Origin of the sequence: Pseudomonas mangrovi, assembly GCF_003052585.1 — a bacterium.
Classification (GTDB): Bacteria; Pseudomonadota; Gammaproteobacteria; order Pseudomonadales; family Pseudomonadaceae; genus Aquipseudomonas; species Aquipseudomonas mangrovi.
In genome coordinates, this window is the sequence record NZ_QASN01000014.1 from 79551 (window position 1) to 135457 (window position 55907).

Below are 55907 nucleotides of genomic sequence, written 5' to 3' on the forward strand. Positions count from 1 at the left end.
CGGCCCAACCTACGGCTTCTGATCATTCCCATGCTCCGCGTGGGAGTGCAGTTGCAGACGCTCTGCGTCTGCGGGAGGCGGAGAGTTCCTAGGCCAGGAGCCAGGGCATCATCCGATGGTTGGCGGGGCATTGTTGGGCCTCGCGGCCCAACCTACGGCTTCTGATCATTCCCATGCTCCGCGTGGGAGTGCAGTTACAGACGCTCTGCGTCTGCGGGACGCGAAGCGTCCCGGGATCAGGTGCCCCCGCCGGAGCCTGGGCACCATCGGGGCGCCACCCAACCTACCAACAGTCAGGGCGCGAACGGCAGTTCCCGCTTGTGGCGAGTAGCGTCGTAGGTGCGCACGATGCGCTGGTAGGCGGCGTCGCTGACCTTCTGGCCGTGCAGGAATGCGTCGATCTCGGCGTAGCTGACGCCGTGGGCGTCCTCGTCCGGCTTGCCGGGGTTGAGCTCTTCCAGATCGGCGGTGGGCACCTTGAGCGCCAGCTTTTCCGGCGCACCCAGCTCGCGGGCAATGGCACGAACCTGGCCCTTGACCAGCCCCGCCAGCGGCGTGAGGTCACAGGCGCCGTCACCGAACTTGGTGAAGAAGCCCATCACCGCCTCGGCGGCGTGGTCGGTGCCGATCACCAGGCCATTGCAGGCATTGGCGATGGTGAACTGGGCAACCATGCGGATGCGCGCCTTGACGTTGCCGAGCACGAAGTCGCGACGCTCCGGGGTCAGTGTTTCCAGGCTCGCCGTCTGCGCGGCCAGGCCACGGACGCTGGCTTCGATGTTGACGGTCTGCAGCTCGTCGGCGCGAATGAAGTCGATGGCCATCTGCGCGTCGGCCTCGTCATGCTGCACGCCGTGCGGCAAGCGTACGGCAATGAAGCGGTAGGTCGCATCACCTGTCTCGGCGCGCAGCTCTTCCACGCACAGCTGCGCCAGACGGCCGGCGGTGGTGGAGTCGACGCCGCCGCTGATGCCCAGCACCAGGGTCTTGAGCCCGGCATTGCGCAGGCACTGCTTGATGAAGGCCTTGCGCCGCTCGATCTCGGCGAGCAGCTGGCTGCGTTCGTTGAATGGCGGGACCACCTGCAAGGCGGCGGCGATTTCGGTTTGACGGTCGGTCATGCTGATGTCCTCAGTTCGGCTCGCTGACGCGAAAGACGTGTTTCAGATAGGCGACGAACTGTTCGTCGCGGCATTGGGTCTTGCCAGGGGCATCGGAGATCTTCGCCACCGGTTGACCATTGCAGGCGGTCATCTTGATGACGATGTTCATCGGTTCGACACCGGGTATGTCGCAGGTCAGGTTGGTGCCGATGCCGAAACTCGCATTGATCCGCCCCTGCAGGGCGCGGTGCAGCTCGAGGCTCTTGCGAAAGTTCAGACCATCGGAAAACACCAGTGTCTTGCTGCGCGGATCGATTCCCAGCGCCTGGTAGTGGGCGATGGCCTTCTCCGCCCAGGCGAAGGGGTCTCCCGAGTCGTGGCGCAGGCCGTCGAAAAGCTTGGCGAAGTAAAGGTCGAAGTCACCGAGGAAGGCATCCATGTTGATGCAGTCGGTGAGGGCGATGCCCAGCTCACCGCGGTACTCGCGTACCCAGCAGTCAAGCGCCGCCTTCTGGCTGTCGATCAGGCGCGGCCCCAGTTGCTGGTGCGCCATCAGCCACTCGTGGGCCATGGTGCCGATGGGGCGCAGACCGTACTCGCGCGCCAGGTGCACATTGCTGGTGCCGACGAAGTGGCCGGGGAACTCGCGTTGCATCACGTGCACCATTTCCTCCTGCACGCGGTAGGAAAAGCGTCTGCGGGTGCCGAAGTCGGCGACCTGCAGGCCGGCCAGTTCCTCGCTGCTGGCATTGCTGCCGAGCCAGTCGAGCTTGCGGTAGAGCTGCTCGCGCGCCTGCTCGAGGATGACGTCGCGATAGCGATAGCGGTTGCGCACTTCGCTGATGATCGACAGCAGCGGAATCTCGAACAGGATCACGTGCAGCCAGGGCCCACGCAGACGGATCGACAGCTGGCCGTCTTCGATACCGGTGAAGACGTGGCGCAGGTTGAAGCGGAACAGGCTGAGGAAGCGGATGAAGTCCGGCTTGAGAAACGGAATCTTCTCGAGGAACTTGACCTGGTCGGCGCTGATCTGCAGGTCTTCCAGGCGCTCGATCTGATGACGGATCTCGGCCAGGTACGGCCGCAGATCCTCGCCGTTGCGGCAGCGCATCTCCCATTCGACTTCGGCATTGGGGTAGTTGTGCAGTACCGCCTGCATCATCGTCAGCTTGTAGAAGTCGGTGTCCAGCAGGTTCTGTACGGTGCGCTCGGCAAATACGCTTTCGCCCATGATTCTTACTCCCTGTCCGCGGCTGTCGCGGCATCCAGTTCTGGCAGATTGCGGCACAGGACTATGCCGGCATCGCGCATCGCGGTACAGGCCGTCTGCGCGCCGTTTTCGTCGATTGCTCGACAGGCTGGCAGATAGACCACCACGGCCAGTCCGGCACGACGCAGTTGCAGCGCGGTGGTGCTGACGCAGTAATCCAGTGCCAGGCCCCCCACCAGCACCAGGTCGACTCCGGCCTGGCGGAGGAATTCGATTACCCCGGTGCTGCGCCGCTCGCCCAGGTCGTGGTAGCAGGCGCCGTAGGGGTGCATGTCCGGCTCGACGCCTTTCCAGACGAAGAAGTCGTAGTCCACCGGCGCCGGCAACCCGTCGAGCAGTTCGAAACCTGCGGTGCCCGGTACACAGTGGCTGACCCAGGTCAGGTCGGCGTTGGCCAGCGGCAGCGGTTGCAGCATCTGCGTCGCGTCACTGACCACCCAGGCGGCCTGGGGGCTGTGCGCATCCTTGCTACCGACGCGCAGGTGCGCGCGACTGGCCATCTCATTGAGTGCCGGCACTATCTGATCGCCGCCGGCTACCGGCAGCTCGCTCGGGCAGAGCGGGGTGAAGCCTTTCTGGGCATCGACATCGAAGCTGGCGATTCTCATGATTGCGACTCCTTTTGCGTGGGGCTGGCTACATAATCCATCTGATGTAATATGTCGTCAAGCAGATTGTTGAACCCGCCTGGCGGGACAGGAGCACGAATGAGCAGGGCCGAAGTACTGGCGAGTGTGGACATGGTCGCACTGCGCCTGAATGAACAGGGTGCGCTGCAGCTGCTGCTGCTGCGCCGCGCGGCGGCACCTTTCGCCGACAGCTGGGCGCTACCCGGCGTACTGGTCAACGGGCGCATGGCCGATGCCAGCCTGGACGACGCGGCGGCACGTGCGCTGCGTGACAAGGCACGGGTCGAACCGGCGCACCTGGAGCAGGTGGCTACCGTAGGCAACGCCGAGCGCGATCCGCGCGGCTGGTCATTGAGCACCATCTATCTGGCGTTGTTGGCGCCGCAGCAGGCAGTCGATGCCGAAGATCTGCGCTTTGTCGAGTTGGCCGCGGTGCTCGACGGCAGTCTGGCGCTGCCCTTCGACCACAGCGAACTGGTAGCGCAGGCGGTCGAGCGCCTGGCGGCCAAGGCGGTCTACAGCTCGTTGCCGCTGTCGCTGCTGGCCGAGCGCTTCACCGTCACCGAGGCGTTGGCGGCGTTTCAGGCCTGTCTGGGCCAGGCGGTGCAGCACACCACGCTGCGCGGCCGGCTGGAGCGGATGAAAACCGAGGGCTGGTTGCGCGATACCGGCGAGCGCAACCGGCCGCCGATGGGCCGCCCGCAGAATGTGCTGGAGCGGGTCTCCGAGCGCGGCCGGGTGTATCTTTTCGACCGCAGCATGCTCGGCTGACTGAACCTTGCGTGAGCGCCGTGACCCAATCCTTACTGATGTACGGCGGATGAAATCATGGCTCTCTGGAAGATCGTATTTTCCCGGCACAACAACACCGATGTCCTGATGCTCGATGCTGATTCGGCGCCTGATGTGGAGCAGGCCTCGAAGGCGCTGCTGGCGCACGCACGGGTGCATTTCGAGCGCCAGGAGGCGGATATCGACGCGCAACCGGAACAGACGCCGGCGGTGCGGCTGGCCGAGTGCTACGGCATTACCCTCACCGGAATCGCGCGCAGCGAGTGATTCGTTGCGAAGCAGGGTATTGGACTCTCGGATGGCTTTCCTTGCCGCCGGCCACTGGCTAAGCTCGCGGTTCCCTAGCGCAGCAGAGATGTTCCCATGCCTCAGCAATGGCCGGCCGCCGAGATCGCCCGTCAGATCCTCGAAGGTTTCGATGTCTACCGCGAGTCCTTTCGCGGCATTACCGCCGGCGCCCGGTCGCGCTTCGAGCAGGCGCAGTGGCAGGAGGCCCAGCAGGCTTCGGCCGAGCGGATCAATCTGTACGAGGATCAGGTCACCCAGACGGTAGGCAGGCTACGCGGCGAGTTCGAGGAAGTTCTGCTGCTGGACGTCAACCTCTGGCCGCTGGTGAAGAGTGCCTACATCAACCAGATCGATCTGCGCTTCGACGACGAGCTGGCGGAAACCTGGTTCAACTCGATCTTCTGCGGGCTGTTCAGCCACGACTGCATCAGCGATGGCTGCATGTTCATCCACACCACCCGTCCCTCGTTGCGCAACCACGAGCGCGGGGTGCAGACGCGCAATTACCTGCCGCGCGGCAACCTCAAGGCGGCGCTGAGCGAAATCCTTCACGACTATCGCTTCGACGTTCCCTACGCCCAGCACGAGCTGGACCTGCAGCGCCTCGAGGACCGTTTGCGCGGCAACCTGCCGGACTGGGTCTGCAAGGACCCGGAGCTGTGCATCGAGCTGATTTCCTCGACCTTCTATCGCAACAAGGGCGCCTACCTGGTCGGCCGCATCTTCACCCCGGACGAGCAGTGGCCGCTGGTGATTCCGCTGGTACACCCGGAAGGCCGCGGCATCGTGGTCGATACGCTGATCACCGACGAGGCGGAGGTATCGATCATCTTCTCCTTCACGCGCTCCTACTTCATGGTCGAGATCGCCGTTCCGGCCGAATTCATCGGTTTCCTCAAGCGCATCCTGCCGGGCAAGCAGATCGCCGAGCTGTACACCTCGATCGGCTTCTACAAGCACGGCAAATCCGAGTTCTACCGCTCGCTGATCAATCACCTGGCGCGCTCCGACGACCGCTTCGTGATGGCGCCGGGTGTGCGTGGCATGGTCATGAGTGTGTTCACGCTGCCGGGCTTCAACACCGTGTTCAAGATCATCAAGGACAAGTTCTCGCCGTCGAAGAACGTCACCCGCGAGACCGTCATCGAGAAGTACCGGATGGTGAAGAGCGTCGATCGGGTAGGGCGCATGGCCGATACCCAGGAGTTCTCCGACTTCCACTTCCCGAAGAGCAAGTTCGACCCGGAATGTCTCGAAGAGCTGCTCGAGGTGGCGCCCTCTACCGTCGAGCTGCAGGGTGACACCGTGCTGGTGCGGCACTGCTGGACCGAGCGGCGCATGATTCCGCTGAACATCTACGTCGAGACCGCGGGCGAGACGCAGGTGCGCGAGGCGCTGTATGACTACGGCATGTCGATCAAGCAACTGGCGGCGGCGAACATCTTCCCCGGCGACATGCTGCTGAAGAACTTCGGCGTTACCCGTCACGGTCGGGTGGTGTTCTACGACTACGACGAGATCAGCTACCTGACCGAGGTGAATTTCCGGCGCATCCCCGAGGCGCGTTACCCCGAAGACGAGATGTCTTCCGAGCCCTGGTATTCGGTCGGTCCGAACGACGTGTTCCCGGAAGAATTCCCCACCTTCCTGTTTGCCGACATCAAGCTGCGCCGGTTGTTTTCCCAGCTGCATGGCGATCTCTACACCGCCGAATACTGGCAGGGTCTGCAGGACGCGATTCGTGCCGGCAAGGTCATCGACGTGTTTCCCTATCGGCGCAAGGACGATTGCGAATGAAGCCCCGCATGCAGTCCGGCGCCTGCCACTGAACTCTTGGCGACGGCGGTCGTCGATCTCCTGAACCCACCGAGATCGAGGAGCTGGCCATGCAAGTGCAAGATCCCCTGAGCGCGGTCTGCCTGGTAGGCTCCGCGCTGTTTCTCGCCATCGCCCTGGCCGGGCTGGCGTATTCCTGAACAGGCAACCGGTACCGCCCGCGAGTTTCTCGCGGGCGGGTTCGCTGCTGCGCGTGCAACTGGCGATTTCTCTGCTAGAACCAAGGAGTCACCTTCGAAGGATCGAATCACATGCGCCAGAATCTGCCCGTTACCCAGCGAGAAAGAAGCTTTGCCGCGGATGATCGACTGATTTCGACCACCGATCTGCACGGCAAGATCACCTACTGCAATGACGCCTTCGTCGACGTCAGCGGATTCACCCGCGAGCAGCTGATCGGCCAGCCGCATAATCTGGTGCGCCACCCGGACATGCCGCCGATGGTCTTCAGCCACATGTGGTCGACGCTCAAGGAAGGCAAGCCGTGGATGGGCGTGGTCAAGAACCGTTGCCAGAACGGCGACTTCTACTGGGTCAGTGCCTACGTCACGCCGATCTGGGAAGACGGTCGGATGGCCGGCTTCGAGTCGGTGCGCAGCCTGCCGAGCCAGGCGCAGAAGCAGCGCGCCGATCGACTTTACGCCCGGTTGCGCGCCGGAAAGTCCCCGGTCTCCAAACTCGATCACCTGACCCACGACTTCGCCCGCTGCTGGCCGCTGATTGTCGCCGGTCTGGTGATCGTCGGCGCCCATGTTCTGCTCGATCATTACTGGCTGGTCGGTTTCGTCCTGCTGGTGATGTTTGCCCTGGGCTCCTACCAGCTGTACAGCCAGCGGCAGATGATTCGCCGAACCCTGGCCGAGCATCCCAGGGCCTTCACCAGTGCCCTGGTGGCGCTGACCTACAGCGACAATCGTGGCGCCCAGGCATTGCTCGACATGGCCATGATCAGCGAGGAGGCGCGGTTGCAGACGGCCTTGACCCGGCTGGAGGATGCCGGCGAGAACGTCCGGCAGCGTGCCCGGCAGTCCGCCGAGCTGGCGCGTTCGGAAGCCGAGCTGCTCGACCAGCAGCGCAGCGAGACGGATCAGTCGGCCACCGCGATCAATCAGATGGCCGCGACCATCCAGGAGGTCGCGCACAACGTCCAGAACACCTCGCAGGCCGCAGCGGAGGCCGAGCGCCTGACCAGCCACGGGCGCGGCCTGGCCGACGCCAGCCAGGTGGCGATGCAGCAGATGGTGCGATCGGTGGAGGAGATCGGTCAGGCGGTCAACGAACTGGCGAATTCGACCCAGTCGATCGGCAGTGTTGCCGATGTGATCACCTCGATCGCCGAGCAGACCAACCTGCTGGCGCTCAACGCGGCGATCGAGGCGGCGCGAGCGGGTGAGCAGGGCCGCGGCTTTGCCGTAGTCGCGGATGAGGTTCGCGCGCTGGCCGGGCGTACCCGTGACTCGACCCAGCAGATCCACCAGATCGTCGCTGCCCTACGCAGTGCCGCCGAGCGCGCGGTACAGACCGCCAGTCAGGGCGAATCCATCTCGCGGCAGAGTGTGCAGAGCGTCACCGAGGTGGATCACGCCCTGGGCGGCATCAGCGAATCGGTCAGCCGGATCAGCGCCATGAGTCAGCAGATGGCCTCGGCTGCAGAACAGCAGAGCCACGTGGCCGAGGACATCAGTCGGCAGATCACCCGCATCGCCCAGCTGTCCGATCACAGTGCGGCGCAGGCGCAGGAGGGCGCGCAGATCAGCGTCGATCTGGAGCAGATGGCCGGCCAGCTGCACAGCCTCGCCGAGCGTTTCAATCGCTGAGCCCGTCTGGGCTGTGGCAGACTGCGCGGCCGAAGGAGGCCGCGCATGCGTCGTAGTGTCTGCGAGCGTTGCTCGCGCCCGCAGAGTCATTGTCTCTGCCCGCTGATTCCCAGTCTCGACAGCCGTACCCGGGTACTGATCCTGCAGCACCCGGACGAGCGTGCGCATGCGTTGAACACCGCTCGTCTGGCCGCCCTGGGCCTGCGCAACGCCGAGCTGCGGATCGCTGAACGGGTGGAAGAGGTGCTGGATGACGGGGCGACCTGGCTACTGTTTCCCGCTGAGCATGCAGTGCCGCTGTCCAGCCTGGCCGCGTTGCCAGGGCCGCAGCGGTTGGTAGTACCCGACGGCACCTGGCGCAAGGCGCGTAGGCTGCTGCATCTCAATCCTGGCCTGAGTGCACTGCCCAGGGTCAGCCTGGGCGCAGGCCTGGTGTCGCGCTACCGCGTGCGCAAGGTGCCGGGCGAAGGCGCGCTCTCGACCATCGAGGCGATAGTCGCGGCGCTCAACGCGCTGGAAGGAGAAGGGCGCTTCGACGAGCTGCTCAGACCCTTCGATGCCCTGATCGAGGGGCAGATAGCAGCGATGGGCGAGGCGACCTACAGGCGCAATCATCTGCGCGAGTAGAGGCGCTGCTGTTCAGTCGAGTCGGCGGGTCTTCTGACGCAGGATGTAGATGCTTACCAGCACGGCACTGCTGAGCATGAACAGACGCGCCCAGAGCAGCGGCACCAGCCAGCAGGAAAAGCCGATACCGGCCCACATCAGTCCGATTGCCCAGATCTTGCCGCGCAGCGGGATGCCGTTGCCATCCAGATAGTCGCGAATCCACGGACCCAGTTGCGGGTGGGTGACCAGCCACAGGTAGACGCGCCGCGAGCTGCGTACGAAGCAGGCGGCGGACAGCAGGAGAAACGGAGTGGTCGGCAGGACCGGCAGGAATATGCCGATCACCCCCAACACCAGGCTCAGCCAGCCGATCGTCAACAGCGCGTAGCGCACCACTGGGCTACGGCTCAGGCGCGGCTCGTCGATCGGCATGCGGGCGCCTGGCGGCGGTGGGTCAGTGGCGCGGCTTGAGCAGGGCGGGCTTTTCGTCCGGGGCGTTGAACAGTAGAAACAGCGCGGTCAGCAGCTCCGGAATCTGTTCGACCATCTCGTCCATCAGGTCGCGGTCGCGGGCGATCTCGGCGAATTCTTCCTGTTCCTCGAACAGGCCGGAGCCGACCATGATCGGCAGCAGCAGCTCGCTGACCTCGTCCTCGGCATTCTCGAACCAGGCGGCTTCGCGCAGGAACACGCCTTCCATGAAGCCGATACACCAGCCGCGGATGTCGGAGTCATCCGGCTCCTCGCCCAGGTCGGCGGCACAGGGCAACTCCGGCTCGTCGTCGCTGGCGAGCTGGCGGGCGATGTGCGCCTGCAGCTGGATCAGCGTGGCCTCGATTTCATCGCGCTCGGCGTCGCTGCGGTAGTGCGGCGGCTCGGCGAACAGGGCGTCGATCCACTCGCGCTCGGGAACCTGTGAGGAGCAGATCGACAGCGCGGTCAGATAGCCATGGGCCGCCACGTAATCCAGGGCCTCCTCGTGCAGGTCATCGGCGTCGAGAAAGGCTTGCAGGCGGTGCAGTTGCTCGGCAAAGGACATCGGTGACTACCTTGGATCAAGTGGACAGACGCGGATTCTAGCCGGTTATACAGGCCTGCGCGGGCTTTTTGCTGCGCCTGCGCGGGGTTGCTGCGCGGTGCGGTGGTGAGCCTGGCTATAATGCCGCCCTTTCTGCCGGCGCATGCCTCGTGCCGCGGCAGGCCGTTCACAGGCAGCTCCGGAGTTTCCATGCTCGAAAACGCCCAGCGCATACTCAAAGACGTCTTCGGCTACGACAAATTCCGTGGACGTCAGGGCGCGATCATCGAACGGGTCGCGGCGGGCGGCGATGCGCTGGTGCTGATGCCCACCGGCGGCGGCAAGTCGCTGTGCTTCCAGGTGCCGGCGCTGCTGCGCCAGGGCCTGGCGGTGGTGGTCTCGCCGTTGATCGCGCTGATGGATGATCAGGTGGCCACGCTCGACGAGTTGGGCGTCGCCGCGGTCGCACTCAACTCGACGCTGAGCGCCGACGAACAACGACTGATTGCCGAGCGCATTCGTCGCGGCGAGATCAAGCTGCTCTACGTCGCTCCCGAGCGCCTGGTCCAGCCGCGCATGCTGGCTTTCCTGCAGAACCTGGAAATCGCCCTGTTCGCCATCGACGAGGCCCATTGCGTCTCCCAGTGGGGGCACGACTTCCGCCCTGAATACCTGCAGCTCGGCCAGCTCGCCGAACTCTTCCCCGGCGTGCCGCGCATCGCCCTGACCGCCACCGCGGACATGCGCACCCGTGAAGAGATCGTCCAGCGTCTGCATCTGGAGAACGCCGAGCGTTTTCTCTCCAGTTTCGACCGCCCGAACATCTTCTACCGCATCCTGCCCAAGGATCAGCCACGCAAGCAGCTGCTGGCCTTTCTCGCCCAGCGCAAGGGCGACGCCGGCATCGTCTACTGCATGTCGCGCAAGAAGGTCGAGGAGGTGGCCGCCTACCTCAGCGAGCAGGGCTTTCCCGCGTTGCCGTACCACGCCGGGCTGCCGAACGAGCTGCGCGCCTTCAACCAGAAGCGCTTCCTCAACGAGGAAGGGCTGATCATGGTCGCGACCATCGCCTTCGGCATGGGCATCGACAAGCCCAACGTGCGCTTCGTCGCCCACCTGGACCTGCCAAAGTCGCTGGAAGCCTACTACCAGGAAACCGGTCGCGCCGGCCGTGACGGTCTGCCGGCCGAGGCCTGGATGGCCTACGGCCTGCAGGACGTGATCTTTCTCAAACAGATGCTCAGCAACTCCGAGGGCGACGAGCGCCACAAGCGTCTGGAGCAGCACAAGCTCGACGCCATGCTCGCCTTGTGCGAACAGGTCACCTGCCGGCGCCAGGCATTGCTGGCCTATTTCGACGAGCAGATGCCAGAACCCTGCGGTCACTGCGACATCTGTGTCGACGGCGTGCAGACCTGGGACGCCACCGAGCCGGCACGTCAGGCACTCTCGGCGATCTATCGCAGCGGGCAGCGCTATGGCGTCGGTCATCTGGTCGACATCCTGCTCGGGCGTGACAACGACAAGGTGCGCAGCCTGGGGCATCAGCACCTGAGCGTGTTCGGCGTCGGCAAGGCACTGGGCGAGGCCGAATGGCGCACGCTGTTCCGTCAGCTGGTGGCGCGGGGGCTGGTCGACGTAGATATCGAAGGCTTCGGCGGCCTGCGCCTGAACGACGGCTGCCGGCCGTTGCTGCGTGGTGAGGTGGGCCTGGAGCTGCGCCGCGATCCCAAGCCGCAGAGCAGCAGCAAGGGCGGTGCGAGCAGTGCCAGCCAACTGGTGCGCGGCGAGGAGCGTCAGCAGTGGGAGGCGCTGCGCACGTTGCGGCGCAAGCTGGCCGAGGAACATGGCGTACCGCCCTACGTGATCTTCCCCGATTCGACCCTGCTGGAAATGCTCCGCAGCCAGCCCACCAGCCTGAGCGAGATGGCCCGCGTCAGCGGCGTCGGCGCACGCAAGCTGGAGCGGTATGGCGAAGCCTTCCTGGCGGTGCTTGCCGGTGGCGAGAGCGCCCCGGCGCCGGTCGCCGACCTGCGCCACGAGCTGGTCAGCCTGGCGCGTGCGGGCATGACCCCGAGCCAGATCGCCAGCCAACTGGCGTGCACCGAGAAGAATGTCTATGCGCTGCTGGCCGAGGCCATCAGCCGCCAGCAGCTGAGTCTGGAGCAGGCGCTGGATCTGCCCGAAGACCTGCTCGGCGAGATCCAGGATGCATTCCTCGATGGCGATGCCGAACTGCCACCGGCCAGCAGCATCGCGGAATTGTTCGCCGGAAGAGTAGAGGAGGGCGTGCTGCACTGCGTGCGCGCGGCGTTGGCGGCGGAGTTCGACGGCTGATGTCGGCGGGAGCGGTCAAGTGAGCAGCGATGTTCGTCATCTGTTGTTCGTCTGCAGTCGCAACCAGTGGCGCAGCCCCACCGCGGAGGCGTTGTGGCGCCGGCATCCGGGATTGGCGGTGCGTTCGGCAGGCACCAGCCCGAAGGCGCGGCGCACGATCAGTGCTGCGGATGTCAGTTGGGCCGACGTCATTTTGGTGATGGAGTCCAAGCACAAGAGCCGCCTGGTCGCAGACTATTCCCGATTGCTGCAGGGCAAGGCCCTCTACGTGCTGGATATTCCAGACGACTACGGCTACATGGACCCGGAGCTGGTGGAGATGCTGGAAATCTCCGTGGCTGCCTGCCTGGAGTTGTAGCTAGACCAGCGACTTCGCGACCGCGCTGCGGCGTAACCCACCGCAGGGACTTTGATGCGGACGCGGCGTTGAACGGCGCAATGCGCCGCGTTTATTGCGCTCGACGAAGGTGGCTAATCTGGGATGGAGTTCCTGCCCGGCGAGAGTCCGGCGGACACAAAAAAGCCCCGGGGTTAACCGAGGCTTTCGAATTTGGCTCCGCGACCTGGACTCGAACCAGGGACCCAATGATTAACAGTCATTTGCTCTACCGACTGAGCTATCGCGGAACAACGGGGCGTATCCTACTGATTAAAAAGGGGAAGTCAAGCGCACAAACGACTTCCCCCGGCGTCCTCAGATCACCTTGGCGATGGCTTCGGTCACCGCCTTGAGATTGCCGTTGTTCAGTGCCGCCACGCAGATGCGCCCGGTGCCGACGGCGTAGATACCGTACTCGCTCTTAAGTCGCTCTACCTGGGCGGTGCTCAGGCCCGAGTAGGAGAACATGCCGCGCTGGCGGGCGACGAAGCTGAAGTCGCCGGCACCCAGGGCCGCGAGCTGCGCGACCATGGCCTCGCGCATCGCGCGGATACGCTGGCGCATCTCGCCCAGTTCGGCTTCCCACATCGCCCGCAGTTCCGGGCTGTTGAGGACGTTGCCGACCACGGTGGCGCCGTGGGTTGGCGGGTTGGAGTAGTTGGTGCGGATCACCCGCTTGACCTGCGACAGCACGCGGCCGGCTTCCTCCTGGCTGGCGGTGACGATCGACAGTGCGCCGACGCGCTCGCCATACAGCGAGAAGGACTTGGAGAAGGAGCTGGAAACCAGGAACTGCAGGCCGGACTCGGCGAACAGGCGCACCGCCTCGGCGTCTTCCTCGATGCCGTCGCCAAAGCCCTGGTAGGCGATGTCGAGGAAGGGCACCAGCTCACGCTCGCGCAGCACTTCCAGAACCGCCTTCCAGTCATCGCTGGACAGATCGACGCCGGTCGGGTTGTGGCAGCAGGCATGCAGCACGACGATCGAGCGTGCCGGCAGGGCGCGCAGGTCGTCGAGCATGCCGGCACGGTTCACGCCGTGGCTGGCGGCGTCGTAGTAGCGATAGTTCTGTACCTCGAAGCCGGCGGACTCGAACAGTGCGCGGTGGTTCTCCCAGCTCGGATCGCTGATGGCGACCACGGCGTCGGGCTGCAGGCGCTTGAGGAAGTCGGCGCCGATCTTCAGTGCGCCGGTGCCGCCGATCGACTGGGTGGTGACCACGCGACCGGCGCTGATCAGCGGTGAGTCGCTGCCGAACAACAGTTTCTGCACGGCCTGGTCATAGGCCGCGATGCCTTCGATCGGCAGGTAGCCGCGTGGCGCATGGGCGGCAATGCGTGCCTTCTCGGCTTCGGCCACGGCGCGCAGCAGCGGAATGCGACCTTCCTCGTTGTAGTAGACGCCCACTCCGAGGTTGACCTTGCTGGCGCGGGTGTCCGCGTTGAAGGCTTCATTCAGTCCCAGGATAGGGTCGCGCGGAGCCATTTCGACGGCAGAGAAGAGACTCATGATGGGCAGCTCGAGTAGGGAGAGGGGGCGATGCAACACCCTCACCGCTCGGCGCTAGGGTGGTGCGCAAACGGGGCGGTATTATAGCGGCCATGCCTGTCGGCTGCGACCACCGATGAGGAATTTGTCGGCGATTTCAGCCAGGTCGAACGTTGTTGCTCATGCACCGGTCCGAGTGCCTATGCTGTTGCCGGTTTGCTTGTGCGGCGCCAGCCGTACAGGTCGTTCCCGTGTGTCACTGGCCTTCCATTGCGCCGCGCCAGCCCCCATCTTATGCACCCAGAGATTCCGGGCCCCTGCGCCCAAAAGCGTTTGAGGTCGTGATGTCCGAGTTCCAGCTGGTAACCCGTTATACCCCCGCCGGCGATCAGCCCGAGGCGATCCGGCAGATGGTCGAGGGCCTCGAGGCCGGGCTGTCGCACCAGACCCTGCTCGGGGTGACCGGCTCGGGCAAGACCTTCAGCATCGCCAACGTGATCGCCCAGGTGCAGCGGCCGACGCTAGTGCTGGCGCCGAACAAGACCCTGGCGGCGCAGCTCTACGGCGAGTTCAAGAGCTTCTTCCCGAACAACGCGGTGGAGTACTTCGTTTCCTACTACGACTACTACCAGCCGGAAGCCTACGTACCCTCTTCGGATACCTTCATCGAGAAGGATTCCTCGATCAACGACCATATCGAGCAGATGCGCCTGTCGGCGACCAAGGCCCTGCTGGAAAGGTCGGACGCGATCATCGTCACCACCGTCTCGTGCATCTATGGTCTGGGCAGTCCCGAAAGCTACCTGAAGATGGTGCTGCACCTGGACCGTGGCGATCGGATGGACCAGCGCGAACTGCTGCGCCGCCTGGCCGACCTGCAATACACCCGCAACGACATGGATTTCGCCCGCGCCAGCTTCCGCGTGCGCGGCGACGTGATCGACGTGTTTCCGGCCGAATCGGACCTGGAGGCGATCCGCATCGAGCTTTTCGACGACGAAGTGGAAAGCATCAGCGCCTTCGATCCGCTCACCGGCGAGGTGATCCGCAAGCTGCCGCGCTTCACCTTCTACCCCAAGAGCCACTACGTGACGCCGCGCGAGACGCTGCTCGATGCGGTCGAGCACATCAAGGTCGATCTCAAGGAACGGCTGGAGTTCTTCCATGCCAACGGCAAGCTGGTCGAAGCCCAGCGGCTGGAGCAGCGCACCCGTTTCGACATCGAGATGATCCTCGAGCTGGGTTACTGCAACGGCATCGAGAACTACTCGCGCTATCTCTCCGGACGCCCGGCCGGTGCGCCGCCGCCGACGCTGTACGACTACCTGCCGGCCAACGCGCTGCTGGTGATCGACGAGTCGCACGTCAGCGTTCCCCAGGTCGGCGCCATGTACAAGGGCGATCGCTCGCGCAAGGAAACCCTGGTGGAGTACGGCTTCCGCCTGCCCTCGGCGCTGGACAACCGGCCGATGCGCTTCGAGGAGTGGGAGGCGGCCAGCCCGCAGACCATCTTCGTCTCGGCGACGCCCGGCCCCTACGAGGGCGAGCACGCGGGGCGGGTGGTCGAGCAGGTGGTACGCCCGACCGGCCTGGTCGACCCGCAGATCGAGGTGCGTCCGGCGCTGACTCAGGTCGACGATCTGCTCTCGGAGATTGGCAAGCGCGTGGCGTTGGAGGAGCGCGTGCTGGTCACCACCCTGACCAAGCGCATGGCCGAGGACCTGACCGATTACCTGGGTGATCACGGCGTCAAGGTGCGCTACCTGCACTCGGACATCGACACGGTGGAGCGGGTCGAGATCATCCGCGACCTGCGCACCGGGGTGTTCGACGTGCTGGTCGGCATCAACCTGCTGCGTGAGGGCCTGGACATGCCCGAGGTGTCGCTGGTGGCGATCCTGGATGCCGACAAGGAAGGCTTCCTGCGTAGCGAACGTTCGCTGATCCAGACCATCGGCCGGGCTGCGCGCAACCTCAACGGCCGGGCGATTCTCTACGCCGACCGCATGACCGGCTCGATGGAGCGTGCAATCGGTGAGACCGAACGCCGGCGCAACAAGCAGATCGCGTTCAACGAGGCCAACGGCATAACCCCGAAAGGTGTGAAGAAAGACATTCGCGACATCATGGAAGGCGCCGTAGTGCCTGGCTCGCGCAGCAACAAGCGCAAGGGCATGGCCAAGGCTGCGGAGGAGAGCGCCGCCTACGAGGCGCAGCTGCGCTCGCCAAGCGAGATCACCAAGCGCATCCGCCAGTTGGAAGAAAAGATGTACCAGCTGGCCCGCGACCTGGAGTTCGAGGCCGCCGCCCAGCTGCGCGACGAGATCCAGAAATTGCGTGAGCGTCTGTTGCAGGTCTGATTGCCGATTGCCAGGGAGAGCAGCATGAACACTGAGGTTCCAGTAGTCACCGAATCGACCGTAGACACTGCGCCTGCGCCCGTCTGGATCCTGCTCTACGAGCCGGAGGACGAGCAGGAGGTACACGCGCGCGTATTGCCGAGTTTCGCCGCCAGCAGCGAGGCACAGGTCTGGCCGCGTGACGAGAGACTACCGGATCTGCCGCGCGGCACTCGGGTGGCCACCTGGTTGTGCGATGCGGCGCTCAAGCAGGTGATTCCGGAAGCGGGCCGTCAGGGCTGGGTTATCGGCCTGCTGCCGCACCCGCAGATGCCCAACGCGCGTTTTGGCTTCGGTATCGCCAGCCGCCTGGAGCAGGCCCAGGAAGATCTCTCCCAGTTACAGATGGACGTCGATCTGCTGTATTGCAACGACGAACCGGTGTTCAACGCGGTTCTCGCCGGTGACAGCTACAGCCTCAAGCCCGCGCGTGATCCCGGCGAAGGTCTGTGGCGTCGCCTGCGCCGCTTTGTGCGCCTGATGCCGGCGCTGAACAGGCTACGTCTGCGCCCCTTTCGCCTGGAAACGCAAAAGGAAAAGGTCATCGAGACCGCGGCGCTGGGCATCGTCGCGGTGGAGCACGGGCGCAGCAATCCGCTGTCGCGGCGCTTGCTGGAGGATTCCAGCGTCAACGACGGGATGCTCCACGCACTGGTGCTGGCGCCGCGCAGTGTGATGGAATTTCTGCGCTTCCTGCTCGCTTCGGTGCTGTTGCCGGCCCGACAAAGCAACGCACTGCCACCGTTCGTTGGCCATATCAAGAGCCAGCGCCTGCGCGTCAGCAATGGCTCACCGTTTGACTATGTGGTGGATGGCGTGCCGGGCAACGGCTGCGAGCTGGAGCTGCGGGTGGAGCAGAAGGCTTTCAGTCTGGTGCCCGGCCGATACCTGAGCATCGGCAAGGCCTCCGGCAAGGAGAGCTTCCGTACTGAGTCGCTGCCGGTGGGCGAGGCGCGCAAGGCGCTGGTCGCCTACCCGATGCCGTGGATTCACCACGCCGCGACCGAGGAGTTTCGCGACCTCTTCCTGGTCCTGCGCGACAACGCGCGGGCCTCCCAGGTCTTTCTGACGCTGATGGTGCTGGCCACGTTGCTGGCCTGCGTCGGTCTGTTCGCCGGCTCGGCCCCGGTGATCATCGGCGCGATGATCCTGGCGCCGCTGATGTCGCCGATCATCTCGCTGGCGATGGGCGTGCTGCGCCAGGATGAGCGCCTGATGACCGAAAGCTTCCGTACCCTCTGCGTGGGCATCGGGCTGGCGTTGCTCTGCGCCACGCTGCTGACCCTGCTGGTGCCGCTGCAGACGCTGAACAACGAGATATCCGCGCGCCTGCAGCCAACCCTGCTGGACCTGGCGGTGGCGGTCATCTCCGGCGTCGCCGGCGCCTATGCCCACGCCCGCGCCGAGGTCGCCAAGAGTCTTGCCGGGGTCGCCATCGCCGTCGCCCTGGTGCCGCCACTGGCGGTCACCGGCATGGGTCTGGGCTGGCTCGACTGGCACGTCTTCTCCGGCGCCTTCCTGCTGTTCCTGACCAACCTTGCCGGCATCGTTCTGGCGGCGGCGCTGACCTTTCTGGCGCTCGGCTACAGTCCCTTCAGCCGCGCCCGTCGTGGCCTGCTGCTGTCGCTGATGCTGGTCATCATGGTCAGCGTGCCGCTGGCGCTGGGCTTCCAGCGGATGGTCGACGAGCACCGCGTCCAGCGCACCCTGGACGGGTGGGACGTGGCAGGAGTGACGCTGCAGGACGTCAGCGTGCGCCCCGGCGAGCCGATGCATCTGCAGCTGCGGGTGCTCTCGCCCAGACCGCTGACCGAAACCGATCTGGACGCGATCAAACAGGCCATCGAGGAGCGCCTGCGGCGCTCGGTGCGGCTGGAGGTGGTGATCGCCATCCTGCGCTGAGTTTTGCCCTGGGTCATTCCAAGGGAGGATTTCTTCACAGCCTGGCGTGTGCGCTTGGACAAATTACCGAGGTTATGGTTAGTTGACTAATAGTTGATTTCGTCGGTAGTTGTCATGTCGCAAAAGATCGAAAAGCACCTGTTTGCCTCTCAGCTGGCGCAGCTCTCCCGTGCCTGGCGCGCCGAGCTCGACCGGCGTCTGGCCGACCTGGGGCTGTCCCAGGCGCGCTGGCTGGTCCTTCTTTATCTGTCGCGCTTTGAACACGAGCCGACCCAGCGCGAGCTGGCCCGCAGCGTTGGGGTGGAAGGGCCGACCCTGGCGCGGCTGCTCGATGCGCTGGAAGCCCAGGGCCTGGTCAGCCGGCAGCCGGTGGCGGATGACCGTCGCGCCAAGCGCATCGTGCTCTGCCCATCGGCCACACCGCTGATCGAACGGATCGAGAAGATTTCCGCGCAGCTGCGTAGTGAGCTGTTCGCCGGCATCGACGAGGACGACCTCAATCGCTGTCTGGCGGTCCATGCCAAGATACTCGGCAATCTGGAACGGCACTGATGGCTCAGGATCTGCAGGCACTGCGGCAACGCTACGGCCCGCGCTATCCGGTCTGGCTGACGGCGTTGCTGATGACCGGCAGCATGGCGATGATCCTCGCCTCGACCAGCATCAACGTCGCGCTGCCGGCGATCATGGACGATTTCTCCATCGGTCGGCCCCTGGCGCAGTGGCTCTCCACCGGCTTTCTCGCGTCGATGACGGCCGGCTTGCTGCTCGCCGCCGGCAGCCAGGCGCGGCTGGGTACCCGCAGCAGCGCGCAGCTGGCCCTGGGCATCTTCATACTTGCTTCAATCCTCGCGCTGGTCGCCGAGCAGGCCTGGCAACTGATTGCCCTGCGCATCGTGCAGGGCTTCTGTGCGGGCCTGCTGCAGCCCCTGTCGATGGTGTTGATCTTCCGCCTGTTCGATGGCCCCGGACGCGGCATGGCGCTGGGCATCTACGGCATGGGCGTGATGGTCGCGCCGACGCTCGGGCCGAGCATCGGCGGCTATCTGATCGATCATTTCGACTGGCACTCGGTGTTCTGGATGCCGCTGCCGATGTGCGTGGTGGCGTTGCTGGGCGGCATCTGGCTGCTGCCTGGGGAGCGTCAGCGAGGCGCGGCTCGGGTCGATCTGCTGGCCTTCGTGTTGCTCTGTGTCGCGCTGTTCGCTCTGCTGGGCGCCCTGGCCGAGGCGCAGCGCTTCGGCTGGGGCAACCCGCGCGCCTGGGTGCCGGCGCTGCTCGGTAGCGTCGCGACGCTGGCGTTCTACCTGCGCTCGCGGCGCCAGGCGCAGCCGCTGTTGCCGCTGCAGCTGTGGCGCAATCCGTCGTTTCGCAGTGCCAGTTGGGTGGCGCTGGTGCTGGGCATGGGCCTGTACGGATCGACCTATCTGCTGCCGCTGTTCCTGCAGACGGTGGAAGGCTACAGCGCTGGCCTTGCCGGGGTGATGCTGTTGCCGACCGGCTTCGTGCTGGGCATCGCTTCGTTCATCGGTGGCTGGGCGACCGACCGCTTTTCTGCCGTGGTGCTGCTGGTCGGCGGCCTGCTGATCTTCGCCCTGTCGATGGCCGGGCTGGGCTGGGTCGAGCAGGGCAGCAGCTTTCTGGTGTTGTGCCTGTGGGCCTGCCTGGGGCGTTTCGGCCTCGGTCTGCTGCTGCCGGCGCTGAGCACCGGCTCGATGGATGTGCTCAGCCCCGAGGAGCTTTCCCAGGGCGCCGGGGCGATCACTTTCGTGCGCCAGCTCGGCGGGGCTTTCGGCATCAACCTGCTGACCTACTTCCTGGAGTGGCGCCATCTCGCCGAAGGCACCGGCACGGCGGCGAATGCCGAGGCCTTCCGCCAGACCTTCTGGCTGGTCGCGCTGCTCTTTCTCCTCGCTGCGGTGCCCGCGCTGGGCGTGCGCCGCCGGCAGTTTCCGGACCCGCACCCATGAGCGAAGGCAAACCTGAAGTCATCATCACCTATTGCCGGCAGTGCCAGTGGATGCTGCGCGCCGCCTGGCTGGCGCAGGAGCTGCTCAGCACCTTTTCCGAAGAGCTTGGCCGGGTGAGCCTGGAGCCAGGCACCGGAGGCGTGTTCCGCATCAGCTGCGACGGCATCCAGCTGTGGGAGCGCAAGGCCGATGGCGGCTTTCCCGAGGCCAAGGTGCTCAAGCAGCGCCTGCGCGACCTGATCGACCCGCAGCGCGATCTGGGGCACAACGACCGCTAGCGCCGTCCGCGGCTGGTGGCTGCCCGACATTCGTTGGTCCTCGCGTTGCTCGGCGCCAATCTACGTAATCCGTGGTCCTCGGCGGGGCCATCCGGCGCAGGACTGTTCGCGGTTCATCGCGACGTCACGCACTGGTCATCCAGCGTTCACGCACCCTGCGCACCATCGAGCAAACCCCCAGCCGGAGTTTGCCCATGAGCAGCGCCGAAGCGATCCGCCCCAACCGCAAGCAGGTCGTGCGAACCCTGTGGATTTCCGATGTTCACCTCGGTACCCGGGATTGCCAGGCCGAGCACCTGACGCGCTTTCTCAAGCGCTACAAGCCCGAGCGGGTGTACCTGGTCGGCGACATCATCGACGGCTGGAAACTGCGCTCCGGGGTCTATTGGCCGCAGAGCCACAGCAACGTGATCCGCTGTCTGCTGACCATGAGCAAGCGCGGTACCGAGGTGATCTACGTCACCGGCAACCACGACGAATTTCTGCGCCGTTACTCGCGTCTGGCACTGGGCAATATCCGCCTGGTCGACGAGGCCGAGCACCGTACCGCCGATGGCCGCCGGCTGCTGGTGATCCATGGCGACCAGTTCGACGTCATCACCCGCTACCACCGCTGGCTGGCCTTTCTCGGCGATTCCGCCTACGGCTTCACCCTGGTGCTCAATCGCTGGCTCAACCACTGGCGCAGCCGCTGGGGCTACGGCTACTGGTCGCTGTCGGCGTACCTCAAGCACAAGGTCAAGACGGCGGTCAGCTTCATCGGTGACTTCGAGCAGGCGATTGCCCACGAGTGCGTGCGCAGGGGCTTCGACGGGGTGGTCTGCGGGCATATCCATCACGCCGAGATGCGCCACATCGGCGAGGTCGAGTACCTCAACTGCGGCGACTGGGTGGAATCCTGCACGGCGCTGATCGAGCATCCGGACGGGCACATCGAGCTGTATCGGCTGGCGCAGCAGCAGGACGTGGCGGTGGAGCTCAAGCCGGTGGAAGTCGAGGCGGCCTGACCGGCTGCCGCGAGCCAGTCATGCCCGGTGAAGGTGAGTGTGGCTGATGGGTGATGGCGATCTTCGGTCAGCTGAACCTCAGCCTGGCGCCGGCAGAGGAGAGCGCTTTGCAGAAGCCGTTCGACGCGTTCGCGCTTACAGGATGACCTTGTCGCGCAGCTTCTGCGCGGCCTGATTGAGCGCCTGGATCACCCGTTCCTTGTCGAAGTTCTGGATGCCGTTGGTGTCCAGGTACATCGAGAAGCCCGGCAGCTCGTGCTCGACGTAGCTGGCGTTGGCGCCCAGGTCACGGCGGAAGTCCACCACCTGATAGATCTGCACCGGGCGGCTGAAGCCCTTGACCGGGATCTGGCCCTTGTCGCGGCACATGATCACGTCCTTGGCCAGCGAGTAGGTCTCGTGGGAAATCAGGATCTCGCCGGCTTCGGCGGCGCTTTCCAGGCGGCTGGCGAGGTTCACGTCGCGGCCGATGATGGTGTAGTCCATGCGCGTGTCGGCGCCGAAGTTGCCCACGGTGCAGTAGCCGGTGTTCAGGCCCATGCGGATTTCCAGCGGCTTGGTGATGCCCTGGGCGCGCCACTGCTGGCGCAGAACCTTCATGTGCTTGCGCATGGCGATGGCCATGGAGACGGCGTTCACCGCGTCCTTCTTGGCGCCCTGGGTGGTCGGGTCGCCGAAGAACACCATCACGCTGTCGCCGACGAACTTGTCGATGGTGCCGCCGTACTTGAGGGCGATCTTCGACATCTCGTTGAGATAGGTATTGAGCAGATCGGTGAGGGCTTCGGCCTCGAGTTCTTCGGACAGCTCGGTGAAACCCTTGATGTCGGAGAAGAATACCGTGAGCTTCTTGCGCTGGGTTTCCAGGCGCACGCTCTTCTTGCCGCTGAAGATCGAGGCCCAGACCTGCGGTGACAGGTATTTCGACAGGTTGCGTGCCAGACGGTCGGCCTTTTCCTGTTCGCGCTGGATATCCAGTTGCGCCTGCGCCAGGCGCATCCCCTGCTGGTGCACGAAGTAGGCGCTGATGCAGATGTACAGGGTGGTGAAGAGCACGCTGACCACCCCCAGCAGGATCGGTGTCTCCGCCTTGAACTGCGGGTTGACCAGGACGCCGGTCATCAGCAGGCCGCTGGCGGCCGCCAGTAGCGCCATGCCCAGGTAACGCAGGCCGCCACCGATCAGCGCGCTGAAGCACAGCGTCAGCATGAACATCAGGCTCGGAATCACCGAGAAGCCGAGCAGCACGCAGCCAGCGCCGGCGTGCAGGGCGTCGATGAACAGCAGGATCTGCTGGGTGCTGTCGTTGTGTTCACGGCGGAAGCGCTGGGCGATCTGGTGTACCAGATGCGGGTAGAGCAGGGCGTAGGGGACCATCCAGAGGATGTCGTAGCTGAAATATTGAACGTAGGTGCCGGCTGCGATGCTTGCCGCCGCCGCGATGTAGGCCAGGACGCGGGAGTAATACTCGCGCAGCGGCGTGGTGGCCAGTGCGGTGGAATGCTCGACAGGTGCTGGCTTGTTCAATTGGTCTGGATCCCTGCTGACGGGCTTCCGCTTCTGGCGAGCGGCTATGCCTTGTGGCCGGGGATCATAACCAAGGGGCGGGGTTCGGCCAAGCACGATGGGCGAACGGTACCATCGTGCCGGCCAGCGGTAGTGCGGCCAGGGGCTGTTGCGGAGGCATCGCGGCATTGCGCGGCGCCGCAGCGGGCCCTAGTCCTGTCGGTAGATCGACTGCCTGGGCTTGGCAAACAGCTGGCGCAGCATGGGTTCGAAGAACTCCAGCGGCAGATGTTCGTAGTCCGGATCGAAGGCGGCGGCGTCGTACTTGGCGCAGAACTCGGCGGTGCGCAGATAGTGCGGGTGATCCTTGAACTGCTCGCGCAGGTGCCGATCCATGCCCAGGTGGTGGAAGAAGTAGTAGCCCTGGAAGATCCCGTGCTTCTCCACCATCCAGTGATTCTCCGGGCTGACGAAGGGCTTGAGGATGGCGGCGGCGATGTCCGGGTGGTTGAAGCTGGCAAGGGTGTCGCCGATGTCGTGAAGCAGCGCGCAGACCACGTATTCGTCATCGCGGCCGTCGCGATGGGCGCGCGTGGCGGTCTGCAGCGAGTGGGTCAGACGGTCCACCGGGAAGCCGCCGAAGTCGCCGTCGAGCAGCTTGAGGTGGGTCAGCACGCGGTCCGGCAGTTGTTTCGCGTAGGCGGCAAAGTCGCTGGCGATGATCGCCCAGTCCTCGGCGCTACCGTTTTCCATGTGGGTGAAGCTGGCCTTGGCAGTCATGCAGTCTCTCCCGATCAGAAGCGGATACGTCCGGTAAAGGCATCCTTGAGCATCACCCAGTCGCCGAGCAGGCTGTACAGCGGGTACTGGAAGGTGGCGGGGCGGTTCTTCTCGAAGACAAAGTGGCCAATCCAGGCGAAGCCGTAGCCGACCACCGGCAGGGCGAGCAGCCAGAGCCATTGCTGGCTGGCCAGCACGTAGCCGAGCAGCGCCAGCACCAGCAGGCTGCCGACGTAGTGCAGGCGGCGGCACACCGGGTTGCTGTGTTCGGCCAGGTAGTAGGGGTAGAACTGGGCAAAGCTTGCAAAACGTTCGGTGGTTTGCGCGGACATGGCGTACCTCCTGTCATTGTCTGACCGCCAGTCTAGGCTGGCGGACCGGCACGGCCCAGTGACAATGGGTGCCAGTTTAGTATCCTTGCGCGGCACTTCCGGCCAGCGGCCGCAGAACAAGAACGACTCATGAGCGAACGCACTACTTCCTCAAGCTGGGCGCGCGGCATCGTCGAGGCGCTGGCGCTTGACGGCGTCGACTGCCGGCAGCTGTTCGACGAACTGGGCATGGACTATGCGGCGCTGGACGATCCCGAGGCGCGCTTCCCGCAGGACGGCATGACCCGGCTCTGGCAGCGCGCGCTGGAAATCAGCGGCAACCCTGCGATCGGGCTGAACATGGCACGGGTGGTACGGCCTTCCTCGTTCAGCGTGGTCGGCTACTCGCTGATGTCCAGTCGTACCTTGCGCGAAGGCCTGGCGCGGCTGGTGCGCTACCAGCGGATCATCGCCGAGGGTGCCGACCTGAGCCTGCGCGCGGAGCCTGACTGCTATGTGCTGCGCCTGGCGATCCATGGTGACCGGCTGCCGCCTGCGACGCAGAGTGCCGAGGCGTCGCTGGCCTACATGCTGGCGTTCTGTCGCTGGGTGGCCGGTCCCTCTGTGCAGCCGCTGCAGGTGCGTCTGCAGGGGCCGGCGCCGACCGAGCTGACACGCTACCGCGAGGTATTCGGTGCGCCGCTGCAGTTCGCCAGCCAGGAGTACGCGCTGGTGTTCCCGCGTGACGTACTGGAGCGCCCTTTGCCCACCGCCAACGAGGCGCTGGCGCAACTCCACGACCGCTTCGCCGGCGAATATCTGGCGCGTTTCTCCGACAGCCGCGTCAGTCACATGGCACGTCAGGTGCTCTGCCGCCTGCTGCCGCAGGGTGAGCCCAAGCGCGAGGTGGTGGCGCAGGCGCTGCACCTGTCGCAGCGCACCCTGCAAAGACGCCTGCAGGAGGAGGGCAGCAGTTTCCAGGGATTGCTCGAGGACACCCGTCGCGAACTGGCGCTGCAGTATCTGGCGCAGCCGGAGCGTAGCTTGCTGGAGATCGCCTATCTGCTGGGTTTCGCCGATCCAAGCAATTTCTTTCGCGCCTTCCGCCGCTGGTTCGACTGTACTCCGGGCGAGTACCGCGCCCGGCTGTAGGGCAGGGGGCGCCCACCTCCTGTCGGGTCACGATCTTGGGAGGTGGCCCAAGGTGACGGTGGTTCGGTAAAACCTGGCGAGGAGGCGGAACTCACGAAGGCCTGCCGGGAGCTTCGAGCGCTGTTTTCAGTGCAGCAGACCTGCCGCGCAGCGGACTCTGAGCAGCTCTCAGTGACGCCAGAAACCTGGAGTGATCAGCACCAGCACGGTGATGATTTCCAGGCGGCCCAGCAGCATGCCGATCGACAGCAGCCACTTGGCCGCATCCGGCAGGCTGGCAAAGTTGCCCGCCGGGCCGATCACCGGACCGAGCCCCGGGCCGACGTTGCACACCGCGGTGGCAGCGCCGGTGAGGGCGGTGATCGGGTCCATGCCGAGTAGTGCCAGGCCCAGGGCGATGGCGCCGATGGTGATGGTGAAGAAGAACGAGAAGGTCAGGATCGAACGAACGATTTCCTCGTCCAGCGGATGACCGTTGTACTTCTGGAAGATCACCGCGCGCGGGTGCACCAGTTGCTTGAGGCCGCCGCGCAGCAGGCTGTAAGCCACCTGGAAGCGGAACATTTTCAACCCGCCGCTGGTTGAACCCGAGCAGCCGCCGACGAAGGTCAGGTAGAAGAAGGCCATCACCGCGAAGCCGCCCCAGAGCGTGTAGTCACCCACCGCATAACCGGTGGTGGTGACCACGGACACCACATTGACGGTCACCAGGCGCAGGGCGTCGAGCCAGGCATAGTCGGAGTTGGCCCACAGCCAGAGGCTGAACAGCAGGCAGGTGGCGCTCAGCATCAGCAGGAAACCGCGAACCTGCTGATCGCGCAGCAACGCGCGGCGATTGCCGCGCGCGCTGGCGACATAGAGGGTAAACGGCAGGCTGCCGAGAATCATCATGACCACGGCCACCCAGTGCGTGGCATTGCTGAAGTTGGCCAGCGAGGCATCCGAGGTGGAATAGCCCGCCGTGGAGATCGAGGTCATCGCGTGGTTGATGGCGTCGAACCAGTCCATCCCCGCCAGGCGGTAGGCGAGCGCGCCGAGCAGGGTGATCGAGACGTAGATGCCGAGAATGTATTTGGCCACCACGTGCGAACGTGGCATGACTTTCTCGCCCCAGTCCGACGATTCAGTCTGGAACAGGCGCATACCGCCGACCCGCAGCAGCGGCAGGATCGCCACCGCCATGGCGATGAAGCCGATGCCGCCCAGCCACTGCAGAAGCGAGCGCCAGATCAGCAGGCCGGGGGAGGCGTCGTCGAGGCCGGAGAGCACGGTCGATCCGGTAGTGGTGATACCTGACATCGACTCGAAGAAGGCGTCGGTGAAGCTGATGTGCTGCAGCATGTACATCGGCAAGGCGCCGGCAAAGCACACCGCGAGCCAGCTCAGGGTGGTAAGCATGTACATGTCGCGCGGACGCAGCTGACTGTCGCGCGGGCGGCCGGGTATCACCAGCGCCAGACCGATCAGGAAGGTGATCAGACCGGCCCACATGAAGGCGGAAAGATCTTCGGCATGATCCAGCGCCAGCGAGGTCAGTCCGGGGACTGCCATGCTGACGGCCATGGTGATCAGGAAGATGCCGATGATGAAACCGATGGTGCGCAGGGTCGGCAGGGCCATGGAGGGCTCGGGCGCTGGAATTGAAGGGCGCATTCTACCCGCCTCGCCTGGCCTGTAAACCGCCATCGACGGGGCGCTTTACACGGGCTGCGCGCTGCATAGAATAGCCGCCCAGGTGCCGGCCCTTGCCGGTTTCTGAGTCCTTCCCAACATGTCTAATCCCTGTCTTGCGTGTGGCGCCTGCTGCGCGCACTTTCGTGTGTCCTTCTATTGGGGTGAATGCCGTTCCGGCGGCGGCTGCGTGCCCGATGAACAGGTGGTCCAGGTGGCGCCGAGCATGGTCGCCATGCGTGGAACCGAAAGTCGCCCGAGCCGCTGCGTGGCGCTGCTCGGAGAGGTGGGTGGTGGGGTGCGCTGCTCGCTGTACGAGCAGCGTTCCAGCACCTGTCGCGAGTTCGAGGCATCCTGGATCAACGGCGAGCACAATCCGGCCTGCGATGCCGCTCGGGCAGCCTACGGCCTGCCGCCGCTGACCCCGCCGCAGACGCCCGACCTCTCGCCGCCGCAGGTAGCCTGAATGGCGTCCGGATCGGGCGAGTGGACGAGCCGAAAGGATCAGGATGTGCTATTGAGCGTTCTTTTCTGCGGAGAACCCCGATGCAGGCCCTGGATGCCCTGTTGAATCGCGTATCGGTTGCGCGACTGACCGAACCTGCCCCGGATGCGGCGCAGCGTGAACTGATGTTGCGTGCGGCCTTGCGCGCGCCCGACCACGGCCAGTTGCGCCCGTGGCGCTTCATCGAGATCGAGGGGGCAGGGCTGCAGGCACTCGGTGAGCTGTTTGCCGACGCCCTGATGCGGCGTGACCCTGCTGTCGCGCAAGCGGCCCTGGACAAGGCGCGCAACATGCCGTTGCGCGCGCCGCTGTTGCTGGTCGTGGTGGCGTCGCCGCAGGCGCATCCCAAGGTGCCTCGCGACGAGCAGATCCAGTCGGCGGCCTGTGCGGCGCACGCCATTCTTCTCGCCGCCCATGCCCAGGGCGTCGGTGCGATCTGGAGAACCGGCGAGATGGCCAGTGATCGACATGTTGCCCAGTCGCTGGGGCTGAGCGCCGAGGAGTGCATTCTCGCCTTCCTCTACCTGGGAACCCCGCAAGGCCCGCTGCGCGTGCCGCAGGTGCTTGAGCCCCAGGCCTATCTCCGGCGCTGGACCGGACGCTGAGCGTCAGACGCCGGTTGCGACCTGCTCCAGCGGCAGCTCCAGGGTGGCGATGAAGCCGCCTTCGGGGTGGTTCGCCAAGAGCAAGCGGCCGCCATGGCGCTCCGCCGCCCGCCGGGCAATGGCCAGCCCAAGGCCATAGCCGGCGGCGCTCTGCCCGGGTGCGCGGAAGAACGGCTCACCCAGTCGCGCCAGCAGTTCCGGGGCAACGCCTGGACCGTGGTCACGCACGCTGAGCAACAGGTTGCCGTCCTGCTCGCGGGCGGCGATCTCGATCGGCATTCCCTGCGGGTTGAAGCGCAGCGCGTTGCGCAGCAGGTTGTCCAGTGCGCGTTCCAGCATGTCCGGCCAGCCCGCGGGCGCTCTGCGCGTTTCCAGCGCTGTGCCGAGCAGCTGCTCCGGTGCGGCGAGATGGGCGTTGCCGCGCACACTGTCGAGTAGTGCGACCAGGTCGATCGACTGCGCGCTACCCAGATCCGCATCCAGGCGCGCCAGGGCGAGAATTTCGCCGATCAGCGCGTCCAGCCGTTCGCACTCGCGGTTCAGGCGCGGCCAGAGCTTGTCGCGCTCTTCCTTCTCCGCGCGTTCGGCCAGCGCCAGAGCGACCTGCAAGCGTGCCAGTGGTGAGCGCAGCTCGTGGGAGACATCGCGCAGCAGCTGGCGCTGGCTGGAAATCAGGTCCTGCAGGCGCGCGCCCATGCGGTTGAAGTCGCGCGCCAAGGTGCCGAACTCGTCCTTGCGCGCCGCCAGGCGGTCGAGGCTGTGCTGCTGGTAACTGGTCTGGCCAAGGTCATGGACTGCGCCACGCAGACGATTCAGCGGGCGGGTGATGGAAAGCGTCAGCAGCAGGCTCAGCAGACCGATGACCACCAGGGCGATGGACAGTGCGCTGGCCGGCCAGAACAGACTGCCGCGGTGCCAGGCATCAAGCTCCGGGCGCGGAACGCGGTAGATGAACAGGTAGGTTTCGTTGCTGCCAGGGCTGGTGTATTCGCTGGTCAGGCGCCGCCAGGGCAGGCTGCGCTTGTTCGGCTGACGTGCCTCGTAGGCCGCCGCTCGCGCTGGAAAGGTGCTTTGCAGCAGCTGGCCGTTTTCACCCAGCACCTGCACGTCGATCCGATAGGCCCGGCGCAGTCGCTCGAGGCGGCTGTAGGAGGCGAGTTCACCCTTGGTTTCGCGCAGCTGCACCCATTCGCTGGCCAGATCCTTCAGACCCGGATGGCGGCTGATGATCCAGGTGTCCTGATTGAGGGCGTGACCGAGCAGCCAGGACAGGCCGGCGACCAGGGCGATGGCGAGCCAGAAGCTGGCGAAAACACGCCAGAAGAGTGAGCGCACGAATTACCTCCGGAGGTCGGGTGGCAAGCGGCCGGCTCGGCTGCTGTGGGCCGTCGGGAAACGCTGGAAAAGGCAGAAGGCGAGATCGACTTTTCCATGGACCACTCAACGCGCAAACCCGGCGCGCAAGTGCGGGCCGGGTTTGCCAGTGGCCAGGGAGCACTCAGTTGGTGCTGGTTTCCTTCTGCTTCTTCCATTCCAGGAACTCGGCACGTTCTGCGTGGCGAGCTTCCATCTTTTTCAGTTGTTCGTCGAAGGCCTTGCGCTGATCGGCGCTGAGCAGCTTGCGCAGTTCTTCGTGATGCCTGGCGCGGGAGTTGGTTACCTCGGCCTGCATGGCCTTGCGCTCGGCTTCGGGCAGTTTGTCCAGGTAGCGCTGGTGGATCTCGCGCTGGCCCTGGTGGTGCTCGCGCATCAGCTTGCTCATCTGCTGGCGTTGTTCCGTGCTCAGGTCCAGCTCCTTGAACATCGGCATGTTGTGTCGCTGGCCCTGGTGGTGGCCGTCCTGGGGCATGGCGAAGGCGGCGGCGGGGATGGCGGCGGCGAGCAGGGCGGCGATCAGAGTCTTGCGCATGGTGTATCTCCTGTTCCGTTGCCGGCGGGTTGCCGGATGTGGCCAGTCTAGGCAGGTCAGGGTCAGCGGCGGTCAGGCGAGGGTAAAGGCAGGGTAAAGCGCGATCAGGGGCTGTAGTAGTAGCCGCGGCCGCGCAGGGCAAGAATGCGTGGACGTCCGTCAGGGTGCGCGCCGAGTTTGCGCCGCAGGTTGCTCACGTGCATGTCCAGACTGCGGTCGTAGAGGGTTAGCTTGCGCCCCAGGGCGATCTGCGCCAGCGCCTGTTTGTCCAGCGGTTCGCCCGGCTGCGCCAGCAGTGCTTCGAGGATCTTGCCTTCGGAAAGGGTCAGCAGGCTCTCCTGCTCGCCGATGCTGACACTGCCGCGTGCCGGGCTGAAGCTGAGGTCGCCGAGCTGCAGCTGGCTGGGCGCGGCGAGCGGCTGGATACGCCGCAACACCGCGCGCAGGCGGGCGGTGAGCTCGCGCGGGTCGCAGGGCTTGGCCAGGTAGTCGTCGGCACCCAGCTCAAGGCCGAGGATACGATCCAGCGGTTCGCCACGGGCGGAGAGCATCAGTACCGGCAGTTCAGGGTGATCACTGCGCAACCGACGCAGCAGATCCAGGCCACTGCCGTCGGGCAGCATCACGTCGAGCACGACTGCCGCCGGGGTGATGCGCGCGAGCGCCCGCCGTGCGCTTTCGCCATCGTGGCAGACCTCGACCTCGAAGCCTTCCTGGGCCAGCCAGCGGCTGAGTAGTTCGCACAGCTCGCAGTCGTCGTCGATGATCAGCAGCTGGCTCATGGCTTCAGTTGAACCATTGCCGCTGGCTCTTGCGCCCGCCGCGTAGCAGAGCACCGAACAGCATGCCCAGCAGCGCGATGGCGCCGCCGATGGCGAACCACAGCTGCTTTTCGCTCAGCAGCGGTTGTGGCCCATCAGCCTGGGCTGCCTTGAGCTGGAGCTTGAGACGCTGGTTTTCCTGGCGCAGGCGCTGCACCTGCGCGCCGAGCCCGTTATCGACTGTCGCCTGAGCGGTTTCCAGCAACTCGCTGCGCGCCGCCTCGCTTTCAGCCAGACGTTGCTGCAGGGCGTCGATCTCCGCCTGCAGGTTGCGGGTTGCATCGTCCGGTTCGGCCTGCAGGCCGGGACAGATCAGCGTCATCACGAGGAGCAGGGACAGCGAAACCTTGCGCATGGAAACTCCTGTGGGCGCTGCGTCAGGGCAGCACTTTCTTGAAAGGTTTGACCTGCACGTCCGCATAGACCCCAGCGGCGCGGTAGGGGTCGGCGTCTGCCCAGCTCTGCGCCGCCTGCAGGGAGGCGAACTCGGCGACGATCAGGCTGCCGGAAAAGCCGGCCTCGCCAGGGTCGTTGCTGTCGATGGCCGGGTGCGGGCCGGCCAGCACCAGACGGCCTTCGTGCTTGAGTTGCTCCAGCCTGGCGAGGTGCGCCGGGCGAGCGTTGAGGCGGGCCGGCAGGGAACCGGGTACGTCGCTGGCGATGATCGCGTAGAGCATGTCAGTCCTTGGTCTTGTCCAGTGCGGGGTCGCTTTCGGCGTGCTGCATGTGGCGCGCGATGAACACGCCCTGGCCGATCATGAACAGCAGGGTCATGCCCAGGCTGCCGAAGACTTTGAAGTCCACCCAGATCTCGTGGAAGGTGAAGGCGACGAACAGGTTGGCCGCGCCACTGAACAGGAAGAACAGCACCCAGGCGATGTTCAGTCGGGTCCAGAGCGCCTGCGGCAGGCTGATCGCGTGACCCATGATGCGTTCGATCAGCGGCTTGTCGCCGATGAAGTGACTGGCGGCGAAGGCCGCGGCGAACAGCCAGTTGACCACCGGCGCCTTCCACTTGAGGAAGGTCTCGCTGTGGAAAGCGAGGGTCATGCCGCCGAACACCAGGCAGGCGATCAGGGTCAGCCACTGGCTCTTTTCCAGTTTGCGCTGCAGTACGAAAAGCACGCCGTAGACGATCACCGAGCTGATGATCAGTACCGCAGTGGCGCTGAAGATGCCGCCAAGGGTGTAGATCTGGCCGAGGATCTCCACCGCTCGCGGATCGAGTTTGTAGACGATGAAGAAAAGGATCAGCGGGATGAAGTCGATGAATTGTTTCACGAATGGCAGCCAGGCGCGGGATGAGGCGGCATAATAGCAAACCCGCCCCTCGGCGAAAGCGTGCGCTGCGCATCCTGGCGAGATTCCGCCCGCACCGATACAGAGCCCTGCGAGAAACCACGTGAAGATCGATCTGCATTGCCACAGCAGCGCATCCGACGGTGCCCTGGCGCCGGCCGAAGTCGTCGCCCGCGCCAAATCGCGTGGGGTGGAAGTGCTCGCACTGACCGATCACGACACGCTGGAAGGATTGCCCCAGGCGCGCGCCGCCGCCGCCGAGCAGGGTATCCGGCTGGTCGATGGCATAGAGATGTCCTGCCAGTGGGGTGGGGCGACCATCCATGTGCTGGGCTATGGCTTCGACGCAGATGCGCCTGCACTCGTGAATGCGATCGCTGCGCTGCACGACGGCCGCTGGCAGCGCGCGGAACTGATTTCCAAGCGTCTGGCTCTGAAGGGCATGCAGGGTGCGCTGGAGGGCGCGCGTGAAGTGCAGCGCGAACTGGGCGACAGCGGCAACGCGCCGGCGCGACCGCACTTCGCCGAATTCATGGTGCGCGCGGGATATGTCGGTGACCGCGCCGAAGCCTTCCGCAAGTGGCTGGGCAACGGCAAGCTGGGCGACGTCAAGCTGCACTGGCCGGAACTCGCCGATGCGCTGGCGACGCTGCGTGCTGCCGGCGCCTGGATCAGCCTGGCACATCCGCTGCAATACGACTTCACTCGTAGCAAGCGGCGCAAGCTGCTGGGTGCCTTCATTGCCGGCGGTGGACATTCCCTGGAAGTGGTGAATGGCATGCAGCCGGCCGAGCAGGTCGGCACTCTGGCGATCCTGGCGCGTGAGTTCGGCATGCTGGTCAGTGCCGGCAGTGACTTCCACGCACCGGGCGACTGGTCGGAGCTGGGCATGTACCGTCCGCTGCCGGAAGATCTTCCTCCTCTATGGGCGCGTTTTGCCGATGCGTCCGCCTGAACATGGAGCTCCCTTGAGCCAATTCTTCCAGATTCATCCGGACAATCCCCAGGCACGCCTGATCAAGCAGGCGGTGGAGATCATCCGTGCCGGTGGCGTGGTGGTCTATCCGACCGACTCTTCCTATGCGCTGGGCTGCCATATCGGCGACAAGAATGCGGTCGAACGTATTCGCCGGCTGCGCCAGCTCGACGACAAGCACAACTTCACCCTGGTCTGTCGTGACCTGTCCCAGCTAGGGCTGTTCGCCAAGGTCGACACCGCGGCTTTTCGCTTGCTCAAGACGCATACCCCCGGCCCCTACACCTTCATTCTGCCGGCCACACGCGAGGTGCCACGCATGCTGCTGCATGCCAAGCGTCGCACCATCGGCCTGCGCGTTCCCGGCCAGCCGATTGCCCAGGCGCTGCTGGAGGAGCTCGGCGAGCCGCTGATGAGCGTCAGCCTGATCCTGCCGGGCAATACCGAGCCACTGGTCGACCCCTACGAGATGCGCCAGGCGCTGGAACACCATGTCGACCTGATCATCGATGGCGGCTTCGGTGGCCAGGAGCCCTCCACGGTGGTCAGCCTGGTGGATGATCAGCCGGAAGTGCTGCGTGTCGGTTGCGGCGATCCTGAACCCTTTGGCGGCTAGCGGTCTGGTAGTCAGGCGTGTGCCTGCGGCTATAATCCCGCCCTTGTCCGTTCACCGAAGGAATACCTTTTGAGTCTCGTCGATCCGCAGCGCCGAATCCTGTCCGGCATGCGTCCCAGCGGGCGCCTGCACCTGGGTCACTACCAGGGCGTGCTGAAGAACTGGGTCCGCCTGCAGCATGAGTACGAGTGTTTCTTCTGTATCGTCGACTGGCACGCGCTGACCACCGACTATGACGAGGTCGGGCAGATTGCCGGGCATGTCATGGACGTTGCGGTCGACTGGCTGGCGGCGGGCGTCAGCCCCAGCTCCGCCACCCTGTTCGTGCAGTCGCAGGTTCCCGAGCACGCCGAGTTGCATCTGCTGCTGTCGATGATCACGCCACTCTCCTGGCTGGAGCGGGTGCCTTCGTTCAAGGAACAGAAGGAGAGCCTGGCGCACAAGGATCTGGACACCTTCGGCTTTCTTGGCTACCCGCTGCTGCAGGCAGCCGACATCCTGCTCTACCGTGCCGGCTGGGTGCCGGTTGGTTCCGATCAGCTGCCACACGTGGAATTCGCCCGCGACGTGGCGCGCCGCTTCAACCACCTGTATGGCCGCGAGCCGGGCTTCGAAGAGAAGGCCGAGGCGGCGATCCTCAAGCTCGGTCGCAAGGGCGCCAAGCTCTACAGCAGCCTGCGCAAGAGCTTCCAGGAGCAGGGTGACGTCGAGGCGCTGGAGACCGCCCGGGCCTTTCTGCGTGAACAGCAGAGCATCACCCTGGGCGACCGCGAGCGGTTGTTCGGCTATCTCGAGGGCGCCGGCAAGCTGATCCTGCCCGAGCCCCAGGCCATGCTTGGCAGCGCGCCGCGGATGCCCGGCCTGGACGGCGGCAAGATGTCCAAGTCGAACGACAATGCGATCTTCCTGCGCGACACCCCTGACGAGATTGGCGACAAGCTGCGACGCATGCCCACCGATCCGGCTCGTGTGCATCGCAACGATCCCGGCGAGCCACAGCGCTGTCCGGTCTGGCAGCTGCACGAGCAGTACTCCGATGAGAACACCCGTGACTGGGTGCAGCAGGGCTGCCGCAGCGCCGGCATCGGTTGCCTGGAATGCAAGGCGCCGCTGACCGAGGCGATCTGCCAGGAGTTGGCGCCGCTGCAGGCACGTGCCGCCGAGTACGAGGCCAGCCCCGAGCTGGTCCGCAGCATCCTCGCCGAAGGCGCCGAGAAGGCGCGCGACGAAGCCCGCGACACCCTGGTCGAGGTGCGCCAGGCGCTGGGTCTGGTGTACCGGTGATGACCCGGTGAGCGAGCAGCAGGAGAGCGCCGCCCCCGAGCAGCACGAGCTGCCGTTTGCGCTGGTGTACGGCCAGGCGGTCACCGAGCTGCCGCTCGATCTGTACATTCCGCCGGATGCGCTGGAAGTCTTTCTCGAGGCCTTCGAGGGGCCACTGGACCTGCTGCTCTACCTGATCCGCAAGCAGAACATCGATGTGCTCGACATACCGGTCGCCGAGATCACCCACCAGTACATGGGCTATGTCGAGCTGATGCAGTCGGTGCGCCTGGAGCTGGCTGCCGAATACCTGGTGATGGCCGCCATGCTGGCCGAGATCAAGTCGCGCATGCTGCTGCCGCGATCCAGCGAGGCCACCGAGGAAGAAGAGGATCCACGTGCCGAGCTGATCCGCCGCCTGCAGGAGTACGAGCGCTACAAGGCCGCGGCCGAGGGCATCGATGCGCTGCCGCGGGTCGGTCGCGACATCAGTGTGCCGCGCCTGGACGCCCCCGATGCCCGCGCCCGTCGGCTACTGCCGGACGTCAGTCTGGAAGAGGTGCTGCTGGCGATGGCCGAGGTGCTGCGTCGCGCCGACATGTTCGAGAGCCATCAGATCACCCGCGAGGCGCTGTCCACCCGTGAGCGCATGAGCGAGGTGCTGGAGCGCCTGAAGGGTGGCGCTTTCGTGCCCTTCGTCGAGCTGTTTGCCGCCAGCGAAGGGCGCCTCGGCGTGGTGGTGACGTTCATGGCGGTGCTGGAGCTGATCAAGGAGTCGCTGGTCGAGCTGGTGCAGAACGAGGCCTTCGGCGCCATCCATGTCCGGGCGCGTGGCGAATGAGGAAGTCGAAACGATGAATCTGTCCGACCCGCGCGAGTTGTCCGCGTTGCTCGAAGCCTTGCTGCTGGCGCACGGCAAGCCGCTGTCGCTGGAAAAGCTGCAGGAGCTGTTCGAGGAGGCCGAGCGGCCGGAGCCTGCAGTTTTTCGCCAGGCGCTGGAGCTGCTGGCGGCGTCCTGCGAGGGCCGTGCGTTCGAGTTGCGCGAGGTCGGCAGCGGCTACCGGCTGCAGGTGCGCGAGCGTTTCTCGCCCTGGGTCGGTCGACTCTGGGAGGAACGCCCGCAACGCTACTCCCGCGCCATGCTGGAAACGCTCGCGTTGATCGCCTATCGCCAGCCGATCACCCGTGGCGAGATCGAGGATGTGCGCGGCGTCGCGGTCAACAGTCACATCGTCAAGACCTTGCTGGAGCGCGAATGGATTCGCGTGGTCGGTTATCGCGATGTGCCGGGCAAGCCGGCGATGTTCGCCACCACCCGGGCGTTTCTCGATCACTTCGATCTGAAGAGTCTCGAGGACCTGCCGCCGCTGGCCGCGCTGCGCGAGCTGGAGCCGGAGCCGGTGCTGGCCTTCGAGGATGCGCAGGTTCCGGACGGGCTGCAGGCGCGGGCCGATCTTGCCGCAGCCGAGCAGGGCGACGCCGAGCCGGCGGAAGAGACCAGCTTCCGCAGCCTGCTCGCCGAACTGGATCAGATGGAGGAAGGTCTGAAGATTGACTTCGATGATCTTGCACGCGAGGACTCCGAGCCTTCGCTGCCCGACGAGCCGGATGAGCGTTGAGCGGCCCGTCATGAAGGAAGTGCAAAGTCCGTGCATTGACGTCTGCAAGTTCGAGAACGAGCTCTGCCTGGGCTGTGGTCGCAGCAAGGCGCAGATTCGCGCCTGGAAGACCCTGGACAACCCGGCGCGCCGGGCTGTGCTGGCTGAGGCCGACATGAACCTGATCGTGCTGGCCGCCCAGGGGCTGCGCCGTTACAGCAGGTGAGTGCGGCGCCGCAGCGCCGGGCGGCGGAGCGTGGCAAATGCGCGCTTAATCGCCGCCAAGCGCGTATGATTCGCGGCCCTGTTGTTTGCCTGCTTGACTGAGCAGGCGCCGTTCAGCAACGAATTTCTGCCCGCGACGCCCGTCGCAGGCCATCCGCAACACCCTTTGTCTCACCGGGAGGTGCCCAGCATGAGCGATACCGAATTCAGCCCCGCCGGGGAAAAACTGCAGAAGGTCCTGGCCCGCATCGGCCTGGCCTCGCGTCGCGATCTGGAAACCTGGATCAGCGAAGGCCGGGTCAAGGTCAATGGCGTGGTCGCCACCCTTGGCCAGCGCGTCGACAGTCATGACGCCATTTCGGTCGATGGCCGCCTGATCGCCCGCGAGGAAGTGGCCGCCAACGTGCGCCGCGTGCTGATCTACAACAAGCCCGACGGCGAGATCTGCACCCGCGACGATCCGGAAGGCCGGCCGACGGTGTTCGACCGCCTGCCGAAGGCCAAGGAAGGACGCTGGATCAACATCGGCCGCCTCGACATCAACACCACCGGCCTGCTGATGTTCACCACCGACGGCGAGCTGGCCAACCGCCTGATGCACCCCTCCTACCAGATGGATCGCGAGTACGCGGTGCGGGTACGTGGCGAAGTCACCGAAGAGATGATCGAGCTGCTCAAGACCGGCGTCATGCTCGAGGACGGTCCGGCCAAGTTCACCGACATCAAGGAAGCGCCGGGCGGCGAAGGCTTCAACCACTGGTACCACTGCGTGGTGATGGAAGGCCGCAATCGCGAGGTGCGCCGCCTCTGGGAATCCCAGGGGCTGGTGGTCAGCCGCCTGAAGCGCGTGCGCTTCGGTCCGGTATTCCTCACCTCTGACCTGACCATGGGCCGCTGGCGTGAAATGAGCCAGTACGAGGTCGACATCCTCGCTGCCGAGGTCGGCCTCAAGTCGATTTCCCTGCCGGCGATGAAGGGCAAGGAGCGCGAGAAACTCGAGCGCCAGCAGCGCAAACTGGTCAAGCCGATCGGCCGCGCCGGCCGGGGCGAGCGCTCGACCACCGAGAGTCGCGCCGAGCGCCCGACGCGGGTCAAGCGCGAGGATTCCGCCGCACGTCCGGCACGTTCGCGCCCGGCCGAGGGTGGCCGCAGTGGCTCCGACGAGCGTCCACGTCCGGGCAAGCCGGCCGCGCGTGAAACCGGTCGCAGTGCACCGGCTGGTCGTCCGGCGCGGGTGCTGCGCCCGCCGCTCGACGAAGCCGGCGGCAATTCCGAGCGTCCCGCTCGCGCGCCGCGCCGCGACGATGACCGTCCGGCCAAGCCGCGCAAGCCGGCAGAGCGCAGTTCAGGCTCGAAGCCGGGTAGCCAGTCGGGTCCCAAGCGCAGTCCGAAGGGCAGCGAGGTAGCGGATCGTCCGCGCGACCAGAACAAGAAGCGTCCGGCACCCAAGCGTGACGAGAGCGCCAGCGACAGCGCGCGCCCTGCGCGCAAACCGGCTGCCGCGCCGGCTAAGCGCCGCAGCATCCCGGCCAGCGAAGGCCAGCGCCCGGGCTTCGGCCGCAAGCGCTGACGGATCGCCACTGCGCCGAAACCTTCACACTTCCTCCGGCCTTTCCCTCTCCATCGGGAGAGGGTGCCGAAGGCGGGTGAGGGGAGTTTCAGGAGACTCGCGGTTCGTTCTGGGACAGCGCACGCTAGGCACCCTGCAGCGACACTCCTCCCTCAACCGGCGCTGCGCGCCACCTTCTCCCGGAGGGAGAAGGACAGCTGTGGGGCGATGGCGCGGGGTGGGCTAATAGAGCCTCGATTGTGCACGGCTTTTCCCTCTCCATCAGGAGAGGGTGCCGAAGGCGGGTGAGGGATGCATCAGGCGACTCGTTGCCTGTTCCGGAGCAGGTCCCGCCGAGCCCCCTGCAGCACTAACCCTCCCTCATCCGGCGCTGCGCGCCACCTTCTCCCGGAGGGAGAAGAAAAGCGCGGCAGGCTCTTAGCCCGCAACCAGTACTCGGATCGCTTCCAGACGCATGGCTGCCTTGTCGAGCATCGCCAGGCCGTCCTCGCGTAGCTTGCGCAGCGCCTCGATCTCGCTGTCGCGCACGCTCGGGTTGACCTTGCGCAGGGCGATCAGACGCGCCAGTTCCTCGTCCAGTTCCGCCTGCAGTTTCAGCTTGCCCTGGGTAACGCGCTCGGCGTGACGCGGGGCCATCAGCGTCTCGGCCTTGGCCAGCTGCTGGCTCAAGGCATCGCGCTGGGCCTGGACGAACTTGTTGGCGCTGCCGCGCGGCACGCTTTCCAGTTGCGCATCGAGGGTATCGAAGGCGACTTTCGAGGCCAGGTCGTTGCCGTTGCCATCGAGCAGGCAGCGCAGCGCCAGTGGCGGCAGGAAGCGCCCCAGCTGCAGCGCGCGTGGCGCTACCGCCTCACTGACGTAGAGCAGCTCGAGCAGCACGGTGCCGGGCTTGAGCGCCTTGTTCTTGATCAGCGCCACCGCGGTGTTGCCCATCGAACCGGACAGCACCAGGTCCATGCCGCCCTGCACCATGGGGTGCTCCCAGGTGAGGAACTGCATGTCCTCGCGGGCCAGCGCCTGGTTGCGGTCGTAGGTGACGGTCACTGCCTCGTCGTCGCCCAGCGGGAAGCTGGCGTCGAGCATCTTCTCGCTCGGGCGCAGGATCAGGGCGTTCTCGGAGTGATCCTCGCTGTCGATGCCGAAGGCGTCGAACAGCTGCTCCATGTAGATCGGCAGGGCGAATTCGTCGTCCTGCTCGAGGATCGCCTCGACCAGCCGCTCGCCCTCGCCAGCGCCGCCGGAGTTGAGTTCCAGCAGGCGATCGCGGCCGGCATGCAGCTCGGCCTCCAGTCGCTCCCGCTCGGCGCGGCCCTCTTCGAGCAGCTGTTGCCAGAGCTTGTCGTCGTCGCCTTCCAGCAGTGTCAGCAGGCGCGGGCCGAACTGGTGCTGCAGGGCGTTGCCGGTGGGACAGGTGTTGAGGAAGGCGTTCAGTGCCTGGTGGTACCAGTGGAACAGGCGCGCCTGCGGGCTGTTCTCCAGGTAGGGCACGTGCAGCTGGATGCGGTGCTTCTGGCCGATCCGGTCGAGACGGCCGATACGCTGCTCGAGCAGGTCCGGGTGCGCCGGCAGGTCGAACAGCACCAGATGATGGGCGAACTGGAAGTTGCGGCCCTCCGAGCCGATTTCCGAGCAGATCAGCACCTGGGCGCCGAATTCCTCGTCAGCAAAGTAGGCGGCGGCGCGGTCGCGCTCGAGAATGCTCATGCCCTCGTGGAACACGGTGGCGGGGATGCCGGAACGTACGCGCAGGGCGTCTTCCAGATCCAGGGCGGTCTCGGCGTGGGCGCAGATCACCAGTACCTTGAATTTCTTCAGCATTTTCAGGGTGTCGATCAGCCACTCGACCCGCGGATCGAAGCGCCACCAGGCTTCTTCAGCAGCGCCGGCCTCGGCCTGGAAGCTCACCTCAGGATAGAGATCAGCGTGCTCGCCCACCGGCAGTTCGGCGTACTGCACAGGATTTTCCAGTGCGTAGGCATGCAGTTCGCGCTCGGGGAAGCCGCGCACGGCCGCGCGGGTGTTGCGCAACAGCACCCGGCCGGTGCCGTGGCGGTCGAGCAGTTCGCGAATCAGCCGTGCCGAGGCCTGGGTGTCGCCATCGCTGACCGCGGCCAGCAGCGCCTCGCCTTCGGCACCGAGAAAGCCGCCGATGGTGGCGTGGGCTTCAGGCGACAGTCGACCTTCGTCGAGCAGCTCTTGCACCGCTTCGGCGACCGGCTTGTAGTGGGCACTTTCCGCACGGAAGGCTTCCAGGTCGTGGAAACGGCTCGGGTCGAGCAGACGCAGGCGGGCGAAGTGGCTTTCCTGGCCCAGCTGTTCCGGCGTGGCGGTGAGCAGCAGCACGCCCGGAATGACCTCGGCGAGTTGCTCGATCAGACGGTACTCGGCGCTGGCCTGTTGTGGATGCCAGACCAGATGGTGCGCTTCATCCACCACCAGCATGTCCCAGCCAGCGGCGAACAGCGCATCCTGGGCGCGTTCGTCCTCCACCAGCCACTCCAGCGCGACCAGCGCCAGCTGGGTGTCCTCGAACGGGTTGCCGGCATCGCTCTCGGCAAAGCGCTCGAAGTCGTAGAGCGCGACCTGCAGATTGAAGCGCCGACGCATCTCCACCAGCCACTGGTGCTGCAGGTTCTCCGGCACCACGATCAGCACCCGCGAGGCGCGTCCGGTCAGCAACTGGCGATGGATCACCAGGCCGGCCTCGATGGTCTTGCCGAGGCCGACTTCATCGGCCAGCAGTACCCGCGGGGCAATCCGGTCGGCGACTTCACGGGCAATGTGCAGCTGGTGCGGAATCGGTTGCGCGCGGGCGCCACCCAGGCCCCAGAGACTCGACTGGACCTGCCGGCTGCGGTGCCGCAGGCTGTGGTAGCGCAGGCTGAACCAGCCCAGCGGATCGATCTGACCGGCGAACAGGCGGTCACTGGCCAGGCGGAACTGGATGAAGTTGGACAGCTGGGTTTCCGGCAGGATGCAATGCTGGTTCTGCTCGTCGAGACCTTCATAGACCAGCAGGCCATCGACGTCCTGGACTGCCTGTACGGTCAGCTTCCAGCCTTCGAAGTGGGTGATCTCGTCGCCGGGGGCGAAGCGCACCCGGGTCAGGGGTGCATTGCGCAGGGCGTACTGGCGGGTCTCGCCGCTGGCCGGGTAGAGCACCGTCAGCAGGCGTCCGTCCTGAGCCAGGATGGTGCCCAGGCCCAGTTCCGCCTCGCTGTCGCTGATCCAGCGTTGTCCCGGTTGATACTGCTGCGCCATGCCTGTCTCCCGTGAAAAAGCCGGCTATGGTAGCCGAACGCCGGGATTGCCGCGACGCTCGCGGTTATTTATGAATAGCGTCACGAAGTGTAGCCTCGTCATTCAAGTGTCAGGTCGGCCCGCCGACAGTGCAGTCAGGGCCTGTGCCGTCGTCGCGCGACGCAGGCGGATTCCATCAACACGTGCAGGCCGCCAGGAGGCGTCAGTCCATGTTGCCGCCGATTCCCCAGGGTGTACTTCCGGTCACCGTCCAGCAGGACGTGGTCAAGCCGCGCCCGGACATCCCTCCGGTCACACCGGTACAGGAAAGCGCCAACGAAAGCGCTGTGAGCCTGGACAAGCGTCACCCGCAGGAAGCCGAGGAACTGCTGCGCGAGGAACAGCGACGGCGTCAGCGCCGCGGCTACTCCGCGGAGGAGCTGGCAGAAGGGGAAGTCGAGGAGGCCGACCAGGCTCGAATCGACGAGCTGCCGCGCCAGGGGCTGTGGATCGACGTCGAGGTCTGAACGCAGGGCTGGTCAGGCGCGCTTGCGCACCGCATCATCTGCCTATCCCCTTTTTCCGTCCGGCGAAGCGGCATGAGCGACGACAGCAAAGACAACCTGATCGATTTCGGCAGCGAGCGCGGCAAGCGCATCCATGAATTGCACGACAAGCGCCTGGATGAAATGCGCAAGGCATTCGAGCAGGCGCTGCCCCTGCCCAGGAGCAAGTCCGCCAAAGTGGCCAAGTCCGGCAAGAAGCCGAAAAAGCGCTGAAGCCTGCGACTTCCCGCCGCGTCGCCTGTACCCATTCCTTGACCCAGATCAGCATCCCGATCCCCTGCCAGCAGGGGATCGGCGCCTATTGACCCGGATCAATTTTTCCCTGCCTGCCTGCCGTTAACGTGGAGCCATCACTCAAGAGCAGCAGATGCAGGAGGCTCTCCATGTTTTTAGATGAAGTCGTCATCTCCGGGATATTGATCGTCGGATTGTGCGTAGCCTTCTGCGGTGGTTTTGCCTATTTCATCTGGAAGGATGCACACAAGAAGCCCAAGGGCTGATCCTTCCGGCAACAGAGCACGCAAGGCAATTTGGGCGACCCTGGGTCGCCCTTTTTTTGTCTGCGATTTGTGTGGCGGGGCGGGGCGGCGCGGGAGTCGGGTTGCCGGGGTTGCGATGATCCCAGGCTTCTCGTGGACATCGTCCTCCCGGGACGCTCCGGGCTCCGCAGACGCAGAGCGTCTGCAACGGCGTTGCCACGCAGAGCGTGGGAGCGATCAGTGCAAGCGTTTTCGGCGGGTCAGTTGATGCTCACCTGCGGCAGGGCCGGCATCTCCACGGTCTGGGCGCTGCGCGGTGCGAGCACCTCGGCTTCGCCGTCGACCACCTGCTCGCCGTTCTGGTTGAACACGCGGGTGGCCAGGCGCACGCGGAACTTGGGCAGCTTCTCCAGTACTTCCAGCTCCACCCTGAGGGTGTCGCCAAGCTTGACCGGACGGCTGAACTTCAGGCTCTGGCCCAGATAGATGGTACCTGGCCCGGGCAGTTCGCAGGCGATCGCCGCGCTGATCAGTGCGCCGCTGAACATGCCGTGGGCGATGCGTTCCTTGAACAGCGTGCCGGCGGCGAAGTCCGCATCCAGGTGGACCGGGTTGCAGTCGCCGGAGACGGCGGCGAACAGTTGGACGTCGCGCTCCTCGACCTGACGTTCGAAGCGGGCCTGCTGACCGACCTGCAGTGATTCGTAGGGTTTGTTGCTGACCTGGCTCATTCGGTTTCCTTGTGTTCCTGAGGGCATTGGTGCTGATGCGCCAGCACCTGCTGCAGCCATTGCAGCAGGTCGCTGACGACCTGGTCGCGGTTGGTTTCGTTGAGCAGCTCGTGACGCGCATCGGGATAGATGCGCAGCTCGACCTGGGCCAGGCCGGCCTTGCGCAGGGCGGCGGCGAGATCCTCAAGACGCTTGCCCTGGCTCACCGGGTCACGCGCGCCGCCGATGATCAGCAGCGGCAACTGATGGTCGATCTGCGCCAGGCTTTCCAGCTCGCTGATCTGTTGCAGGCCGCCGAGCAGATCGAGCCAGAGCTGGTTGCTGCAGCGAAAGCCGCACAGCGGGTCGGCGATGTAACGATCAACTTCGGCCGGATCGCGGCTGAGCCAGTCGAACTTCGTCCGTAGCGGTTTGAAGGCGCGGTTGAACGAGCCGAACGACAGGCGTTCGATCAGCGCGCTGCGCCCGCGCGAGCCCTGGCGCCAACGTTCGAAACGGGCGATCAGCTCGGCGCTGCGATACAGCGCCACCGGCTGGTAATTGGAGCCGCTGAGCACCGCCGCCTGCAGGCTGCAGCTGTGTTGCATCAGATAGCTCTGGGCGATGTAGCTGCCCATGCTGTGGGCGAACAGGATGATCGGCAGCCCTGGATGCTGCTGGCGCATGTGGTGGTTGAGCGTGGCCAGATCGCGCACCACCTTGCTCCAACCCTCGCTGTCGGCGTAGTGGCCGAGCTGTTCGGGTTCGGCACTCAGGCCGTGGCCGCGCTGGTCATGCGCATAGACTTCGTAGCCTGCAGTCACCAGGGCTTGGGCAAAGCGCGCATAGCGGCCGCTGTGCTCGGCCAGGCCGTGGGCGATCATCACCAGTGCTCGCGGGGGCTCTGCGGCACGCCAGTGGTTGACGTGCAGGCTGCAGCCATCGTCGGCGGTGAGACGGAAAGCGTCGTGCAGCATGGCGGCTCCGGGGCAGCGAGAGGTGCGCGCATTGTAGGGCGTTGTCAGGTTTTTTACCCGCCGACGCATGGCAGAAAACTTGAGTAAAGATTCACGAGGTAAATGACAGGGCGACAGCTATTTGCGTCGCGCGATAGAGCTGCTAAGTTCCGGCAATCCCTTTTTCGGGGCCGGTACCCATCAGGAGACAACAACAAATGCAACCTGAGTTCTGGAGTGACAAACGACCCGCTGGCGTAGCCAACGACATCGACATGAGCGAATACCGCTCGATCAGCGAAGTCTTCGAGCGTTCCTGCAAGAACCATGCGGACCGTCCCGCGTTCAGCAACATGGGCGCGACGCTGACCTACGCCGATGTGGATCGTCACTCCGCAGCCTTCGCCGCCTACCTGCAGCAGCACACCAACCTGCAGCCGGGTGACCGCATCGCGGTGCAGATGCCCAACATCCTGCAGTACCCGATCGCGGTGTTCGGCGCCATGCGTGCCGGGCTGATAGTGGTCAACACCAACCCGATGTACACCGTCCGCGAGATGCGCCACCAGTTCAAGGACTCCGGGGCCAAGGCGCTGGTCTATCTCAATGTATTCGGCCACATGGTCCAGGAAGCGCTGCCGGAAACCGGCATCGAGTACCTGTTCGAGGCGCGCATGGGCGACATGCTGCCGGGCCTCAAGGGCAAGCTGGTCAACTTCGCCGTCAAGCACGTGAAGAAGATGGTGCCGTCCTACAACCTGCCGCAGGCAGTGGCGTTCAAGGATGCGCTGAAGAAGTGCAAGGGCCATGCACTCAAGCCGGTGGAGGCGAATCACGACAGCATCGCCGTGCTGCAGTACACCGGCGGCACCACCGGCGTGGCCAAGGGTGCGATGCTGACCCACGGCAATCTGATCGCCAACATGCTGCAGGTGCGCGCCAACATGGCCCAGCAGGATGAGAACGGCCAGCCCTATCATCAGGAAGGCCGCGAGATACTGATCGCGCCGCTGCCGCTGTACCACATCTATGCCTTCACCGTTAACTGCATGTGCATGATGGTCGGCGGCAACCACAACGTGCTGATCACCAATCCGCGCGACATTTCCGGTTTCGTCAAGGAACTGCAGAAGTGGAAGTTCACCGGTCTGCTGGGTCTGAACACCCTGTTCGTCGCCCTGATGGAGCACCCGGACTTCGACAAGATCGATTTCTCCCACCTGAAGATGACCAACTCCGGCGGCACCGCGCTGGTCAAGTCGATCGCCGATCGCTGGCAGGGCATCACCGGTTGCAACGTTGCCGAAGGCTACGGCCTGACCGAAACCAGCCCGGTGGCCTGTGCCAACCTGCGTGGTGAGTACGGTCGCCTCGGCACCGTCGGCATGCCGGTACCGGGCACCACCCTGAAGGTGATCAACGACGAGGGCGAGGAACTGGCCCTCGGTGAGCGCGGCGAGCTGTGCATCAAGGGCCCGCAGGTGATGAAGGGCTACTGGCAGCGCGAGGAGGCGACCGCCGAGGTACTCGATGCCGAAGGCTGGTTCAAGACCGGCGACATCGCGGTGATCAGCGAGGACGGCTTCGTCAGCATCGTCGACCGCAAGAAGGACATGGTCATCGTCTCCGGCTTCAACGTCTATCCCAACGAGATCGAGGATGTGGTCATGACCCATCCCAAGGTCAGCGCCTGCGCGGTGATCGGCGTGCCGGACGAGCGTTCCGGCGAGGCAGTGAAACTGTTCGTGGTGCCGCGTGACGCCAGCCTGACGGTCGATGAGCTGAAGGCCTTCTGCCGGGAGAATTTCACCGGCTACAAGGTGCCCAAGCACATCGTGCTGAAGGAATCGCTGCCGATGTCGCCGGTAGGCAAGATCCTTCGCCGCGAGCTGCGCGACGTGGCCTGAACGCCGTCAACCGCTGCCACCAAGGCGGCTGCAATCGCATCGTGACCGGAGCCCAGGCTCCGGTCTTTTTTTGCCTGCCGCCGCAGTCCGCGGCCTAGGCGCTCCGTGGCAAAGCTGCTACTCTCGCCCCGCCTTTTTTGCCAGCCTCCCGCTGTCCAGCAAGAGCAAACACACAACAAATCAACCGTGCGCGGTGAAGACTAGCGTTGCATTTAGGAGTTGCCTCCATGACCGAAAACTTCTGGAAGGATAAGTACCCAGCCGGCATTTCCGCCGAGATCGACCCGGATGCCTATCCGAACGTCCTGGCCGTACTCAAGCAATCCTGCCAACGCTTCGCCGACAAGCCGGCCTTCACCAACATGGGCAAGACCCTGACCTACGGTGAGATGTACGAGCTGTCCGGCGCCTTCGCCGCCTACCTGCAGGAACACACCGATCTGCAGCCGGGCGACCGCATCGCGGTACAGATGCCCAACGTGCTGCAGTACCCGATCGTGGTCTTCGGTGCCATTCGTGCCGGCCTGGTCGTGGTCAACACCAACCCGCTCTACACCGTGCGGGAGATGGAACACCAGTTCAACGATTCCGGCGCCAAGGCGCTGGTCTGCCTGGCCAACATGGCCCACCTGGCCGAAGACGTGGTGCCCAAGACCGGCATCAAGCACGTCATCGTCACCGAGGTCGGCGACATGCTGCCGGCGCTCAAGCGCCTGCTGGTCAACAGCGTGGTCAAGTACGTCAAGAAGATGGTCCCGGCCTACAACCTGCCGCAGGCGGTCAAGCTCAACGATGCCCTGGCCAAGGGCCGTGGTCGTCCGGTGCGCGAGGCCAATCCGAGCGGTAACGACGTTGCCGTGCTGCAGTACACCGGCGGCACCACCGGCGTGGCCAAGGGCGCGATGCTGACCCACCGCAACCTGATCGCCAACATGCAGCAGTCCCATGCGCTGATGGCTTCCAACCTGCAGGACGGCCTGGAAGTCGTCATCTGCCCGCTGCCGCTGTATCACATCTACGCCTTCACCTTCCATTGCATGGCGATGATGCTCAGCGGCAATCACAACATCCTGATCACCAACCCGCGCGACATTCCGGCCTTCGTCAAGGAGCTGTCGCAGCATCGCTTCAGCGTTTTCGTCGGCCTCAATACCCTGTTCGTCGCCCTGTGCGGCAGCGAAGACTTCCGCAAGCTGAACTTCTCCGCGCTCAAGCTCACCCTCTCTGGTGGCATGGCGTTGCAGCTGGCCAGCGCCGAGCGCTGGAAGGAAGTCACCGGCTGCTCGATCTGCGAAGGCTACGGCATGACCGAAACCAGCCCGGTGGTCTCGGTGAATCCCTACGAGAACATCCAGATCGGCACCATCGGCATCCCGGTGCCGTCGACCCTGTGCAAGGTTGTCGACGACGAAGGCAAGGATCTGCCGATGGGCTCGATCGGCGAGCTGTGCGTCAAGGGCCCGCAGGTGATGAAGGGCTACTGGCAGCGCGAAGAGGCCACCGCCGAGATCCTCGACGCCGAGGGCTGGCTGAAGACCGGCGACATCGCGGTGATCCAGGAAGACGGCTTCATCCGCATCGTCGACCGCAAGAAGGACATGATTCTGGTCTCTGGCTTCAACGTGTACCCGAACGAGCTGGAAGACGTCCTCGCGACCCTGCCGGGCGTGCAGCATTGCGCGGCTATCGGCACCCCCGATGAGAAGTCCGGCGAGGCGATCAAGGTCTTCGTCGTCACCAAGTCGGGCGAGAGCCTGACCAAGGAGCAGGTGATTGCGCACATGCGCGCCAACGTCACTGGCTACAAGGTGCCCAAGGCCGTCGAGTTCCGCGACAGCCTGCCGATGACCAACGTCGGCAAGATCCTGCGTCGCGAGCTGCGCGACGAGGAACTGAAGAAGCTGGGCAAGAAGTAATCCGCCCGGTCTGAAAGAGCCCCGCCTTGTGCGGGGCTTTTTATTGCTCCTGAGAAAGGAACGGCTCTATTTCGGCTACTACGACTAAATGACGCGCTTTTTGAATGGTTATTGCTGCTAGGCTGAGCAGAACGTGAGTCTTAATCTTGAAAGGAGAGTGCCATGCTCGGTTCGTTGCGGTTGCGTTCCAAGCTGATGCTGCTTGCTCTGGGTCCCATACTGCTGCTGGCGATTACCCTCAGTGGTGTTTCGCTCATACAGCTGCAACGTCTCGCAGATCAGCAGCAGCTGAGCACCCGGGAGAGTCTCACCCGTGACCGCCGGGCCGAGCTCGAGAACTACGTGACCCTGGCGCGTAACGTGATCGCGCCGCTCTATGATGCGTCCGCCGATGGCGACATGGCTGCACGTGACGAGGCGATTCTGCTGCTCGAGCGACTGGCCTACGGTAAAGACGGCTATTTCTGGGCCTACGACGAGCAATCCGTCCGGGTCATGCACGGCAACACGCGCCAGAACATCGGCCAGAGCTATGCCGACTTCCGCGATCCCAACGGTGTCTACGCAATCCGTGATCTGGTGCGTGCCGCGCAGGATGGCAGTCACTACGTCAGCTACAGCTTCGAGGCCGTCAACATCTCCGAGCCTATCCCGAAGATCGGTTACGCCTGGTACCTGCCGAAATGGCGCCTGGCGATCGGCACCTCGCTCAACCTGGATGGTGTGGAGCGCGACGTGGCCCTGGCTCACGAGGATTTTCATGGCCGAATCAATGCGCTGCTGGCGGTGATGATCGGCTCCACGGTCGTCCTCCTGGGGCTGATTTCACTGCTGGCGGTAATGTTCGGTCGGGCCCTGCTGCGTCCGCTGCTGCAGATCCGAGACAGCCTCGACGATATGGCGGCCGGCGAAGGCGACCTTACCCGACGCCTGCCGGCAGGCGGGCGAGACGAGTTGGGCGAGCTGGCCGGTGCGTTCAACCGGTTCGTGGAAAAGATCCAGGCGCTGGTCCAACAGGTGGCGCAGACCAGTACCCAGATGGGCACGCTTGTGACGGCGGTTGACAGCCAGGCGCAGCGCTCGCAGCAGGCGATGGATGCGCAGCGCCAGGAAACCGAACAGGTCGCTACTGCGATCAACGAGATGTCCGCTGCCGCCCATGAAGTGGCCATGAGCGCCCAGCGCGCCGCCGAGGCCGCGCGCGAAACCGACTGCCAGGGGCAGCAGGCCAGTCGGGTGGTGGGTGCCAGCGTCGAGCAGATCCACGCCTTGGTCGAGGAGTTGCGCAGCAGCGGCGCGGCGCTCGCCGGTCTGCAGCAGGACGTGCAGGGAATCGTCGGTGTGCTGGAAGTGATCCGCTCCATCGCCGATCAGACCAATCTGCTCGCCCTCAACGCCGCCATCGAGGCGGCCCGCGCCGGCGAGGCGGGGCGTGGTTTCGCGGTGGTTGCCGACGAGGTGCGCGCGCTGGCCAGCCGCACCCAGCAGAGCACTGGCGAGATCCAGGCGATGATCGACCGGTTGCGCACGGCGACTAGCCAGACAGTCACGCTGATGCAGCGTGCCGGGGAGAAGGGCGAGAGCACCAGCGAGCAGGCCAGCGAGGCGGGCCGGGCACTGGACGTGATCGCCGAGCTGATCGGCACCATCAACTCGATGAACGCGCAGATCGCCAGCGCCGCCGAAGAACAGACCGCGGTGGCCGAGGAGATCAACCGTAGCGTGCACCAGATCGCCGATGCGGTGGAGGGCGTGGCCGGCGACGCCCGTGAAGGTGCCCGAACTGCCCAGCAACTACGCGGGTTGGGCGAGCGTCTGCAGACACTGGTCGGCCAGTTCCGCGTCTGATTCAGTCCGCGGTGGGCTCGCGTTCGCTGCGGAACAGCTGGCTGCCGCAGCGGCTGCAGAACGCGGCATTGGACTCGTGGTGGTCCTTGCCACAGCTGGGGCAGGGGTGCTCCAGTGTCTCCTGGCGCATCGCGTTGGCCAGCTCGGCGGTGAAGATGCCGGTCGGCACGGCGATGATCGAGTAGCCGGTGATCATGATCATCGTCGCCAGCGCCTTGCCCAGTACGGTGTGCGGCACCATGTCGCCGAAGCCGACGGTGGTCAGGGTCACCACCGCCCAGTAGATGCTCATCGGGATGCTGGTGAAGCCATTCTCCGGCCCTTCGATGACGTACATCAGCGCGCCGTAGATGATCACCAGTGTGGTCACGGTGAACAGAAATACCACGATCTTCTGCTTGCTGCCGCGCAGTGCCACCAGCAGGAAGTTGGCCTGGCTCAGGTACGGCGTTAGCTTGAGCACGCGGAAGATGCGCAGCATGCGCACCACGCGGATCACCAGCAGAAACTGGGCTTCAGGCAGTAGCAGCGCAGCGAAGGCCGGCAGCACCGAGAGCAGATCGACCGCACCGTAGAAGCTGAAAATGTATTTGCGCGGCTCCGGGTGGCAGTAGATGCGTAGCGCGTATTCCAGTGCGAACAGGGTGGTGAAGCCCCATTCCAGAGCGGTGAACAGCTCGCCATAGCGAAGATTTACCGCCGCCACGCTGTCGAGCATTACCACCAGCAGGCTGGCCATGATCACCAGCAACAGCAGGGTGTCGAAGCGCTTTCCGGCGGGCGTGTTGGTGAAGAAGATGATGATGTAGAGGCGTTCGCGCCAGGGCATGCCCTTGAAGGAGTCGTCCATTGTGGTCCGGGTCGAATGTCGTGAAAGGGGGGCGAAGCCTTGGTCTCGCAGCCTGGCCGAAGGTTCGCCGTGGTCAGTCGGTGCTGCGCTGAGCAAAGAGGTTTCCAGCCGGGGAGTCTGTTGAGCTTTGCACGCCGGCGTCAACCGTTTGCCGGCGGCTGACCGCTGCGCCTTGGCTACCTGGCGGCCTGCAGGGGCACCGATTTGAGCCAGCCGCGCATGTCCATGAACAGCGAGCGCTCAGGTGTCTGCGCGAGCAAACGGCCGCGTTCGACGAAGCGTCCACCGCCCAATTGATAACGCAACGTGGTTTCGCTGCTGTTGCTGGCGGCGAAGTGCCCGGTCTGCATATCCAGCAAAAGTACCTGCAGCATCTCGCGCAGCCCGCCGTGCAGTACCTGACGATAGGCAGCGGCATCGTTGGCGAGCCAGGGCTGCAGCCCCAGGTTGGCGGTGGAATCGAGTGGCCAGGGTGCTGCGTCGATCACCTCGATGCGGCCGCGATAGAGCACTTCGTGGCCAAACAGCAGGCTGATTTCGGTGACCAGATGCAGACGGTCGAGTTCGTCACCGAAAATCGCCTGGGGTTCGAAGCGCAGACGATACGGGCTTTCGGGTTGCGCTGCGCCCAGATCACCGGCAGCCAGTTCCGCCTGCAGGGTCTGGGTGAACCAGAAATCGAGTCCTTGTGCTGCGATGGCCTGGCGCAAGGGAGCGACCAGGTCGGCCGCCTGCCGGTCCGTTTCAGCCTGGATGCGCGACGCGTTGATCTGTGCCACCAGCAAGCTACCGATCAGCGCCCCAGCAACCCCTGCACCGGGCCCTGCGACGCCGGCCTGGCCACCAATGCGTCCTGCCTCGCTGGCGCCCTGGCCGCCGGCGAGCATCGCCTGGGCATCGCCAGGTACACGGGCTTGCGCCAAGCGTTCAATGCTGGTGTCGACGTCGATGGCGTAACCCTGCTGCTGCAGCAGCGGCAGCAGATCCTGGGTGACCTGAGGCTGCAGGGCCGGCGGGCTGGCACAGCCGGCCAGCACCAGCAGCACGCCGGCGAACAGCGCGCGGCTCACGGGTGCTGGGCGCTGATCAGCGGCCTGCGGAAGGGGCTGATCATCTGCTGTTCGGTGCTGTCGAGCAGTTGATAGAAGGCATTGGTCAGGTTGGGAAAATCCGGTCCTTCGTCCCATTCACCTTCGGCGGCTCGCGATGCCGCAATCGGCTGGTAGTGCAGCAGGCGGTTGTCATCCAGGTCGATCACCTGGGCCAGGCCACCGATCTGGGCGACAGGGTCGCTGGTGGGGATCATCGAGTAGTAGCTGCGCACGGTGCCAACCTGGCTCAGGGAAACCAGCACCAGTTTATCGATCTGATGTTGCTGCTTGAGCGCGCGGTAGTCCTGGCCGGCGTAACCCAGGCCGGCCTTGTGCCTGGGCAGCTGCGCAGGCAGCACCGGCTGCTCGATGACCCTGGCGTTGTAGCCACGCGAGTTGAGCTCCTCGGCGATCTGCTTGGGTACGTCGCGAAAACTGGCGACGTCCCAGGTATCGACCTTGCGCTTGAGGCCGGCCGCCATGCTGTTGTTGAAGGCCAGGTCGAGTAGCCCCTGGTTGCCGACCATGCTCACGAACGGCCTGGGTGGCTCGACGTAGGCAATGCCGATCACTTCGTCGCGTTCGTTCCAGAGTGCGTTGTCGAGTTCGAGCGGTTGCTGGGCCTTCGAGGCGCAGCCGCCGAGAACGGCGGCCAGGGCGAGCAGAACGAGGTGCAGACGCAGGTACTTCACGAGTCAATTCCTTTTGCAGATTTGCGAAAGGCCGCGATTCTAGGGACGTCCGTGCCGTCAGGCCATGACCGCGCGGCGGACAGCACCACCGATATGCTTTTTTGCGAACCGTGGCGCAAATCGTCTGGGGCTACGCAAGCCGGTACGGGTTTGCCGAGCGGGCATGCAAATCTGCGACAATCGCGACCTTTGCGCATTGCCCCAAGGCTGTACATGAACGACGCGACGCCCGATCTCGACACCCTGCAGAAGAATATCGACCAGGCCATGCTTGCCGACCGGCATCGTCTGCGCCGGCAACTGCATGAGCTGCGCAAACAGGCACAGCCGGATCCGGCGAAGCTTGCGCAGTGGCTGGCGCGCTTCGAGCAGTCCTGCGCCAGGGCCGCTGCGCGTCGGCAGAGCATTCCGCTCATCCGTTATGACGACGCCCTGCCGATCGCCGCCAAGCGCGAGGAGATCAAGGCCGCGCTTCAGAAGCACCAGGTGCTGGTGATCGCCGGCGAAACCGGGTCCGGCAAGACCACCCAGTTGCCGAAAATCTGCCTGGAGCTGGGCCGTGGTGTGCACGGCCTGATCGGCCACACCCAGCCGCGCCGTCTGGCCGCGCGCAGCGTGGCGACCCGCGTGGCGGAGGAAATCGGCACGCCGCTGGGCGAGCTGGTCGGCTATCAGGTGCGCTTCGAGGACCAGAGCAAGGACAGCTCGCTGATCAAGCTGATGACCGACGGCATCCTGCTGGCCGAGACCCAGCATGATCGCTACCTGGAAAAGTACGACACCCTGATCATCGACGAGGCCCACGAGCGCTCGCTGAACATCGATTTCCTGCTCGGCTACCTGAAGACCCTGCTGCCGCGCCGCCCCGACCTGAAGCTGATCATCACCTCGGCGACCATCGACCTCGAACGTTTCAGCAAGCACTTCGGCGGTGATGGCCGGCCCGATGCGCCCATCATCGAGGTCTCCGGGCGCACCTATCCGGTGGACACCTGGTATCGCCCGCTGGCTGCCGAGGTCGACGAGGAGGGTGAGCGTCTGCTGGATGACCTGAGCGTCGACCAGGGCATCCTCGCCGCACTGGAAGAGATCGAGGCGTTCGAGCGGTCCGAGGGCAAGCGCCCCGGCGACGTGCTGGTGTTTCTGCCCGGCGAGCGCGAGATTCGCGAGGCGGCGGAGGTACTGCGCAAGGCCAATCTGCGTTTTACCGAAGTGCTGCCGCTGTACGCCCGACTGACCCCGGCCGAGCAGCAGAAGATCTTCCAGCCGCGCCCGGCGCGCAAGATAGTGCTGGCGACCAACGTCGCCGAGACCTCGCTGACGGTGCCGGGCATCCGCTACGTGATCGATTCGGGCACCGCGCGGATCAGCCGCTACAGCTACCGCTCCAAGGTGCAGCGCCTGCCCATCGAGGCGGTGTCCCAGGCCAGCGCCAACCAGCGCAAGGGCCGCTGCGGCCGGGTCGAGCCGGGCATCTGCATCCGGCTGTACAGCGAGGAGGATTTCCTCGGTCGTCCCGAGTTCACCGATCCGGAGATCCTGCGCACCAACCTGGCCGCAGTGATCCTGCAGATGCTGCATCTGCGCCTGGGCAATATCGAAGACTTTCCGTTCATCGAACCACCGGATGGCAAGGCCATCAGCGATGGCTTCACCCTGTTGCAGGAACTGTCGGCGGTCAACCGCGAGAGCCAGCTGACGCCGCTGGGTCGCCAGCTGGCGCGTCTGCCGATCGATCCGCGGCTGGCGCGCATGGTCCTGGAAGGGGCGGCGCTGGGGAGTCTCGACGAGGTGCTGATCGTCGCCAGCGCGCTCTCGGTGCAGGACCCGCGCGAACGGCCGATGGATCGCCAGCAGGCGGCCGATCAGGCGCACGCGCAGTGGAAGGACGTCGACTCGGACTTTGCCGCGCTGATCAATCTCTGGCGCGGCTTCGAGGAGAAGCGCCAGGAGCTCGGTGCGAACCCGCTGCGCAGTTGGTGCAAGAAGAATTTCCTCAACTACATGCGCCTGCGCGAGTGGCGCGACGCGCACCGGCAACTGGTGCTGATCACCCGCGAGCTGCAATTGGACTATGGCAAAGGCCGTAGGGTGGACAACGCCGCAGGCTTGTCCACCAAGGTGGATGGCTCCGGCCATCCACCCTACAAAGGCAACCGCACCACCGCGCAACAGGCCAAGCCCACCACCGATACCAAAGTCAACGTCATCGTCCGCGAGCAGGCCGAGGCCAGCGAGGCGGCCCGGCGTGCCCAGGGCTACGCGGCGGTGCACAAGGCGATCCTCTCCGGCCTGCTCAGCCAGATCGGCCAGAAGACCGAGGAGGGCGACTACCTGGGCGCGCGTCAGCGGCGTTTCTGGGTTCACCCCGCCTCGGTGATCGGGCGCAAGAAGCCGCAGTGGGTGATGGCCGCCGAACTGGTGGAAACCACCAAGCTGTTCGCGCGCATGGTGGCGAAGATCGAACCGGACTGGATCGAACCGCTGGCCGGGCACCTGATCAAGAAGAACCACTTCGAGCCGCACTGGGAGAAGAAGCGCGGCCAGGTGGTGGCGTTCGAGCAGGTCACGCTCTACGGCCTGATCGTGGTCGGTCGGCGGCCGGTTCACTACGGCCCGGTCGACCCGGTCGCGTCGCGCGAGCTGTTCATCCGCGAGGGCCTGGTGCGTGGCGAGATCAACAGTCGTGCCCGCTGCCTCGCTGCCAACCGCCAGTTGCTCGAGCGCCTCGACGAGCTGGAAGCCAAGTCGCGTCGGCGCGACATCCTCGCCGACGAGGAAACCCTGTTCGGCTACTACGACGCGCGGCTGCCGGCGGATATCTGCCAGGCCGCGAGCTTCGAGAGCTGGTACAGGCGCGAAGGCGAGAAGACCCCGCAGCTGCTGATCATGCGCGAGGAGGATGTGCTCGCCCGCGACGCCAGCGAGGTGACGGCGGCGCAGTACCCCGACCAGTTGCAACTGGGCGAGCTGCAACTGCCGCTGAGCTATCACTTCGAGCCGGGCCACCCGCGTGATGGCGTCACCCTGCGGGTACCGGCGCCGCTGTTGCCGCAGCTGCCCGCCGAGCGCCTGGACTGGCTGGTGCCGGGGCTGATCGAGACCAAGGCCATCGCGCTGGTTCGCAACCTGCCCAAGGCGCTGCGCAAGAACTTCGTGCCGGTACCGGACTTCGTTGGCGCGGCGCTGGCGCGGATCGTCTTCGCCCAGGGCTCGCTGATCGAATCCCTGGGCCGCGAGCTGACACGAATGACCGGCGTGCGGGTCTCCGAGGAAGCCTGGGGCGAGGCTGCCGCAGGGCTCGACAGCCATCTGAAGATGAACCTGGAAGTGGTGGATGCGCGCGGCAAGTTCCTCGGCGAAGGCCGCGATCTGGCTGAGCTCTGTGCCCGCTTTGCCGAGGCCAGCCAGGCCGCGCTGGCCATCCCGCAGCAGAAGCAGGAGCACAAGCCGCTCGAGGCCAAGGCTTTCGCCGAAGTTGCGCAGAAGACCCAGCAGAAGATTGCCGGCCTTTCCATGACGGTATTCCCGGCGCTGGTGGAGGAGGGTGGTGAAGTCAGCGAAGAGCGCTTCGCGACCCAGGCCGAAGCCGACTTCCAGCACCGCCGCGCATTGCAGCGTCTGCTCCTGCAGCAGCTGGCCGACCAGGCGAAGTTCCTGCGTGGCAAGCTGCCGGGGCTGACCGAGCTGGGGCTGCTCTATCGTGAGCTGGGCCGTCCC

Annotated in this window: 52 protein-coding genes, 1 tRNA gene and 1 pseudogene (1 of these 54 only partly in view); 31 read left to right on the plus strand and 23 right to left on the minus strand. The window is 65.1% G+C overall.

What is annotated here, in order from left to right:
* Positions 1–293 precede the first annotated feature (293 nt).
* From nadE to DBO85_RS07785, 3 genes are read right to left on the minus strand one after another with little or no spacing between them, the layout of a single operon-like run.
* Entirely contained in the window at positions 294–1121 is an 828-nt protein-coding gene (gene nadE / locus DBO85_RS07775; protein ID WP_108106696.1) for an ammonia-dependent NAD(+) synthetase, read from the minus strand.
* Positions 1122–1131: 10 nt separating this feature from the next.
* Positions 1132–2337: a nicotinate phosphoribosyltransferase gene (pncB, locus tag DBO85_RS07780; RefSeq protein WP_108106697.1), complete on the minus strand. Its 1206-nt coding sequence runs from the start codon at positions 2335–2337 to the stop codon at positions 1132–1134.
* Between the two features lie 5 nt (positions 2338–2342).
* Positions 2343–2984: a nicotinamidase gene (locus DBO85_RS07785; RefSeq protein ID WP_108106698.1), complete on the minus strand. Its 642-nt coding sequence runs from the start codon at positions 2982–2984 to the stop codon at positions 2343–2345.
* A gap of 99 nt (positions 2985–3083) precedes the next feature.
* Between DBO85_RS07785 and DBO85_RS07790 the strand changes: the two genes are divergently transcribed.
* The 5 genes from DBO85_RS07790 to DBO85_RS07810 all read left to right on the plus strand — a co-directional run bounded on the left by DBO85_RS07790 (position 3084) and on the right by DBO85_RS07810 (position 8365).
* Positions 3084–3776 (plus strand): NUDIX domain-containing protein, encoded by a 693-nt coding sequence (locus DBO85_RS07790; RefSeq protein WP_108106699.1) that lies wholly within the window; start codon positions 3084–3086, stop codon positions 3774–3776.
* A 57-nt stretch (positions 3777–3833) separates the two neighbouring features.
* Positions 3834–4064: a hypothetical protein gene (locus DBO85_RS07795; protein ID WP_108106700.1), complete on the plus strand. Its 231-nt coding sequence runs from the start codon at positions 3834–3836 to the stop codon at positions 4062–4064.
* Between the two features lie 96 nt (positions 4065–4160).
* Positions 4161–5882 (plus strand): bifunctional isocitrate dehydrogenase kinase/phosphatase, encoded by a 1722-nt coding sequence (aceK, locus tag DBO85_RS07800; RefSeq protein ID WP_108106701.1) that lies wholly within the window; start codon positions 4161–4163, stop codon positions 5880–5882.
* Positions 5883–6172: 290 nt separating this feature from the next.
* The gene (locus tag DBO85_RS07805) at positions 6173–7738 is read left to right on the plus strand and encodes a methyl-accepting chemotaxis protein (protein WP_108106702.1); all 1566 of its coding nucleotides are present in this window, start codon (positions 6173–6175) and stop codon (positions 7736–7738) included.
* A 45-nt stretch (positions 7739–7783) separates the two neighbouring features.
* Positions 7784–8365, plus strand: a complete 582-nt coding sequence (locus tag DBO85_RS07810; RefSeq protein WP_108106703.1) for a tRNA-uridine aminocarboxypropyltransferase — start codon at positions 7784–7786, stop codon at positions 8363–8365.
* A 12-nt stretch (positions 8366–8377) separates the two neighbouring features.
* On the opposite strand, the gene DBO85_RS07815 is transcribed toward DBO85_RS07810, so the two are convergent.
* The gene (locus DBO85_RS07815; protein WP_108106704.1) at positions 8378–8779 is read right to left on the minus strand and encodes a YbaN family protein; all 402 of its coding nucleotides are present in this window, start codon (positions 8777–8779) and stop codon (positions 8378–8380) included.
* Between the two features lie 22 nt (positions 8780–8801).
* Entirely contained in the window at positions 8802–9386 is a 585-nt protein-coding gene (locus tag DBO85_RS07820) for a UPF0149 family protein (RefSeq protein WP_108106705.1), read from the minus strand.
* 189 nt (positions 9387–9575) lie between these two features.
* Between DBO85_RS07820 and recQ the strand changes: the two genes are divergently transcribed.
* Both recQ and DBO85_RS07830 read left to right on the plus strand, forming a co-directional pair.
* Positions 9576–11702 (plus strand): DNA helicase RecQ, encoded by a 2127-nt coding sequence (recQ, locus tag DBO85_RS07825; RefSeq protein ID WP_108106706.1) that lies wholly within the window; start codon positions 9576–9578, stop codon positions 11700–11702.
* A 19-nt stretch (positions 11703–11721) separates the two neighbouring features.
* Complete coding sequence (locus tag DBO85_RS07830) at positions 11722–12060, plus strand: low molecular weight protein tyrosine phosphatase family protein (protein ID WP_108106707.1); 339 nt, start codon at positions 11722–11724, stop codon at positions 12058–12060.
* A 193-nt stretch (positions 12061–12253) separates the two neighbouring features.
* Here DBO85_RS07830 and DBO85_RS07835 read toward each other — a convergent pair.
* Both DBO85_RS07835 and DBO85_RS07840 read right to left on the minus strand, forming a co-directional pair.
* Positions 12254–12329, minus strand: a tRNA-Asn gene (locus tag DBO85_RS07835).
* 67 nt (positions 12330–12396) lie between these two features.
* Entirely contained in the window at positions 12397–13590 is a 1194-nt protein-coding gene (locus DBO85_RS07840; RefSeq protein WP_108106708.1) for an amino acid aminotransferase, read from the minus strand.
* 323 nt (positions 13591–13913) lie between these two features.
* Here DBO85_RS07840 and uvrB point away from each other — a divergent pair, with 323 nt between their 5' ends.
* The 6 genes from uvrB (at position 13914) to DBO85_RS07870 (ending at position 21125) form a co-directional block, all read left to right on the plus strand.
* Positions 13914–15929: an excinuclease ABC subunit UvrB gene (gene uvrB / locus DBO85_RS07845; RefSeq protein WP_108106709.1), complete on the plus strand. Its 2016-nt coding sequence runs from the start codon at positions 13914–13916 to the stop codon at positions 15927–15929.
* A 24-nt stretch (positions 15930–15953) separates the two neighbouring features.
* The gene (locus tag DBO85_RS07850; RefSeq protein WP_108106710.1) at positions 15954–17870 is read left to right on the plus strand and encodes a TIGR00341 family protein; all 1917 of its coding nucleotides are present in this window, start codon (positions 15954–15956) and stop codon (positions 17868–17870) included.
* 114 nt (positions 17871–17984) lie between these two features.
* Entirely contained in the window at positions 17985–18422 is a 438-nt protein-coding gene (slyA, locus tag DBO85_RS07855) for a transcriptional regulator SlyA (RefSeq protein WP_108106711.1), read from the plus strand.
* Entirely contained in the window at positions 18422–19840 is a 1419-nt protein-coding gene (locus DBO85_RS07860) for a DHA2 family efflux MFS transporter permease subunit (RefSeq protein WP_108106712.1), read from the plus strand. Before slyA ends, DBO85_RS07860 begins: the two co-directional genes overlap by 1 nt.
* Positions 19837–20118: a SelT/SelW/SelH family protein gene (locus DBO85_RS07865; RefSeq protein ID WP_108106713.1), complete on the plus strand. Its 282-nt coding sequence runs from the start codon at positions 19837–19839 to the stop codon at positions 20116–20118. Before DBO85_RS07860 ends, DBO85_RS07865 begins: the two co-directional genes overlap by 4 nt.
* Before the next feature lie 194 nt (positions 20119–20312).
* Complete coding sequence (locus tag DBO85_RS07870; RefSeq protein WP_108106714.1) at positions 20313–21125, plus strand: UDP-2,3-diacylglucosamine diphosphatase; 813 nt, start codon at positions 20313–20315, stop codon at positions 21123–21125.
* Positions 21126–21260: 135 nt separating this feature from the next.
* Here the strand turns inward: DBO85_RS07870 and DBO85_RS07875 are convergent, their stop codons facing one another.
* The 3 genes from DBO85_RS07875 to DBO85_RS07885 all read right to left on the minus strand — a co-directional run bounded on the left by DBO85_RS07875 (position 21261) and on the right by DBO85_RS07885 (position 23743).
* The gene (locus DBO85_RS07875) at positions 21261–22652 is read right to left on the minus strand and encodes an adenylate/guanylate cyclase domain-containing protein (RefSeq protein ID WP_108106715.1); all 1392 of its coding nucleotides are present in this window, start codon (positions 22650–22652) and stop codon (positions 21261–21263) included.
* Positions 22653–22841: 189 nt separating this feature from the next.
* Positions 22842–23411, minus strand: coding sequence for an HD domain-containing protein (locus DBO85_RS07880; RefSeq protein WP_108106716.1), 570 nt, complete (start codon positions 23409–23411; stop codon positions 22842–22844).
* A gap of 14 nt (positions 23412–23425) precedes the next feature.
* On the minus strand, positions 23426–23743 hold the full coding sequence (locus DBO85_RS07885) for an Mpo1-like protein (protein ID WP_108106717.1): 318 nt from the start codon (positions 23741–23743) through the stop codon (positions 23426–23428).
* Positions 23744–23872: 129 nt separating this feature from the next.
* Between DBO85_RS07885 and DBO85_RS07890 the strand changes: the two genes are divergently transcribed.
* Positions 23873–24874, plus strand: a complete 1002-nt coding sequence (locus tag DBO85_RS07890; protein WP_108106718.1) for an AraC family transcriptional regulator — start codon at positions 23873–23875, stop codon at positions 24872–24874.
* Positions 24875–25042: 168 nt separating this feature from the next.
* On the opposite strand, the gene DBO85_RS07895 is transcribed toward DBO85_RS07890, so the two are convergent.
* A complete protein-coding gene (locus DBO85_RS07895; protein ID WP_108106719.1) occupies positions 25043–26494 on the minus strand; it encodes a TrkH family potassium uptake protein in 1452 nt (483 codons plus the stop codon).
* A gap of 151 nt (positions 26495–26645) precedes the next feature.
* On the opposite strand from DBO85_RS07895, the gene DBO85_RS07900 reads away from it, so the two are divergent.
* A complete protein-coding gene (locus tag DBO85_RS07900; RefSeq protein WP_108106720.1) occupies positions 26646–27011 on the plus strand; it encodes a YkgJ family cysteine cluster protein in 366 nt (121 codons plus the stop codon).
* Between the two features lie 80 nt (positions 27012–27091).
* Positions 27092–27655: a nitroreductase family protein gene (locus DBO85_RS07905; RefSeq protein ID WP_108106721.1), complete on the plus strand. Its 564-nt coding sequence runs from the start codon at positions 27092–27094 to the stop codon at positions 27653–27655.
* A 3-nt stretch (positions 27656–27658) separates the two neighbouring features.
* Here DBO85_RS07905 and DBO85_RS07910 read toward each other — a convergent pair whose 3' ends face one another.
* The 6 genes from DBO85_RS07910 to DBO85_RS07935 form a co-directional block, all read right to left on the minus strand.
* On the minus strand, positions 27659–28990 hold the full coding sequence (locus DBO85_RS07910; protein WP_108106722.1) for a sensor histidine kinase: 1332 nt from the start codon (positions 28988–28990) through the stop codon (positions 27659–27661).
* Positions 28991–29153: 163 nt separating this feature from the next.
* Positions 29154–29564, minus strand: coding sequence for a periplasmic heavy metal sensor (locus DBO85_RS07915; RefSeq protein ID WP_108106723.1), 411 nt, complete (start codon positions 29562–29564; stop codon positions 29154–29156).
* Positions 29565–29668: 104 nt separating this feature from the next.
* A complete protein-coding gene (locus DBO85_RS07920; RefSeq protein ID WP_108106724.1) occupies positions 29669–30346 on the minus strand; it encodes a response regulator transcription factor in 678 nt (225 codons plus the stop codon).
* A gap of 4 nt (positions 30347–30350) precedes the next feature.
* On the minus strand, positions 30351–30740 hold the full coding sequence (locus DBO85_RS07925; RefSeq protein WP_108106725.1) for a translation initiation factor 2: 390 nt from the start codon (positions 30738–30740) through the stop codon (positions 30351–30353).
* Positions 30741–30762: 22 nt separating this feature from the next.
* A complete protein-coding gene (locus DBO85_RS07930) occupies positions 30763–31062 on the minus strand; it encodes a YciI family protein (protein ID WP_108106726.1) in 300 nt (99 codons plus the stop codon).
* Between the two features lies 1 nt (position 31063).
* Positions 31064–31666 carry a septation protein A gene (locus DBO85_RS07935; RefSeq protein WP_108106727.1) on the minus strand — a complete coding sequence of 201 codons (603 nt, stop codon included), beginning with the start codon at positions 31664–31666 and terminating at the stop codon, positions 31064–31066.
* Between the two features lie 121 nt (positions 31667–31787).
* Here DBO85_RS07935 and DBO85_RS07940 point away from each other — a divergent pair, with 121 nt between their 5' ends.
* The 7 genes from DBO85_RS07940 to rluB all read left to right on the plus strand — a co-directional run bounded on the left by DBO85_RS07940 (position 31788) and on the right by rluB (position 37932).
* Positions 31788–32639, plus strand: a complete 852-nt coding sequence (locus tag DBO85_RS07940) for a PHP domain-containing protein (protein ID WP_108106728.1) — start codon at positions 31788–31790, stop codon at positions 32637–32639.
* Positions 32640–32652: 13 nt separating this feature from the next.
* The gene (locus DBO85_RS07945) at positions 32653–33276 is read left to right on the plus strand and encodes an L-threonylcarbamoyladenylate synthase (protein WP_108106729.1); all 624 of its coding nucleotides are present in this window, start codon (positions 32653–32655) and stop codon (positions 33274–33276) included.
* A 69-nt stretch (positions 33277–33345) separates the two neighbouring features.
* Positions 33346–34560: a tryptophan--tRNA ligase gene (locus DBO85_RS07950; protein ID WP_108106730.1), complete on the plus strand. Its 1215-nt coding sequence runs from the start codon at positions 33346–33348 to the stop codon at positions 34558–34560.
* 121 nt (positions 34561–34681) lie between these two features.
* Entirely contained in the window at positions 34682–35380 is a 699-nt protein-coding gene (locus DBO85_RS07955; protein ID WP_177429752.1) for a segregation and condensation protein A, read from the plus strand.
* Between the two features lie 13 nt (positions 35381–35393).
* Positions 35394–36158, plus strand: a complete 765-nt coding sequence (gene scpB / locus DBO85_RS07960) for an SMC-Scp complex subunit ScpB (RefSeq protein ID WP_108106813.1) — start codon at positions 35394–35396, stop codon at positions 36156–36158.
* Positions 36159–36168: 10 nt separating this feature from the next.
* The gene (locus DBO85_RS07965) at positions 36169–36363 is read left to right on the plus strand and encodes a DUF1289 domain-containing protein (RefSeq protein ID WP_108106732.1); all 195 of its coding nucleotides are present in this window, start codon (positions 36169–36171) and stop codon (positions 36361–36363) included.
* 189 nt (positions 36364–36552) lie between these two features.
* Entirely contained in the window at positions 36553–37932 is a 1380-nt protein-coding gene (gene rluB, locus DBO85_RS07970) for a 23S rRNA pseudouridine(2605) synthase RluB (protein ID WP_108106733.1), read from the plus strand.
* A 417-nt stretch (positions 37933–38349) separates the two neighbouring features.
* On the opposite strand, the gene rapA is transcribed toward rluB, so the two are convergent.
* Positions 38350–41193 (minus strand): RNA polymerase-associated protein RapA, encoded by a 2844-nt coding sequence (rapA, locus tag DBO85_RS07975; RefSeq protein ID WP_108106734.1) that lies wholly within the window; start codon positions 41191–41193, stop codon positions 38350–38352.
* A 209-nt stretch (positions 41194–41402) separates the two neighbouring features.
* On the opposite strand from rapA, the gene DBO85_RS07980 reads away from it, so the two are divergent.
* The 3 genes from DBO85_RS07980 (at position 41403) to ccoM (ending at position 42238) form a co-directional block, all read left to right on the plus strand.
* Entirely contained in the window at positions 41403–41699 is a 297-nt protein-coding gene (locus DBO85_RS07980) for an aspartate-semialdehyde dehydrogenase (protein ID WP_108106735.1), read from the plus strand.
* Positions 41700–41771: 72 nt separating this feature from the next.
* On the plus strand, positions 41772–41951 hold the full coding sequence (locus DBO85_RS07985; RefSeq protein WP_108106736.1) for a hypothetical protein: 180 nt from the start codon (positions 41772–41774) through the stop codon (positions 41949–41951).
* Positions 41952–42121: 170 nt separating this feature from the next.
* Positions 42122–42238 (plus strand): cytochrome c oxidase subunit CcoM, encoded by a 117-nt coding sequence (gene ccoM, locus DBO85_RS19580; protein WP_325051548.1) that lies wholly within the window; start codon positions 42122–42124, stop codon positions 42236–42238.
* Positions 42239–42477: 239 nt separating this feature from the next.
* Here the strand turns inward: ccoM and DBO85_RS07990 are convergent, their stop codons facing one another.
* Positions 42478–42948, minus strand: coding sequence for a MaoC family dehydratase (locus DBO85_RS07990; protein WP_108106737.1), 471 nt, complete (start codon positions 42946–42948; stop codon positions 42478–42480).
* Positions 42945–43904 carry an alpha/beta hydrolase gene (locus DBO85_RS07995; RefSeq protein ID WP_108106738.1) on the minus strand — a complete coding sequence of 320 codons (960 nt, stop codon included), beginning with the start codon at positions 43902–43904 and terminating at the stop codon, positions 42945–42947. Before DBO85_RS07995 ends, DBO85_RS07990 begins: the two co-directional genes overlap by 4 nt.
* A 197-nt stretch (positions 43905–44101) precedes the next feature.
* On the opposite strand from DBO85_RS07995, the gene DBO85_RS08000 reads away from it, so the two are divergent.
* From DBO85_RS08000 to DBO85_RS19660, 4 genes and pseudogenes are all read left to right on the plus strand, one after another.
* Positions 44102–45790, plus strand: a complete 1689-nt coding sequence (locus DBO85_RS08000; RefSeq protein ID WP_108106739.1) for a long-chain-fatty-acid--CoA ligase — start codon at positions 44102–44104, stop codon at positions 45788–45790.
* A 227-nt stretch (positions 45791–46017) separates the two neighbouring features.
* Complete coding sequence (gene fadD1, locus DBO85_RS08005) at positions 46018–47706, plus strand: long-chain-fatty-acid--CoA ligase FadD1 (RefSeq protein ID WP_108106740.1); 1689 nt, start codon at positions 46018–46020, stop codon at positions 47704–47706.
* A 195-nt stretch (positions 47707–47901) separates the two neighbouring features.
* Positions 47902–48696, plus strand: a pseudogene (locus DBO85_RS19655) (cache domain-containing protein); the annotation flags it as partial.
* A 102-nt stretch (positions 48697–48798) separates the two neighbouring features.
* The gene (locus tag DBO85_RS19660; RefSeq protein ID WP_407681454.1) at positions 48799–49554 is read left to right on the plus strand and encodes a methyl-accepting chemotaxis protein; all 756 of its coding nucleotides are present in this window, start codon (positions 48799–48801) and stop codon (positions 49552–49554) included.
* A 1-nt stretch (position 49555) separates the two neighbouring features.
* On the opposite strand, the gene DBO85_RS08015 is transcribed toward DBO85_RS19660, so the two are convergent.
* The 3 genes from DBO85_RS08015 to DBO85_RS08025 form a co-directional block, all read right to left on the minus strand.
* On the minus strand, positions 49556–50404 hold the full coding sequence (locus tag DBO85_RS08015; RefSeq protein ID WP_108106742.1) for an ion transporter: 849 nt from the start codon (positions 50402–50404) through the stop codon (positions 49556–49558).
* A 176-nt stretch (positions 50405–50580) separates the two neighbouring features.
* On the minus strand, positions 50581–51474 hold the full coding sequence (locus DBO85_RS08020) for a hypothetical protein (protein ID WP_108106743.1): 894 nt from the start codon (positions 51472–51474) through the stop codon (positions 50581–50583).
* Positions 51471–52187, minus strand: a complete 717-nt coding sequence (locus tag DBO85_RS08025; protein ID WP_108106744.1) for a hypothetical protein — start codon at positions 52185–52187, stop codon at positions 51471–51473. The genes DBO85_RS08020 and DBO85_RS08025 overlap by 4 nt, the downstream gene beginning before the upstream one ends.
* A gap of 213 nt (positions 52188–52400) precedes the next feature.
* Here DBO85_RS08025 and hrpA point away from each other — a divergent pair, with 213 nt between their 5' ends.
* Positions 52401–55907: the 5' portion of an ATP-dependent RNA helicase HrpA gene (gene hrpA, locus DBO85_RS08030; RefSeq protein ID WP_108106745.1), read on the plus strand. It continues 591 nt past the right edge of the window; only the first 3507 of its 4098 coding nucleotides appear in the window; the start codon lies at positions 52401–52403; its stop codon lies off the right edge, out of view.

Bases quoted from the DNA above. Each gene is read 5' to 3' on its own strand.
- DBO85_RS07860 (WP_108106712.1), top strand. From the start codon at position 18,422: ATGGCTCAGGATCTGCAGGCACTGCGGCAACGCTACGGCCCGCGCTAT.
- DBO85_RS07995 (WP_108106738.1), bottom strand. From the start codon at position 43,904: ATGCTGCACGACGCTTTCCGTCTCACCGCCGACGATGGCTGCAGCCTG.
- DBO85_RS07990 (WP_108106737.1), bottom strand. From the start codon at position 42,948: ATGAGCCAGGTCAGCAACAAACCCTACGAATCACTGCAGGTCGGTCAG.
- pncB (WP_108106697.1), bottom strand. From the start codon at position 2,337: ATGGGCGAAAGCGTATTTGCCGAGCGCACCGTACAGAACCTGCTGGAC.
- DBO85_RS07925 (WP_108106725.1), bottom strand. From the start codon at position 30,740: ATGCGCAAGGTTTCGCTGTCCCTGCTCCTCGTGATGACGCTGATCTGT.
- rapA (WP_108106734.1), bottom strand. From the start codon at position 41,193: ATGGCGCAGCAGTATCAACCGGGACAACGCTGGATCAGCGACAGCGAG.
- uvrB (WP_108106709.1), top strand. From the start codon at position 13,914: ATGTCCGAGTTCCAGCTGGTAACCCGTTATACCCCCGCCGGCGATCAG.
- slyA (WP_108106711.1), top strand. From the start codon at position 17,985: ATGTCGCAAAAGATCGAAAAGCACCTGTTTGCCTCTCAGCTGGCGCAG.
- DBO85_RS08015 (WP_108106742.1), bottom strand. From the start codon at position 50,404: ATGGACGACTCCTTCAAGGGCATGCCCTGGCGCGAACGCCTCTACATC.
- DBO85_RS07930 (WP_108106726.1), bottom strand. From the start codon at position 31,062: ATGCTCTACGCGATCATCGCCAGCGACGTACCCGGTTCCCTGCCGGCC.
- DBO85_RS07820 (WP_108106705.1), bottom strand. From the start codon at position 9,386: ATGTCCTTTGCCGAGCAACTGCACCGCCTGCAAGCCTTTCTCGACGCC.
- DBO85_RS07895 (WP_108106719.1), bottom strand. From the start codon at position 26,494: ATGGCCCTGCCGACCCTGCGCACCATCGGTTTCATCATCGGCATCTTC.
- DBO85_RS07880 (WP_108106716.1), bottom strand. From the start codon at position 23,411: ATGACTGCCAAGGCCAGCTTCACCCACATGGAAAACGGTAGCGCCGAG.
- DBO85_RS07785 (WP_108106698.1), bottom strand. From the start codon at position 2,984: ATGAGAATCGCCAGCTTCGATGTCGATGCCCAGAAAGGCTTCACCCCG.
- DBO85_RS07815 (WP_108106704.1), bottom strand. From the start codon at position 8,779: ATGCCGATCGACGAGCCGCGCCTGAGCCGTAGCCCAGTGGTGCGCTAC.
- DBO85_RS19660 (WP_407681454.1), top strand. From the start codon at position 48,799: ATGGATGCGCAGCGCCAGGAAACCGAACAGGTCGCTACTGCGATCAAC.
- DBO85_RS07790 (WP_108106699.1), top strand. From the start codon at position 3,084: ATGAGCAGGGCCGAAGTACTGGCGAGTGTGGACATGGTCGCACTGCGC.
- nadE (WP_108106696.1), bottom strand. From the start codon at position 1,121: ATGACCGACCGTCAAACCGAAATCGCCGCCGCCTTGCAGGTGGTCCCG.
- DBO85_RS08000 (WP_108106739.1), top strand. From the start codon at position 44,102: ATGCAACCTGAGTTCTGGAGTGACAAACGACCCGCTGGCGTAGCCAAC.
- scpB (WP_108106813.1), top strand. From the start codon at position 35,394: ATGAATCTGTCCGACCCGCGCGAGTTGTCCGCGTTGCTCGAAGCCTTG.
- DBO85_RS07905 (WP_108106721.1), top strand. From the start codon at position 27,092: ATGCAGGCCCTGGATGCCCTGTTGAATCGCGTATCGGTTGCGCGACTG.
- DBO85_RS07795 (WP_108106700.1), top strand. From the start codon at position 3,834: ATGGCTCTCTGGAAGATCGTATTTTCCCGGCACAACAACACCGATGTC.
- DBO85_RS07850 (WP_108106710.1), top strand. From the start codon at position 15,954: ATGAACACTGAGGTTCCAGTAGTCACCGAATCGACCGTAGACACTGCG.
- DBO85_RS07865 (WP_108106713.1), top strand. From the start codon at position 19,837: ATGAGCGAAGGCAAACCTGAAGTCATCATCACCTATTGCCGGCAGTGC.
- fadD1 (WP_108106740.1), top strand. From the start codon at position 46,018: ATGACCGAAAACTTCTGGAAGGATAAGTACCCAGCCGGCATTTCCGCC.
- DBO85_RS07885 (WP_108106717.1), bottom strand. From the start codon at position 23,743: ATGTCCGCGCAAACCACCGAACGTTTTGCAAGCTTTGCCCAGTTCTAC.
- DBO85_RS07900 (WP_108106720.1), top strand. From the start codon at position 26,646: ATGTCTAATCCCTGTCTTGCGTGTGGCGCCTGCTGCGCGCACTTTCGT.
- ccoM (WP_325051548.1), top strand. From the start codon at position 42,122: ATGTTTTTAGATGAAGTCGTCATCTCCGGGATATTGATCGTCGGATTG.
- aceK (WP_108106701.1), top strand. From the start codon at position 4,161: ATGCCTCAGCAATGGCCGGCCGCCGAGATCGCCCGTCAGATCCTCGAA.
- DBO85_RS07870 (WP_108106714.1), top strand. From the start codon at position 20,313: ATGAGCAGCGCCGAAGCGATCCGCCCCAACCGCAAGCAGGTCGTGCGA.
- DBO85_RS07920 (WP_108106724.1), bottom strand. From the start codon at position 30,346: ATGAGCCAGCTGCTGATCATCGACGACGACTGCGAGCTGTGCGAACTA.
- DBO85_RS07985 (WP_108106736.1), top strand. From the start codon at position 41,772: ATGAGCGACGACAGCAAAGACAACCTGATCGATTTCGGCAGCGAGCGC.
- DBO85_RS07805 (WP_108106702.1), top strand. From the start codon at position 6,173: ATGCGCCAGAATCTGCCCGTTACCCAGCGAGAAAGAAGCTTTGCCGCG.
- DBO85_RS07915 (WP_108106723.1), bottom strand. From the start codon at position 29,564: ATGCGCAAGACTCTGATCGCCGCCCTGCTCGCCGCCGCCATCCCCGCC.
- DBO85_RS07980 (WP_108106735.1), top strand. From the start codon at position 41,403: ATGTTGCCGCCGATTCCCCAGGGTGTACTTCCGGTCACCGTCCAGCAG.
- DBO85_RS07840 (WP_108106708.1), bottom strand. From the start codon at position 13,590: ATGAGTCTCTTCTCTGCCGTCGAAATGGCTCCGCGCGACCCTATCCTG.
- rluB (WP_108106733.1), top strand. From the start codon at position 36,553: ATGAGCGATACCGAATTCAGCCCCGCCGGGGAAAAACTGCAGAAGGTC.
- DBO85_RS07890 (WP_108106718.1), top strand. From the start codon at position 23,873: ATGAGCGAACGCACTACTTCCTCAAGCTGGGCGCGCGGCATCGTCGAG.
- recQ (WP_108106706.1), top strand. From the start codon at position 9,576: ATGCTCGAAAACGCCCAGCGCATACTCAAAGACGTCTTCGGCTACGAC.
- DBO85_RS07965 (WP_108106732.1), top strand. From the start codon at position 36,169: ATGAAGGAAGTGCAAAGTCCGTGCATTGACGTCTGCAAGTTCGAGAAC.
- DBO85_RS07810 (WP_108106703.1), top strand. From the start codon at position 7,784: ATGCGTCGTAGTGTCTGCGAGCGTTGCTCGCGCCCGCAGAGTCATTGT.